Source organism: Floridaenema aerugineum BLCC-F46 (genome assembly GCF_041929345.1).
GTDB classification, from domain to species: domain Bacteria; phylum Cyanobacteriota; class Cyanobacteriia; order Cyanobacteriales; family Aerosakkonemataceae; genus Floridanema; species Floridanema aerugineum.
Genome location: NZ_JBHFNQ010000196.1, coordinates 1 through 57671, shown reverse-complemented (window position 1 = coordinate 57671; position 57671 = coordinate 1). Strand labels below are relative to the sequence as shown.

Here is a 57671-nt window from a genome sequence, read left to right as displayed (position 1 = left end):
CATAGCTGAAACCGCTTTGGCAGAAGCCGAAAAAATCGATCGATCTATTGCTGAAGGCAAAGATCCTGGCATTTTAGCGGGAGTTCCTTTTGCAGTTAAAAACCTCTTCGATGTTGCCGGAATCACAACTTTAGCCGGAGCAAAAATTAATGCCGAAAATCCGCCAGCTACCCGTGATGCTACCGCAGTTGCTAGGTTGAAAAAAGCAGGTGCAATCCTCGTTGGCGCATTAAATATGGACGAGTACGCCTACGGTTTTGTCACCGAAAATAGCCACTATGGGCCAACTCGAAACCCACATAATCTTAACTGTGTTGCAGGCGGTTCTTCCGGTGGTTCCGCTGCTGCTGTCGCCGCTGGACTCGTACCAATAACTTTAGGTTCTGACACCAACGGATCGATTAGAGTACCCGCAGCTTTTTGCGGAATTTTCGGTTTAAAACCTACTTATGGTCGTTTATCTCGATCGGGTGCATTCTTATTTGCTGCTAGCTTCGATCATATTGGCCCTTTTGCTCGATCGGTCAGAGATCTCGCCCTCATTTTTGATGTTTTGCAAGGCGAAGATAAGAGCGATCCAGTTTGTACTAAAAGACCTCCAGAACCTTGTTTACCACAATTAAATCAGGGAATTGAAGGTTTAAGAATTGCCATTGCTGACGAATACTTTGCCGAAAATGCAGAACCGGAAGTATTAGCAGCAGTCGCCAAAGTTGCTCTGGCTTTAAATACTACTGAAATAGTCACTATTCCCGAACCACATCGAGCAAGAGCAGCGGCATTTATTATTACTGCCAGTGAAGGCGCAAATTTACATTTAAAAAACATCAAATCTCGCCCCCAAGATTTTGATATTGCCACACGCGATCGCTTTATCGCCGGAGCATTAATTCCCACAAATTGGTATATTCAAGCCCAAAGATTTCGGCGTTGGTATCGCGATCGCATCCGAGAAATTTTCACCAATGTAGATATAATTATCGCCCCGACAACACCTTGCGCCGCCCCGGAAATTGGACAACAAAAAATGGTAATTGCTGGCGAAGAAATGTTAGTTCGTCCTAACTTAGGATTATTTACTCAACCTTTATCTTTTATCGGCTTACCAATAATTTCTGTACCCGTTCAACGTCCCGGCGACTTACCTTTAGGTGTACAAATTATCGGCGCACCTTACAAAGAAGCATTGGTTTTAAGAGTAGCAAAATACTTAGAAGATCGAGGCATTGTTTCCGCGCCAGTAGTACAGTGATTTTAGGGAACAGGGGGCAAGAAAACTGCTTAGAGATAATGTAGAGACGTTATATATAACGTCTCTACATTATCTCTACATTATCTTAAAACTTTTTGCTCCCTTGGGATCGATCGCAAGCTTTCCTCGCTCTCTCCCTTGCTTTGGCGATAACTTCCTTCTCATCCACTGTTAAAATTTGGCGATTTCGCATCACAATTTCCCCGTCTACCATCACAGTATGAACATCCGATCCTCTAGCTGAATAAACTAGAATCGCGATCGGATCGTGCAGCGGAGTTAAATGAGGAACTTGGGTATCAATTAAAATTAAATCAGCTAAAAAACCTGGTTGAATCGCACCTAAAGAATCACCCATGCCGATCGCCTTAGCACCACCTCTCGTTGCCATGCGAAACACATCTTTGGCGACTAAAATATCTGGCTGACGGGTAACAACTTTTTGCAAAAGTGCCGCATCTCTCATAGTTTGAATCATATCTTGAGTGTTGTTACAAGCAGGCCCATCGCACGCCAAACCGATATTAATATTTTTCGCTCTTAACTTAGGAATTGGCGCTACCCCAGAAGCTAAAATCATATTACTTGTAGGGTCATGAATGACATGAGAACCAGTCTCGGCAATTAACTCAATGTCAGAGTCAGAAAGGTGTACGCAATGATTTAACATTACTTGATTTCCTAATGCTCCCACATCTGCTAACATCTCGATATTACTTTTACCAGTGCGCTGTCTTACTAAGTCGTTATATTCTGGAGTTTCGGAAGTATGGAGGTGAATAAGTACATTTTTAGTTTGGGAAATTTGTACCGCATCTTCAAATGCTTGGGGACTCGAACTCCAAGGAACTAAAGGGCCAACACCAATGCGAGTTCTGCTAGTTTGACAATGACAAATTAAGTGTTCGGAACGGCGCATAATATCGGCACGAGTTTCGAGAAAACCGTCAAAAAAGTTATCATCGTTTGTACAACGGAAAAATATGGAACGAATACCTGTGCGATCTAAACTATTGACAGCGATTTCATCCACTCCGTCGCTATAATGAGGGGTAAAAAATACTTCGCAAATGGTGGTATTACCTGCTTTCAAATTTTCGATCGCGCCCAATTCCATACTAATAGCATAATCTTCCGGCTCAAAAGCTTGCATCAGAGGAATTTGTGCTTCCGAAAGCCAGTGTAATAGAGCACGATCGCTGCCCAAAGAACGTCCTAAAATCATACATAAATGGGTATGGGCGTTGATGAATCCGGGACAAACTAACATTCCAGTTGCATCAATCACTCGATCGACATTGGTATTTTCAGGTTCACCACTGCCAACAGCGACAATTTTGTTCCCTGCTATTAAAACATATCCGTTTTCGATGACCGTACCAGCATCGTCGCTAGTTAGAATCGTTCCGCCTGAAATTAGCCAATTAGACATTTGTTATTTGCCCTCACTGATTTAACCTTGTGGATTTTAACCTTTGAAGAATAAATAATTTTCGATGTTTTTTTGTCTTCCACCTTTGGGAATAATAATCGTGAACACCTGATGAGTTAAGTAATGGATATGGAAACGATCAATATTAGCACCAAGATTCCTGGCTATCGCATTACTGAGCAATTATACACAGGTGCGAAAACACTGGTATATCGAGCAGTTAGAGAATTAGACGAGCAACCTGTAGTTATCAAACTGCTCAGACAGGAATATCCTAGCTTTAGAGAATTGTTGCAATTTCGGAATCAGTACGCGGTCGCGAAAAATCTTGATTTACCAGGAGTGATTCGCTGCTACAGCTTAGAAAATTACCGCAATAGTTATCTGCTAATTATGGAGGATTTTGGGGGCATTTCTTTAAAAGAATATGTAGGGAATCAAAGTGTTGATTTAGCAGAGTTTTTCGCGATCGCTTTCCAAATAGTCACCGCTTTAGATGGACTCTACAGCCAACGAATTATACACAAAGATATTAAACCTGCAAATATTGTTATCAATCCCATTACCAAACAAGTTAAACTGATTGACTTTAGTATCGCTTCCCTACTTAAGAGAGAAACGCAGGAAATCAAAGGTACTAAAATTTTTGAAGGTACTTTAGCCTATATTTCCCCAGAACAAACTGGAAGAATGAATAGGGGAATTGATTATCGGACAGATTTTTATTCTCTGGGAGTGACTTTTTACGAATTACTAACTGGGAGACTGCCTTTTCCCACTAACGATCCAATGGAATTGGTACATTCTCACCTTACCAAACAACCGCTCGCCGTCCACTGTTTAAATCCTACCGTTCCCTTAGTATTATCAAAAATTCTTGAGAAATTAATCGCCAAAAATGCCGAAGATCGCTATCAAAGCGCCTTGGGAATTAAACATGATTTAGAGATTTGTTTAAATCAATGGCAAGAAACCGGAAATATTGAATTATTTGAGTTAGGTAAACGGGACATTTGCGATCGCTTTGTCATTTCCGAAAAACTTTATGGTCGTCAAACAGAAGTTAACACATTATTAGATGCGTTCGATCGCGTCAGTCAAGGTAGTAGCGAACTCATACTTGTCGCCGGATTTTCTGGTATTGGTAAAACCGCAGTTGTCAACGAAGTTCACAAACCAATTGTCCGACAAAGAGGCTATTTTATTAAAGGAAAATTTGACCAATTTGGGCGAAACATTCCCTTTTCCGCCTTCGTCCAAGCTTTCCGAGATTTAATGGAACAATTGCTCAGTGAAAGTGATGAACAACTCCAACAATGGCAGAGAAAAATTTTAGCCGCTTTGGGAGAAAACGGTCAAGTAATTATCGAAGTTATTCCCGAACTAGAACAAATTATCGGTCATCAACCAGCAGTTCCCGAACTTTTTGGCGAAGCAGCGCAAAATCGATTCAATCTCCTGTTTCAAAACTTTATTCAAGTCTTCGCAAATCAAGAACATCCCCTGACAATTTTTATTGATGACTTGCAGTGGACAGACTCCGCTTCCTTGAAATTAATCCAATTATTGATGAGCGAAACTGATGCTGGTTATTTGTTATTAATTGGCGCTTATCGAGATAACGAAGTTAGTCCGACACATCCATTAAATTTAACTTTAGAGAAACTGCAAAAATTGGGAGCAACTGTCAACACAATTACTCTGCCGCCTTTAGCTTTATTAGACTTAAATCAGTTAATTGCTGACACCCTGAATTGTCCATTAGAACTAGTACTTCCCCTGACAGAGTTAGTCTATCAAAAAACCAAGGGAAATCCATTTTTCAGCAATCAATTTATTAAATATTTATCGGAAGAACAGGTGATTAGTTTTAATTTTGAACTTGGCTATTGGCAATGTAACATGGCCCAAGTCAGGGCATTAGCGCCAACAGATGATATTGTGGAATTCATGGGACAACAATTGCAAAAATTACCCAAAAATACACAAGATGCTCTGAAACTGGCGGCTTGTATTGGCAACGAATTTGATTTGCATACATTAGCGATCGTCGCCCAAAAAACCTCCACAGAAATCGCCAATGATTTATGGATAGCATTACAAGAAGGATTGATCATTCCGAAAAATGAAGTTTACAAATTTTTCCAACAACATGAATTAGAAAAGGTCAATTCACCATTATCCATTGAGTCAAACAAGGCGGCTGCTTATAAATTTTTGCATGACAGAGTACAACAAGCTGCCTATTTTCTGATTCCCCAAGTGCAGAAAAATTTAATGCACCAACACATCGGCAAACTGCTTTTACAAAATACACCCCTTGCAGAAAGGGAAGAGAATATTTTTGAAATTGTCAACCATCTCAACATTGGTGCTAATGAAATTATAATTGAACCAGAAAAAGCAGAATTAATTCAACTTAATCGCATTGCTGGGCGCAAAGCTAAATTAGCTACAGCTTATGAACTTACTGCTAAATATTTGAATGTCGCTTTAAATTTGTTGAGTGAAGATTGCTGGGAAACAGAATATGAGCAAGCGATTAATGTTTATTTAGAAGCGATCGAAGCCGAGTACCTAAACGCCAACTTTGAAAAAGCCGAATCTTTAGCCCAAATTGCGCTTAAATGTGCCAACAATGGACTAGATCGAGTTAAAGTTTATGCCAAACAATTATTGCTGTTAATCACCCAAAATCGGCTGGCTGAAGTCTTACAAACAGCGACAACTGCTTTGCAAATTTTAGGAGTTGACTTACCAGAAAATCCCGATGCACCATCTACCTTTGTCAGCCAAATTCAAGAAGATATGAGGATTCAGGGAATTCAGCAAATTGAGGATTTATCTCGCTTAGATTTAATGACCGATCCCAACAAACTAGAAGCAATGCGAATTTTAATGATTTTGTTTGCTCCAGTATTGATTGGCTATCCTCATTTGATGCCACTTTTAGGGTTTAAAATGGTGGATTTGTGCATAAAATATGGCAATTCACCCTTAGCAACCTTTGCTTATGTTTTCTATGGTTGGTTACTTTGTGGAGTTTTGGGAGATATTAAAGCGGGATATCAATTTGGGCAATTAGGCGTGAATTTATTGTCCCAATTTAGTGTCAGCGAAATTAATTGTCGGACAGAAGAAGTATTTTATGGATTTGTTAAACATTGGCAAGATCCTTTAGTAACAACTCTCGATCCATTGCTCAAATCATTTCAAGCGGGGATTGATGTCGGAGATTTAGAATATGCAGGTTATAGTGCAACTATTTACTGCCACAATCTATTTTTCGTCGGACAACCTTTGGATTATGTAACTCAGGAACAAGAGAAATATATTAATGTGATGCGGAAGAATAAGCAAGAGTTCCTGATTCATTACACCAGTATTATTCGCCAATTAGGGTTACAATTCCAAGGAAAATCGTCAGCAAAATATCAACTGATTGGCGAAAGTTTTGATGAAGTAACTATGATGCCGGAGTTGATTGCCAAGAAAACGGTAATGTCAATCTTTTCGGTGTATAACTGCAAAGCCATACTTTGTTATTTCTTAAAAGACTTTCAGCAAGCTTTATCAAATGCGCGATCGGCAGATGAATATGTTATAGCAGTTGGCGGGATGAATGTTTTTGCTGAACACTACTTTTATTATTCCCTTGCCTTACTAGCTTGTGCCAATACCGCAACCGAAGATACCCGCTACGCCTATTTGGAACAAGTCAGTGCCAATCAAGAAAAAATGCAAGTTTGGGCGAATTATGCGCCAATGAACTATCAACATAAATATGATTTAATCGCCGCCGAAAACCTGCGAGTTTTGGGAAAAACTTGGCAAGCAGCCGAATTATACGATCGCGCAATTCAAAGCGCTAAACAAAACAATTATCTCCAAGAAGAAGCTTTGGCTAATGAACTCGCCGCCGAATTTTATTTAAGTCAAGGTAGAGATAAGTTAGCGCAAGTTTATTTAGTCGATGCTTACTACACTTATGAACGTTGGGGAGCAAAAATTAAAGTTCAGGATTTAAAACAACGTTATTCCCAACTACTTACTTCAATTATTGAACCAGAAATCCGTTACTTTCAGTCAATGCAAGCCACTCTAGGCAACCGAGAATTTCTCGAAAATACTGATACCAACATATCAATATCTCAGGAAACTTCTAGTAATTCTGAGGCGCTAGATTTACTAGATTTAGCAGCCGTAATTAAAGCATCACAAGCTTTGTCTGGGGAAATTCAAATCGATCAATTACTGGCTAAATTGATGCAAGTAGTGATGGAAAATGCAGGCGCAGATCGCGGAATGTTAATCCTTAACCGTGAGGGAAATTTAGAAATAGTAGCTCGCTGTTTTGGTTCGCGGGATTTCCAGCGGTTAAGTGTACCTGTAGAATCAAGTATTGAGGTTCCTTTGCCTGCGATTAATTTCGTTAAACGTACCCAAGAAACTCTGCTAATTAACGATGAGATAATTCCTACTTCCTTTGCCACCGATGCTTATTTTATTGCCAATCAACCCAAGAGTTTTTTGTGTAGTCCAATACTCAATCAGGGCAAATTAATTGGTATACTTTATTTAGAAAATAACGTTACTTGTGGAGCCTTTACGAGCGATCGCTTAGAAGTCCTCCAGCTACTCTCTTCTCAAGCCGCCATCTCTTTAGAAAACGCCATTCTTTACAGCACCTTAGAACAAAAAGTCGTAGAACGCACCCAAGAACTTTCTCAAGCTTTAGAAGACTTGAAAGCAACTCAAAAAAGGCTTGTAGAATCAGAAAAAATGGCAGCTTTAGGTAGCTTAGTAGCGGGAGTAGCACATGAAATTAACACACCAGTTGGCACCAGCATTACCGTAGCTTCTACCTTAGCTGATGCGACGCAAACATTTAAAAATGCTGTGGATCAAGGACAATTAAAGCGATCGACTGTCAACAACTATTTGGAGGTAGCAAGCGAAAGTACAAACTTGATTTTACATAATCTCCAACGTGCCGGAGAATTAATTCAAAGTTTCAAACAAGTAGCTGTGGATCAAGCTAATTTAGAAAAGCGCACTTTTGGCGTAAAATATTATTTAGAAGAAGTCTTACTTAGCCTTGCACCTCAATTCAAACAAGCTGGTCATCGCCTAACAATAGAAGGCGAGGAAACTATCACCATTGACAGTTATCCAGGTGCCTTGGCACAAATTGTCACCAATTTAGTAGTCAACTCCCTCACCCACGCCTATCAACCAGGAGAAAGCGGAAATTTACGATTAGAAATTTCCCAACAAAATCAAGAGGTAATCATTCAGTACAGTGATGATGGTTGTGGTATTCTTCAAGAAAATTTGGATAAAATATTCAATCCATTCTTTACTACAGCAAGAAATCAAGGAGGTAGCGGTTTAGGGTTACACATAGTTCACAACTTAGTTACCCAAAAACTTCAAGGAACGATCGATGTTAGTAGCGAACCTGGTTCGGGAACTCTATTTATGATGAAATTCCCTGTTTAGGAAGCAGGGTAACTCTCAAAGCAAAAAATTCCTTAACTCAAAATTCAAAACTCAGTAGGGGCAATTCATGAATTGCTCTACAAATCTCCAAACTATATTTCGTTTATTGTAGAGGATAAGTCGATGATTCTGGATAATAACAACCAACTTATGTTAGATGATGAGAATGACGATTTTTTGATAGTAGAAGATGACACTGATTTAATCGATGGGGAAGTTAACGCTTGGAAAGTGGCGATCGTAGATGACGATCCGACTGTCCACCAAGCAACAAAGTTAGCTTTAAAAAACTTTGCTTTTGAGAATAAATCCTTGAATTTTCTCTCAGCATACTCCGGTAGGGAAGCAAAGCAATTAATTGGGGAAAATCCTGATATTGCTTTCATTTTGTTAGATGTGGTGATGGAAACCAACGATGCAGGATTACAGGTGGTGCGGTATATTCGGGAGGAACTGAACAATCAAAACATTCAAATTATTTTACGCACAGGTCAACCAGGGGAAGCGCCAGAAGAATCGGTGATTATTGCTTACAAAATCAACGATTATAAACTTAAAACTGAAATAACCCGACAAAAACTGATTACTGCTGTGATTTCAGCTTTACGCGCCTACCAAAATGCGATCGACCTAGAAACACAAGCTAACAACTTAGCTCAAGCTTTGCATACTTTAGAAAAAGCCCAACTTCAGCTAATTCAAAGCGAAAAAATGTCTACTTTGGGTCATCTTGTCACTGGGATTGCTTACGAAATTAATAATCCTTTGGGATGGATTTCCGGTAACTTGAGTTTGCTCGAAGAATCAGTAACAAATTTATTACAGCTAGTTGAATTGCATCATCAAGAATTTCCTAACAGTTGCGCCGATATTAAATCAAAAATCGAGGAAACAGACCTAGAATACCTCCACAATGACTTACCTAAATTGATTAACTCAACCAAGGAAGGAATCTATCGCTTGCACCACTTGAGTAGCTGTTTAACCACCTTTTCCAAAACTGATAAAGGTGCTACTACGCTTAATATTCATGAATGTATCGACAGCACTTTGCTGATTCTGAAACATCGCTTGAGGGCAAACAAATATCATCCAGCAATTGAAGTATGGAAAGAATATGGCAATATACCTTGGGTTGAATGCTTCCCCGGACAATTAAATCAAGTATTGATGAATCTGCTCAACAATGCTATTGATGCAGTGAAAGAATCTAATCGAGGACGCAGTTTCGCAGATATTCAAGCAAATCCCAATCGGATTACCATTCACACAGCTATTGAGAATGAAAAACACATTGTTATCCGCATTCAAGATAACGGCGTGGGGATGTCCGAAGAAGTTCAGCAAAAAGCTTTTGAGCCATTTTTTACCACCAAACCTGCCCAAGGAGCAAGTGGGTTAGGATTAGCGATCGCTCGTCAAATTGTAGTCGAAAAACTTGGCGGCAGCATCGAAGTAAAATCATCTCCCCCTGAAGGTTCTGAGTTTGCGATCGTTCTGCCAAAGCAGCATCAGATGATCACACATCTGCTCCCTGACATTGACCTACTCCCCGAATAACTTGTTTTGGTCGATCTTTACGGTTAAAAACATCAAATCTCGCCCCCAAGATTTTGATATTGCCACATACGCGCTCTATATCGCAGCTGCATTAATTCCCGCAACTTGGTACATTTAAGCACAGAGATTTCGGCGTTGCGCGATCGCCTGCGAATAATTATCCGATCGGCGCACCCGACAAAAAATCATTAATTTTAAGAGTAGCAAAATACTTAGAAGATCCAGGAATTATTTTCGCACCAGTCATAAAGTAGATATTATATCATGTCCGGCTAATGAACCATAATATCCTTAATCCAAAACCCTGTAGAGACGTTGTATGCAACGTCTCTACAGTTGTATGCAACGTCTCTACAGTGGGGGTAATCGACCAGACATGATATTATCGATCGACTCGGTTAATAGGCAGAAATTTAGTTCTCAACCCCTCACATTATACTCGAGCTTGTTATTAACAAAAGAACCGAAATTGCTGAGTTAACTATCTGCTAACTCTGAGGAATAAACCTTATTAAAATATTTTTAATAATATGTCTGTGGTTAGGAATAAACCTATAAATAGGAAGATGAATAACATATTCCTTGAAAATATTTCAATTTAATGATCTATATAAGTGAAGAGGTAAATAAATAGACCTGATAGATAGCCTAAGCATATAGATATCAATTTATTAGGCGGTCAGGAGTTTAAAATGGCTATTTCACAAGCAGCAATTGGCAATAGTTTAATTATAGGTACACCTGCGCCCGATTCTATTGCCGGATTAGAAAATACAGACACAATTTTAGGCGCAGAAAGCGCAGATATTCTAATTGCTAATCAAGACCTAGATATGATCAATGGCAACCAAGGCAGCGACTCAATTACAGGCAGTCAAAGTGCCGAAATGTTGCGTGGAGGTCAGAATAATGATTTTATTACTGGTGACAACGGTGAGGATACTATATTAGGTGATTTAGGTAGCGACACTCTCATTGGCGATCGAGGAGACGACGTAATATTTGGTGCTCCTTATGAAGATGTAGACTTTGCCGGAGATGGCAGCGACTTCCTATACGGAGGACAAGGAAAAGATACACTATATGGGGGTGCTGACAACGATTTATTATCTGGTAATGAAGATTCAGACATTCTTTTTGGTAACACAGGTAACGACACAATTTACGGCGGACAGAACAACGATACCATATATGGTGGTCAAGAAAATGACCAACTTTTTGGTGACAAAGGTAACGATGTTCTTTGGGGAGATTTAGGAACAGATACCTTAAATGGTGGTAGTGGCGATGATGTATTTGTTATTGGTAGACGCAACGATGTAGCTGGTTTTCTGAGTACAGGTGGAAGTACGATCGCACAAGCCACTAAAATTACAGATTTTGGCGATGGATTAGATTTAATCGCCTTAACAGGAGGACTAACTTTTGACGACCTAGACATTTTTCAAGGTAGCGGAGAAAATGTCGGAAATACTATAATACAAGACAAATCAACAGGTCAATTTTTAGCCAACTTACAAGGAATAGACTCCAGCAGCCTTACCAAAGCTGACTTCACCTATTCCACCATTAGAATCAACAACTACCTATCATTCGATCGACCAACATATACCATTGCCGAAGATGGCACACCAGCACTTAATATTGCCATCAATCGCACAGGTGGTATTGATGAAGCCGTCAGCGCCACACTATTTGCCACCGATGGAACAGCTACCTCTCCAAATGATTACAATAACACCCCAATTACAGTTAATTTTGCACCCGGAGAAACCACTCAAACAGTTGCAATTCCCATCATTTCAGATGACATAGCAGAAGGCGAAGAAACCTTCAATTTAAGTTTAGGTTTTCCCTTCAACGGTGCTACAGTTGGAACACCAGAAACAGCCACAGTTACCATTACAGATAACGGCGATACAGTAGGATCTGCTGATGCCGGAACAATCGAATTTAGCAGTCCCACCTTTGCCGTTAATGAAGATGGCGCACCAATAGCATTAGTAACCCTAAATCGCACTGGTGATGGTAGCGGCGCAGTAAGTACAAAAGTGTTATTAAATGGTGGTACTGCTCTTGGAGTTGGTGGAAACACACCTTTAGCCGAACCCGCAGACTACGACAACAGCTTTATTACTGTTGAATGGGAAGACGGAGATACTACTCCAAAAACGATCGACATTCCCATCGTTGACGACTCATTAATTGAAGGTACTGAAACACTTAATTTGACCTTGTGTGATTGCACAGGCGGCGCAACAGTTGGCGAACAAAGTACCGCTGTTCTCAGCATTATTGATAATGAAGGTATACCCTCTACATTAAATCCAGAAATTGATTTATTTGTAGGCGGAACAGGTATTCCTGACGATACCGGAGAAGTTGATTTTGGTACTGCTAATGTGGGTGACGATCTCACTAAAACCTTCACCATTCAAAATACCAGTTCCACCGATACTCTGAACATTAATGGTTGGGAAATACCCGAAGGTTATTGTTTAGAAGGAACTATTCCCGGAGTTGTTGAACCCAATAGCCAAGCCAACTTTACTGTCTCAGTCGATACAATGATGGCAGGAAATCCTTCCGGGATAATTGCAATTAATACTAACGATCGCGATGAAAGTCCTTTTAATTTCGCTGTTTCTGCCTTAATAGAAAAGAATGGTGATACTACTCCACCCGATTTTGAAGGCGGCGAAATTCAAGTTCTAGACCAAGGCATTTTTGACTTGACTGATGATAGTCCTATCCCCGTTGACTTTGGGGAAGCTAACGTAGGTGAAACTCTCAGCAAAACCTTCACCATTAAAAATACCAGCAGTCAAAATCCACTGAGTTTAAGCAACTTGACTTTACCCGATGGATTCAGTTTATCTGGGGAATTTCCTAACAGTATTGCCCCCAACAGCCAACAAGATATCACCGTTAACGTTGACACTTCTACCGTTGGTAATCTTGATGGTACTTTAAGTTTTCAAACTAGCGATAGTGACGAAAATCCCTTTAATTTCGGCATCAAAGCCACCATTAACCAAGAAACTTCGACTCCACAAGGCGGCGAAATTGAAGTTCTAGACCAAGGCATTTTTGACCTGACTGATGATAGTCCGATTCCCGTTGACTTTGGGGAAGCTAACGTAGGTGAAACTCTCAGCAAAACCTTCACTATTAGAAATACCAGCAGTCAAAATCCACTGAGTTTAAGCAACTTGACTTTACCCGATGGATTCAGTTTATCTGGGGAATTTCCTAACAGTATTTCCCCCAACAGTGAAGAAACAATCACCGTTAACGTTGACACTTCTACCGTTGGTAATCTTGATGGTACTTTAAGTTTTCAAACTAGCGATAGTGACGAAAATCCCTTCAATTTCGGCATCAAAGCCATCGTTAACGAAGGAACTCATACCCAACAAGGCGGCGAAGTTGAAGTTTTAGATGGTGGAGTTGAAATTAGCGATGGTAGTACTAGCGTCTATGACTTGGGAATTGTTGATATCGAGGAAAGTCTGGCAAAAACCTTTACTATCAGAAATATTAGTGATAGTGAAGAACTGGTTTTAAGCAACTTGACTTTACCTGATGGATTTAGTTTGGCAGGTGATTTTCCTGATACGATCGCACCCAATAGCGAAGCTAGTTTCAGCATTAGTGTAAACACAACTACAGTGACTAACTGGGAAGGAACTCTCTCCTTTGAAACTAATGATACTGATGAAAATCCCTTTGATTTTGCCATTGGTGCCACAGTCAGAGATCCTTCTGCACCAGTAGAAATATTTGGCAGTCCAGGTCGAGATAGAATTCAAGGAGATGATAATGGCGTGGATATTATCTCTCCTGGTGGTGGTGCAGATATTATCACTTGGACTAATGTTCCACCACAAGGTATTACCGATGAAATCATTGGTTTTATGCCTAATCAAGATAAACTGCAATTTGCTGTAGCCAACTTCGGAGGTATTTCTAATATCATCCCTGTCACTGTTACTCAATTGTTAAGTGATGGCACAAACATTAGTGGGAATAACCTGATTATCTTCGATGAAGGTATCTCATTTGCCGATCGCTCTGAGGTAGATCTAGCATTAGCAGAACAAAACGGTACGTCGGACTTCCCAGCTTTCTTCCTGTACTCCGCTGGCAAAGAAAGGTTCTTAGGTTACGATCCAATTCTCAACAGTGCTGGTGATGCAACAAACATTGCTAAATTTGATGTCGCACCAACCGCAGAAAGTTTTAGTTTCTTCAACTAAGCATCAATCTAGAGACTAAAAATCATGTAGAGACGTTATATATAACGTCTCTACTTTATTTCAGTTTAATTTTCTGCTTCTTCTACTTTCCGACTCCGACAAACTCCCCGAATTACTTGATCCTGCTGACCAAAACTTATATTAATAATTTCCCCGGTTTTTGTGACAATAGTAGCTTGGGTAGGAGAAATAGTAGTAAACAAACCACCAGTTTCATAAGCGCTTCTTTCTGCTTCTGCACGCTGTCTACCAATAAGTTGTTGCCAACCACCTAAACGCGGATTTTTATCATTTTTCCTCGCAGTACAAGCTAACAATTCCTCTTGACTTTGCTCGTTATTTGTTCTATTAGATGGCTCTGTCTGAGCATAGCCAGGAAGAACGAGACTATTCACAGTAATAGCAATTGCGGTGAGGATGACTGTTCTCATATCCAACTTGGGCTTTAGGTGAATAAACTAACGATCGCATTTAAGGTAGCATTGTTCCTAGTTACTGAGAAATAGGTACGTTGTTGCGCTTCAGCGCTCTTATTAGCGCTGAAGCGCAACTACGTACTAAAAGCCGGAGGTTAAAATGTCTACTACCTTTAGCCAAATTCCTATTATTGATTTTGCTCCTTTTATTAATGGTGATGCAAATAGTAAAAATTTAATTGCTAACCAAGTTAATCAAGCTTGTCAAGGAATAGGCTTTATGTATATCAAAAATACTGGCATATCCGAAAATTTAATTAAGCAAGTTTTTAGAGAAGCGAAAATATTTTTTGCTTTGCCAATAACAGTTAAAAATCAATTAGCTTGGTCAGACGAATTTAGTAATCGAGGTTACGTTGGGATTGAAAGAGAACGCCTCAATCCTGAACAACCAGGAGATTTAAAAGAAGCTTTTAATGTGGGCAAAGAAGATAATTCAACTAACTTCAATTTCGGACAAAATAACACTAGTTTAATTTGTAATCCTTGGCCTAGTGGAGAGGAGAATTTCCGAGAAACAGTTTTAAACTTTTATCAAGCTTGCACAGAAACAGCGAACATTATTTTAGAAGCTTTTGCGATCGCCCTTCAACAACCAACAAACTTTTTCACAAATACCCACACAGCCCAAAACCACACCCTACGCTTACTACATTATCCACCTTTACAACAAACACCAAAACCCGGACAAGTAAGAGCAGGTGAACATTCAGATTATGGCAGCATTACCTTATTATTTCAAGATGAAATAGGCGGATTAGAAGTTTGTACAACTGCCGGAAAATGGATTGCTGCACCGACAATTCCCGATACAATTTTAGTGAACACAGGTGACTTAATGCAGCGCTGGACAAATCACGTTTTTTGTTCTACCAAACATCGAGTAATGATTCCTGAAGATGAGAAAAAAGCAGTTTCTCGTTATTCTATTGCTTTTTTCTGCCATCCAAATGATGATACCCTAATTGAAGCTATTTCCAGTTGTGTAAGGGAGGATTTTCCGCAACTTTATCCCCCCATCTCGGCTGGTGATTATTTGCTTAGTCGATTGCAAGCAACCTACTGATTTTAGATTTTCGATTTTAGATTTTAGATAAAACTCTGAAAATCCAAAATCCAAAATCTAAAATTAATTTAGCTGTTAACCAGATGTTCGATCGCATCTGGATGAGTCGGCAATTCCCCAGTAATTACCTCACAACCAGAATCCGTAACCAACACATCGTTTTCAATGCGAATTCCCCGCACATCAGAGAATTGCGCCAAGCGATCCCAATCCACAAACTCTTGGAAAGTTTCGCGGCGATCGGGATAATTCAAAAGTGAAGGAACTTGATAGAAACCAGGTTCAATACTTACCAACATTCCCGATTGTAAAGGACGATCTAAACGGAGGAATTTTAAGCCAAAGCGATCGCTTCTCTTTCGCCCCAACTCATACCCCGACAAATCGCCCAAATCCTCCATATCATGAACATCTAAACCAATTAAATGCCCAATTCCATGAGGGAAAAATGCCGCATGAACATCATTTTCCACCAACTCTTCCACATCACCTTTCAGGATGCCCAACTGTACCAATCCGTAGGTGAGAGTTGTCGCCGCCTGAAGATGAATATCCTTATATTCCACCCCTGGCGCAACTTTAGCGATACAGGCATCATGGGCCGATCGTACCACCTCATAAATATCACGTTGCGTCGGTGAAAACTTACCCGAAACAGGCCAAGTGCGCGTCACATCAGAAGCCCACCCCAGCGCCGTTTCCGCGCCCACATCCACCAGCAACAAATCCCCCGGATTTATCGCCCGGTAATGCTGTTCGTTGTGTAGCACTTCTCCATGAACCGTGACAATGCTGTTATAAGCACAGTTCATTTGCTGGGCTAAAATCACATTTTCCATCGCCGCCCGGACTTGGGCCTCAAACCGGACATGACGAGTCGCCGCCATTCCCGCCCGATGCGCCTGTACCGTACAAGCAGCAGCCTTGCGTAACTCAGCCAAAGCCCCAGCATCGTGAGTTAGCCGCAATTGGACAATAGCATAAGCTAATTCCCAATCAATCCAACTTAAGGAACTAGCCGAATACAGCCAACGATGCAGCATATTTGACTGTTGCTGTTGCAAGTAAACATCTTGAACCGGAATTGTAGCGCTACTGTATGCCCTCGACCACAATTCTGACATTGGGAAAGCGATATTTGCCCCAATCAGTTCCGCAACTTCTTCCCTGAGTAAGCTTTTCCCATGCCACAGTTCATCATCTAAACTGGGTTCATCCATGTACAGTTCCAGCGTTCCTGGTGGTTCCATGCGAATCGCTACATTTTCCAGAGGTATACCAGCAAAGTAAAGAAAATGGCTGCTGGCGCGAAAAGGTAACTTGTTTCCCGGAAAATTCCGAGAACTGCGAACCCCTGACCAGAGGACGACCGGAAACTTAATCATTTTAAAGAGTTTTTGCCGTCTTTTGCGGAGAGTATCAGCAAGGGAAACCCGGCTGCCATTAGTCTCCGCGAAAGAAGCTGTTTGTGTCAGCATAAAAGGAAAATTGTTAATTGACTCCGCTGGCCTTTCGATCGTGAGTTGCATTATCTGAACTAACCCTCCGGGAGCATATCTCTTTGTCAGAATAACAAAAGAGTTAAGTTTGAGAGTAGGACAAAAGAATGACTCTTCAGCCCAATGCTGCGAAAAACAGCATCAAGTTTAGTGATTTGCCAATTGTACAACTACCCGGATTGAGTGCCCAAGACTGCGCCCAACTCTCCGAATGTGGCATCAATACTACTGTGCAATTGTTGGTAAAAGCAAATACCTCGGAAAAGAAATTAGCCTTAGCCAGTCAATTACAGAAACCCATACATCACGTCCAAAAATGGGTAGCATTAGCAGATTTAGCCCGGATTCCCAGCGTCGGCTGTCAATACTGTGGCTTACTGTTACACGCTGGCATCGCCTCAGTCAACCAACTAGCCCAAAGTTCCGCCCACAAAGTACATCAACAAATCTTGAAATTACAAGTTTCCACCATGCAGCGTCGTGACCTTTGTCCCCCTGTCGAAGAAGTTTCTCAGTGGATTCAACAGGCGAAAACACTTTTGAGTAAGTCACAAAAAGCAAGCTAAGAGGGTATGCAGTGAACTCATTTCGGGATTACAAAAATCTAGCTTCTCAGTACATCACTTTTGTTGATTCAGCGTTTTATCCCGACTATCTAGATCAAGCACCAGCACTTTACAAAGTTTTGCCAAATTGGAAATCTAAAACTCCAGCAGATATTTTTATTTCTCGTAACGATCGCACTCCCTTAGTTGTAGGTTTTGCTCGTTACGATACCGATCGAGGCGGAGGACAGGAGGACGATCGCATCAGTGGAAATAGAGATAAAGTTACACAGATTCTCGAATATGCCGAAACCTACAAAATACCTCTAAAAATACTTTTTCTTAATGATGGCCCAGGACTAACTCTTGGTTCAATGTGGAATGATTATGCAGATTTGGAAGACAATGGACAAGGAAAAGTAATGGTATGTACTCTAAAAATGCTAGATGAAAGATTCACCAAAGATTGGCTTGAAAGTTAAGTTTATTTTTCCAAGCTTCAACTGTATTTTCTGGAATAGGTTTTAAATCTGAAGCAATCTCAAAATACATATCCAGTCCACTGTGCAAAATTCTATTTGTATTAATCAAAAGTTCCTGTTTCGGCGTACTTCCATTACCATTAACAAAATCACCCATTGCTTGAGTTCCATTAGCTAAACGATGAACTGTAATGTCCATTGCTAAGGGTGAATTATCTATGCCTATCCACTCTCTTTCTAGTTCCTCTGCAACTGCAACTGTAGTTCCACTTCCCAAAAAAGCATCTAATACAAGATCGCCTTTATTGGAAGAAGCAAGTATAATTCGCTTGAGAAGTTCGGGATTTTTTTCAGTCGGATAACCTGTAATCTTAATATTTTGATTATGAGCATCCTTGAACTCTAGCCAAATATCTTGAACTGCAATACCCTTACTATTATCAAAGTATACTTTCCTTCGAGGATTACCTGTTGGCGACCAATAAATTTCGCCTCTGGCATCCATTTCATCTAAAAGTTTTGGGGTGTATTGCCAATGTTTACCAGGTGGCGGAAGCATACCTCTCCAAGGTTTACCTGTTTCGCCTTTTCTCACTCCAGGTGCATGAATAGGCACTTTTTTGTAGAGTCTTCCTGTCTCTTCTTCTATGTACTGATATTCTTTTTTAGCGGTAGCATCTGTCCAAGCTTCAAAGGGTTGATTCCAGACATAATCATCACTTTTTGTATAAAAAAGAATGTAGTCGGAAATATTTCCGTATTGCTTGCGGGTGTAATTTTTCGGATTGCATTTTTTCCGAGTAATCCAATTCCGAAAGTTCTTCGATCCGAAAATTTCATCCATTAAGACTTTGACAGGAAAAGCCATCTTTTCATCTAAATGGAGATAGATAGATCCACGATCTGCTAATAGTTCTCTCAGTAAAATCAAACGTTGGCGAATAAATTCTAAATAATCTGCTCCGTCAAGAAAATCGTGATAGGCATGAGTTTGTTTTCTAGACTCAAATCCTAGTCCGGTAGCGTAAGGTGGATCGATATAAATTAATCCAACTTTTCCCGCAATATTAGGATTATCTAATAAAGCCCGAATAACTCTTAAATTCTCTCCGTAAATTAGCTGATTTTTCGGTTGTTTATCTAAGCTGATAACTCGATGTAGTTCGGCTGGAGGAGTATTAAATATTTCTGTAATAGAGGCTTTTCCTTCATATTCTAAGCGAAATGATTGCTTAGGATTAGTCTTCAAGTTATCTTTGTTTTTAGTTTTCCCTGGTATTCCTGTTGCCATTTAACTGTTAATTCTTTTAGATTCATCAATTAAATTTAGCACTTCTTGTTCTACAATTTTCGATCGCACTAAATCTAACCCATCTTGGTCTGCTAATGCAATAATCTCCATTATGTATTCCCGCACCTGCTGGGCAATATCAGGTTGCCATTGACGCACTTTCATATCAAGTTCTTGAATTAAAGCATCCATAACAAACTTTTTAGCAATAATGAGTTATCAGGAAAATTCTTTAAGCAAATCCTCAACGAGTTGGGGAGAGACACGGAAATTTGTAGTTTGCAACAGTTGTTTCAAAGTCTCAGGAAAGTCAATCCATTTCCGCCTACCTGCCTCACCCAAAATCCCTAATAGACCAGTAATTTTGATGCCAAGCTGTTGAGCAATTTGACGAGCCGCTAAATCATCAACAATAAGTAAATCAGCTTGTAGGGACTGAGCGAGAAGAATAGCAGCCTGTTCACCAGCTTGTAGACGTTGTAAAGGAGCATAATTTCCTGGGGGAACTGTGCGAATTTCAAGCCATTGAGGAGGTTTAGCTATCCAGTCTTGTAGTACAATTGGCGCACCTGTGGCTTGCATTTCGGCTTGAACAACATCAGGAATAATTAAGTTTGAGTAGAGGCGTGGTAATAGGTCAAGTTGGTTGATAAGTAGTAAGTAGAGAATAGGTGAAGTATCAGAAATGACAATCATCGGAAATGTTCACCCCTGCTCAAGCTGTTGAAGCGTTTGCAGGTCTTGCTGGAAGTCAATAATGCTGTAATGAAGATAAGCTCTATGTTGTTTGAGGAAAGCATCGACTTCAAAACGGTTGAGGTTAAGAATACGTCCGACTTCAGCACTGGTCAAGTTTTGTGCTTTGTAAGCTTCCACAACTAGGATTTCTAGGATACGTTGGGAGAAGTTCTCTAAATCAGGTTTGAGTTTTTGGATGTATTCATCTGGAATATCAATGGTGATTTGCATCGGTAAGTTTTGGAATATGGCTTTGTTTACGAGTCTAACATTGGAGAATGAAAATACTTTACGCTGTCTTACGTAAGTCCTAAATCAACCAGTCACACTTCACCAGGTTTCGGATTCATCAATTAAATCTAACACTTCTTGTTCTACAATTTTCGATCGCACCAAATCCAACCCACCTTCATCTGCTAATTCAATAACCTCCTTTATGTATTGCCGTACTTGTTGGGCAATTTCAGGTTGCCATTGACGCAGTTTCAGATCAAGTTCTTGAATTAAAACATCCATTACAGATTTTGATTTCCTTAAATACCCAGTTATATTTTAACTGAGTTCATCAATCTAGAAACCCGATTTCTTCAAGAAACCGAGTTTCTTTTTGTTCAAATAACAAAACCTAATTAAACCTAGATAACAATTCTTCACGGGATAACTGCAACAACAAAGCAGTTGAATCTGCGGGCGGTAAAGCTAACAAAGGCTCAATAATTCCCCTTAGTTCATCATCCAACTCTCCAAATTTCGCACACAACAAATTTTCCACAAAAATTCGTTGTCCTTGCTCAATACCTTGCTCGATACCTTGCTCGATACCTTGCTGAGTAGCTTCAGCCAAACGTTGCTCATAAAGTGGTGACAACTGCATAATTAAATCCTGCTCCTCCGGCTCTAAATTTTGGCTTACTTCTAATATAGTCTTGAGGTTACTTAATAACTCCAACACCACAACCCGCAAAGGATCATTTTCGGGAATTTTTGCCAAATCATCAATAGCTTCTTGCTGCACTCTCCCCTTACCTAAAAGGCGTAACCAAAGAGTTTCTTGAGTTTTCGGTAATTGATGAATTACCACAATACCCGCTTTCCAATGTGCTGGGAAAAAATAAACTCCGCTGCCCCAGTTTTCTACGTCAAGTGTAGCGCCAAAACCCGATAAAAGAGCCTCTGATGCTGTAGGAGAAATTATCCAAAGAAAAGGTAAATCTGTCTCTTCAATACGAGTATTATTTCGCCTTGCTTGACGTTCCAAAAAAGCAAAAACATCAAACAATTTGCCCATACAGCTACGAACATCACCCAAATTAATCGCATTCCGGTAAGGTTCAAAAATCGCCGCAGTAGCCGCCAAGCGTCCTAATAATCCCAACTGGGTAGCAGGTGCAACCTCCGTCTTTGGGGCAAACCAAACATCGATTTCTCGCACTTCACCCGCAATATTACGACTTGTTTCCACCTCTCCTAAAGGTGATAACAATTCTTTCAGATAATCTTTGGCAAATTGGTCATAAGGAAAAACAGTCATTCGATTAGATTAAAATTAACCTTTTGCTAAAACTCCATTTAAGAAAATGTCGGCTATACCTTCTGCCATTTCTTTCATTTCTTGGGGTGAAGCTTGGGGTTCCATTATTGTATTGTGGCTGAAACCTGCGATCGCAAACATTCCCACAAATACCTGTGCCACAATTCGCGGATTCATCTGGCGATAAATTCCCTTTTCCATCGCTGTTTCAAAGAAAGCTTCTGCTACATCTGTCATTTTATCAATTACTTCCGATTGGACGCGATTTCGCAAATCTTCATGAAACTGCGCTTCCATAAAACAAACTCGCATTAAATCACCATTTTTATGGAAATTTAACATCCTGCGCCGCATCACTTGCCCTACAGCTTCATAACTTCCCATCTCACTTAATTCTGTCAGCAAATCCGTGAGAATTTCCACCCAACCTTGAGTCGCCACTTCTATTAAAATCGCCTTCTTACTGGGAAAATGCCTAAACACTGTTCCTTCAGCAACTCCAGCTGCCGTAGCCAAATCGCGAGTCGTTGTGCCATCATATCCCTGACGAGCAAATAACTTTTGTGCCGCCTTAATGATTCGGTTGCGCGTCGCATCTTCTGACTGAGGCTGAGGATTTTTGTGCAAAATTCCCATAGTTAGTAATTTGTGTATCTTAACTGAAGTGAAAACTGATTAAATATGGCTGAGTTCGATCTTCAGCAGGGAGATTTCCCTGTTGGAAGTAAACTGTCGAGAAGTATTAGCATTTGCCACAGCTATAATTACCTCATACTAACCTGTTATGACCCAGGTTGCCTCTATTTCCCTAATCTGATTTTGCAGATGCAAAACCAAGGTTGGCTCAGTAATTGCAGCTATTAGGATAAGATAATCTTTAAGGATAAACAGGAGCGATCGCACAAAACTTTACTTTTTTTTATGAAAAAACATCTTAACTCCCTCTATCTTGCTGAAAAATTATGCTAACTATAAATTTGTGAAATCAATCAAAAGGTGATTTTCTGATTTTTAGTTTTAAATTTTGAATTGCTGATGTTGTTACTGACACACAAAATCAGCATAATTACTAAATAGTCACCAAAAAAACATCCGTAGGGAAGCAATTATCAAGCCAGCATCCCCACGTATTTGATCTGGGAAAACAATGTCTCTATCCTCTTTTATGCTAAGGCTCATATCCTTTCTATGCGCTGTAATGCTATGGTGTGGAATAACACCAGGAATCGCCCTGGCTCTTACTCAAAACCCAGGAACAGCTGATTCAATTGGGCCATATCTAGATCGAGTCATGCAGCGCATCACCGAGTTTAAACTAGATAATGGCATGAAATTTATAGTCTTGGAAAGAAACCAGGCACCAGTAGTTTCCTTCTTAACTTATGCTGATGTCGGTGGTGCAAATGAACCAGAAGGTAAAACTGGTGTGGCACACTTTTTAGAACATTTAGCTTTTAAAGGTACCACACGCATTGGCACTAAAGATTACCAAGCAGAAAAACCTATCTTGGATAAATTAGATAGTTTATGGCAACAAATTCAATCAGCTAAAGCCGCAGGTAAACAACAAGAAGTTACCCAATTACAAGCAGAATTTCAGAAAGTTGAAGCTCAAGCAGCTGAACTTGTTAAACAAAACGAACTAGGTCAAATTGTCGAAAGATCTGGCGGTGTCGGTTTAAATGCTACTACTTCTACCGATGCTACTCGCTATTTCTATAGTTTCCCGGCTAACAAACTAGAATTGTGGATGTCTTTGGAATCGGAAAGATTTTTAGAACCCGTGTTTCGCGAGTTTTTTAAAGAAAAAGAAGTCATCTTGGAAGAACGCAGAATGCGGGTAGAAAATTCCCCCGTTGGCATGATGATTGAAGCTTTTATTGACAAAGCTTACAAAGTTCATCCTTATCGCCGTCCGGTGATTGGTTACGATCGAGATTTGCTGAATTTAACTAGGGAAGATGTTCAGCAATTTTTCGATACTTACTATGTTCCTGGCAATTTAACATTGGCAGTGGTTGGTGATGTTAAAGCAGCAGAAGTAAAGCGACTCGCTGAAATTTATTTTGGTCGCTATCCAGCTAAACCCACACCAAAAGATGATTTACCAGCTGAACCGAAACAAACGGAAACTAGGGAAGTAACTCTGCGTTTACCTACCCAACCTTGGTACTTAGAAGGTTATCATCAACCAGCAATTAATCATCCTGATTATGTGGTGTATCAATTAATTGGTAGTTTGCTGAGTGATGGGCGTACCTCTCGTTTGTATAAGTCTTTGGTGGAACAGCAAAGAATTGCTTTGACGGCTCAAGGTTTTAGTGGTTTTCCAGGTGATAAATATCCATCAATGATGTTGTTTTATGCTTTAACAGCACCCGGTCATACTGTTGATGAAGTCGCCAAAGCTTTGCAAGCAGAAATTAGTAAATTGAAAATTGAGCCAGTTTCGGCAATGGAATTGGAGAGGGTAAAAACTCAAGCTAGAGCAGGGTTATTGCGATCGCTAGATTCTAATTCCGGTATGGCTTCTTTGTTAGTAGAATATGAAGTGAAAACAGGTAGTTGGGAAAATTTGTTTAAGGAATTGGAAGCTATCGAAGCTGTGACTCCGGCTGATATTCAACGAGTAGCTAACGCAACTTTTGTCCCAGAAAATCGTACTATTGGTCGTCTGCTACCGAAGGAGAGTTAAAAATGATTGAACCGCAGAGACGCAGAGGACACAGAGGGAATTTTTCCATGTCACGAAAAGGTTTTAAAGATAAAAGACGGAGAGGTTTTTCTTTGTTGAGCATACGTTATAAATGGCTTGTGGGAATTTTTTCCTTAGTGGTTACTTTGGGTTTTTTAGTTTTTAATTTTGACTTTTCGGTAGCAGCAACTACAGCGAAACATTACACAGAATTGAAATTTCCGCCCTTGCCAGAAATTCAGATTCCTAGTTACACCCGCTTTCAATTAAATAATGGCATGATCGTGTATCTGATGGAAGATCGCGAACTACCTTTGGTTAGCGGATCTGCTGTAATTCGGACTGGCGATCGCTGGGAACCCGCTGATAAAATTGGTTTAGCTGGAATCACTGGCGCAGTAATGCGAAGTGGGGGAACAAAAACACATCCACCCGATGAATTAAATCAATTGTTAGAGCAACGTGCTGCTTCTGTAGAAAGTTCGATCGGGGAAGTTTCTGGTAGTGCTAGCTTTAACAGTTTAACTAAAGATTTGCCGGAAGTTTTTAGTTTGTTTGCAGAAGTTCTCCGGGAACCAGCTTTTCCCCAAGACAAAATAGAATTGGCAAAAACTCAAGTTAAAGGCGATATTGCTAGGCGTAATGATGACCCAGATTCGATCGCAGGTCGGGAATTTCAAAAACTCATGTACGGGGAACAAAGCCCTTACGCCCGTACAGTAGAATACGCCACAATTAACAATATTTCTCGTGAAGATTTGCTGAATTTCTATCAAAAATACTACTATCCCAACAACATAATTTTAGGCGTTGTGGGAGATTTTGATAGTAAAACAATGCGTCAACTGATTGAAAGCAAGTTTGGTGATTGGCAAAAGAATAATCAGCTAAAAGTTCCTCCATTACCAGAAGTTTCTCAAGCAAAAACCGGAGGAATTTTCATGGTTAATCAACCCCAAATGACCCAAAGTTACGTGCAAATGGGACATTTAGGAGGTTTACTTAATAATCCTGATTATCCGGCGCTAGATGTGATGAGTGGGGTTTTGGATGGTTTTGGTGGGAGATTGTTTAACCAAGTGCGATCGCGCCAAGGTTTAGCTTACAGTGTTTATGGTTCTTGGAGCGCCCGCTTTGATTACCCAGGTGTCTTTGTCGCAGGCGGACAAACTCGTTCCGACGCTACCGTACCCTTCATTAAATCAATCCTCGCAGAAATTAAGCGCATCCAAACCGAACCAGTCACCCCAGAAGAACTCGCCCTCGCCAAAGATTCGGTGTTAAACTCCTTCGTGTTTAACTTCCAAAAACCAGCCCAAACACTCTCCCGGTTAATTCGCTACGAGTATTACGGCTACCCCCCCGACTTCCTCTTCCGCTACCAGCGCAACATAGAAGCAACCACCGCAGCTGATGTCCAGCGTGTCGCCCAAAAATACCTCCAACCAGAAAAGTTAGCCACTTTAGTAGTTGGAAATGCTTCTGCAATTCAACCTCCACTAACAACTTTAGCCGCAGAAGTTACCAACGTAGATATCACAATTCCACCCCCGACAACTGCTGCATCAAAACGATAAATTCGCAAAAAATCAAAAATTTTGGGAGAGGAGTTAAGGCTTTATCTCCCAATTTTTTTGATTTTCTAAGTTGCATAAATAGTGTCAACTCCTAAACCTATCTAACAACTCATCTCGCGATAATTCTATCAGCAATCGGGTAAATTCTTCTGGTGGTAATTCTAACAAAGGTTCGATAATTGACCTCATTTCCTCATCCAAAACACCAAAGCGAACGCGCAGCATATTTTCTACAACCAAGCGTTCGCCTTGCTGAATTCCTCTTTCAATACCTTGTTCTAAGCCTGATTGTACAGCTGCATCCAACCTTTCTAAATAAAGTGGCGATAATTCCATAATTAACTCCCTATCTTCTGAATCTAAATTTTGATTAGCTTCTAAGGTAACGCGCAGGCTATATAATAACTCTAGCGCATTAATTCGTAAGGGATTATCTTCTGCTAGTGCAACTAGTTCATTAATTGCTTGGGTTTGTGTTCTTCCCTTACCAAGAATTCTTAACCATAGTGTTTCTGCTGTGGGGGGTAACTGGTGGATGGCTACGATCGCAGTTTTAAAATACTCAGGAATAAAATAAATTCCTGGTAGCCAGTTTTCTAGATCGGGAATTGCTCGACAGCCATCTAATAAAAGTGGTGAGGCGGTGGGAGTAAGAATCCATAAGTTTGGTAATTCACTGTCATTGATGCGACTATTTGACCGTTTTGCTTGACGTTCTAAATCCGCATAAACATCAAATAACTTACTCATGCAACTGCGAACTTGGCTAGCAGTAACTGCATTGCGAAATGGTTCAAAAATAGCTGGTTTTGTAGCAAATCTTCCTAATAATCCCAAGGTTTCCGATGCTGTATTTAATGTTGATGACGGGGTAAACCATACATCAATTTCTCTCACTTCTCCAGCAACATTGCGGCTGGTTTCTACTTGTCCTAAAGGGGTTAATAATTCTTTTAAGTACTCTTTAGCAAATTGGTCGTGTGGAAACCTAGTCATGATATTTAAATTTTAAAAATTCTGATTATATCTTCGGGATTTTCAGATTAGATTAAGATATCTAAAAAACCTGGTTTTGTCGTTAAATTGCTATAGTCTTTGTTGCGAGTTACATAACTCCATAAATCGCCCAAATTGCCATCCCACGTAAATAATAACTAGCCCGAAAAGTACCAGCAGCAGTAATAGCTTCTGGGGTACGAAATTGCAAACCATTTTGGTAAATCTGCTGAACTACTGCTTCAGTAATTTGCCATGCTTCCTGCTGCATTCCCATTTGCCACATAAAAGCAGATACACCAAAGTTAATTCCTGTCCAAATTTCTAAAGGATGGGTAGCTTTGGGGTTTTCTGGCGAACCATCAGGTTTAACACCATTAGCAGCGCCAAGTGGTGAATTAGGAAATTGCTTGCTTGCTTGTAAATTATTGAATTTTACGAAACAGGAATCATAAACTTTTTTCAGCGCACTAATAACACATTCTTCGGGTACAATATCGGGTAATCCTAATAACCGACAATAAAACTGACCGCATAATTGATCTGTCATAACTACATCGGAATTACTTTCACTATCTAAACGATAATATTCACCATTCCACAATTTTTCTTGGTATACTTTTTGAGCTTGTTGATACCAACTCTCATAAATAAGCTTTTGTTCCTCCCAACTCTTCTCTGCGTCCTCTGCGCCTCTGCGGTTTTGAATTAAGATATCACAAATGGCGATCGCACTTTGCAAAGCCGCCAACCACAACCCACCACAATAAGCACTCACACCCTGCAACCGCCAATCATCAAAAGTTTGATCCGGCGCACCAGAATTTTCCGGTATCCCATCCCCATCTAAATCAAAAGTTTTCAAATAAGCCAATGTATTAACAATACTGGGAAAACTTTCCTCTAAAAACTCAATATCCTTCCTTCCAGTAAACACAAAATAACGATAAACTTGCAACACAAAATCGCAGGGTAAATCCTTCCACAAATTGCAATCTTGATAACTAGTGTAATTAGTTTTCTCCCAAGGATGCTCATTAGGTGCGCCTAAATCATGGGGAGTTGCATCAGCAATTTTCCGCACAGCTGACGCTTGATTATAACCAATAATTCGCTCTTTATCATCAAAAGTTGGAATTGCCCTAGAGTATGCTTCTAATACTGCTTTATCCAGTTTAGGCCACAGCATGACGATCGGAAAAGAACCATAAAGCCTCACATCTAAACTTTCATACCAACGATAATCAATACATTCTAAAATGCCAAATTGACCGATCGGATCGGTTTCCGAAGCAGCAGTCCAAAGAGTTCCCCCACTAGTCAAATTATACAACTCATTAAACAACGCCATTTTAAACCAATTAGGCAAATCTTCCCGTGATAAAATTCGTTCTTGCCAATCAACAATTCTCTCTTTCCAAGTGTCGTAATGCTTCAAAGCAGTGCGAATCATCGACCAAGAATTCTTGCCATTTCTTCCATAAAAATCTGTGTAACGCCGATAATAAGTTACCTCATCAGCAAATTCCGTAATCGGAAAATCCCAAGCTAAAATAAAGGGAATTTGGCGCGTTTTTCCTGGTCTAACTGTTAGCCTAATTGCCATTGCTATGCCAATTTGTTCTCCGGGATCTGCGGGTATTTCATTTTCTATATCTGGCAAAGAACCATCTTGAGCGAAATTTTGCCAAATATCATTGCCATCGCCAGCGGGATTCCAACGGGTGTGGTGAAAAACTTCTAAACTGGGATTAGCGAGAGTTGCGATCGCCCATTGTCCCTCTTCCTCTCGCACATCCTCACCCAATCTTACCCGATCCAACAAACAACCAACCCGATATTGTTCCTCAATCCATTGATTAAAATTACCAGTACTATCGCCTATCCTTGGTTGATAATCATAAACCGGACTACCATCATCTCGCACCCGCACTTCTTTAGTTTTGAAATAATTAGTAAACCAACCGACAATATTTTGCCAAGTTATCATAATACTAACAGTAATTGGCTGGTCGGTAGGATTATGAATACTCCAATTAAAAATTGCGATCGGATAAGAACTTTCCTGATAATTCCCCGCCCAAATTGGTGAAAACTGCTCGCAAATCAACTGCGATTTTAATACATTTTCATAAACAAACCAACTGCGCGGATAAAGCGCATGATAAGTCCCGGAATTATTTTCTGGATACCAATTCCAAGCTGACAAACTCCCATCTTCCGGCGGTTTTGTACACAAAGTATATGCTTTTCCCGGTTCATTTCCTACCTGTTCAAACACACTAAATTGACAAGCCGGAATATTTTGAAAAGTGTGTTCTCCCGCATCCAAATGCCAAAGGTTAAAATCTCCTCGTGAAGAACGACCAATACAACCCGCACCAAAACCACCTAACGGCGCACCATGCCAAGGGCCATCATCTAAATTACTAGAATAGCGTACTTTGTAGTAATTTTCCCAACCCAAACCGATCGCACGTTGCCAAGTATAAGGAGGGATTTTTAATTCGTCGGTCATTGGTTATTTGTCATTGGTCATTGGTCATTTGTTATTTGTTATAGCATGGTTTTTAGCCCAAAATCGTTTAATTTCTGGGATTTTCCCAAACATGAGATTGTGCGTCATCTGCCATTAGTTAGTTGTCAATTCTAATTTTTCATATTTGCACAAATGACCAATGACAAATGACCCATAACTATCGATCGATCGCAACTTGCCCAGAGCCTCTTTGATTCACAGGAGATTGGTTATAGTAGCGATTGTAAGAATCATGCCAACGAGTAGTATAACTCTTCACACCATTAGCAACTAAACCCAAAATTGGCGTTCCAGAAATTTTCAACGTATCTAATGCTTGCATTAACGGATAACGATCGGCTTTTCCTAGTCCCACAACTAAAATTACCCCATCAGTAGGAGTTGCCAAAATACTAGCATCTGCAAAACCAACTAAAGGCGGAGTGTCATAAATAACTAAGTCGAAAGCTGACTGAAAATCAGCCATCAAAGTCTGCATTTTTTCTGAAGATAACAAACGAGTCGGGTCAGGGGGAATTTGTCCCGCCGTCAGAACAAATAAATTTTCTTCCTCCGAGTAATTCTGAACTACCTCATGAAAATCTAAATCTTCAGAAGAAATTAAATTAGTTAATCCCTGCATATTAGGCAAACCTAATCTTTTGTGAATTTGGGGACGGCGTAAATCAGCATCTACTAATAACACCCGTTGTCCCATTGCTGCTGCTGCTTGCGCCAAATGCAAAGATATTACTGTTTTACCTTCTGCGGGAGTCGATGAACTAATTACTAAACTTCGGATTGGCATATCCGTAGTCAGCAGACGGATATTAGTATAAAGAGATCGGAAAGATTCCACAAATTGAGAAGCTTTATACCGAGAATGGCCTCTAGTATTTTCAGTAGCTAATGCCAATTCTGAGTGTGGTAATAATAAACCATCCGCCTCAGAATTGTCCCCCGGAGCGACTTTTTTCAACCCCTTACTAAAGGGAATTACCCCTAACAAAGGCATTCCAGTTTGGTTTTTCAAATCTTCCGCAGAATGGAATACATTATCGAGCATTTCCACTAACCAAGCTGCGCCAGCACCTAAGAGCAACCCAGCAATTACGCCCAACATTATATTACGATATTTGTCAGGAGAAATTGGGTAACTTTGATTAGGAGCATCAATTAATTGCCAAGGAGTCGCCTTTTGCGCCGCTTCAATTTCTAGGTTTTCTCTAGTAGATAAAAACCTCAATAAGCTTTCCGTTGTCACCTTTAATTCTCGCTGCAAATCTGTATATTCACGAGCGCGAATTGGCATTTGTTTGAATTCTTGTACTAGGAGTTCTTCAGCGCGTTTTAAGGCTTGATTCCGCACTTCTAAAACTTTAATTTGATTTGTCGCATCCACAAATTGCTGAGTTAAAGATAGTCGGATTGAGTTTTGATTGCTGAGCCTTTGCGTATTGACTGTATTAGGAGAAAGAGTATTACCGATAACTTTTTGGCTTTCTTGAGCAATCAAAGGTAACAGCTTTTGTCTTTTTTCCTTGAGTGTAGTAAGCATGGGACTATCTTCTGTGAATCTCACAGATTCTGTCGCCAGTTTTGTTTCTACTTCTTGCAATTCAGAGAGTAATTTTTGATATCGGGGAGCTTCACTCAAAGCCGATGCTACGATCGCTTCATTGGGCTGTAATCCTAACTGTCCTTGCAACAAAGTATAAAGCGATCGCAACTCGTTTAACTTAGTATTTGCTTCCACTTGTTGTGCTTCAATTCCCGAAATTCTATTTCCTAATTCTTGCGCCTTTTGTTCGGGATCGATAAAATTATACTCTTGCCTAAACTTCTGTAATCTTGCTTGTAGCGCATTTACCCGTTCTTGCAAATTTGGTAACTGTTGTTTAACAAAATCAATTCCTTGGCGCACATCACTTTGGCGCTGTTGCTGACTATAATCCAAGTAACCATCAGCAATAATTTGTAGAATTCTCTCTGCTCTTTTCGGATCGCTATCTTTATAACGCACCTCAATAATTTTGGTTTGTCCCAAACGGTTAATCATTAAACTGGATACCAAAGAACCATAGTTAATCTCTGGATATTCAGCCTTTATTTTCTTAACAATACCATCCATTACGCTTGGACTGCGTAACACTTCTGTTTGGGTATCATAATCTAAAATAGAATATACAATTGCACCGAAATTTTGCGCCACCTTAGTTTCGGCTGTAATTGGTTCCACCAAAACGCGAAACTTCCCTTCATAAACAGGTGGTGTATTCCAAGCCCTTGTTCCCATAAGTGCTGACACAGCGATCGCCACACTAGCCACAACCAAAGCGCGACGACGTAAAATTCCTAAAACCTGCCTTAAATCTAACTTATTTGCCTCTTCTTCATGTACCTGCTCAGGATAAATATAAGGCAAAGAATGAGGATTTTTCCCATTAATATTGTTCGAGTATATCGGTTGAGCGTATGGCTTAATTTTCATTTCTTCATTGCCTCCTTTATCAGTAAACTTAAGTCAATTATCCTGAGAATTTCCCACCTGAACCACCAACTACCGACCCGAAAAAATTGCACATCCTTAACTCTAAAATATCAACTCCTCCTACAGACCATCAAAAATACGGATTAAGTTAAAGATCGAGAAGAAATTACTAATTGGATCTAACCAAATTCGCAACCCATCCGTGACTTGTGCTGCAAAAGAGCGATTCACCACAATAACGTCATTATCCCGAAGAATCGGATTTTCGTTCTCATTGATCCCTCTGGAAAAATTAATCGTAATATTTCGTTTAGTCACTGTACCATTGGGATTCAAGCGGAGCAATTCCACATAAGAACTGCGGGCGCGAGTTGGATTAAAACCTCCGGCTGCTAACAACGCTTGATTTAAAGAAGTATTAGTTGGTACTTGTAAAACCCCGCTCCGGACAACTTCTCCCACCACATTCACCCTGATAGTAGCTGGAGAGAGACTGCTCGATGCAATTTGTGGCGCTTCTGAGGGATCGACATTCTGCGCCGTAGGGACAAAAATTGTATCTCCTTGTTGCAGGATTAAATCTTGAGAGCGATCGCCCGACTGCAACAATTGCCAGAAATTTGATACTAAAATTTGTTGTGTCCCCAACCTAGTACTACGGCGAATTTCAATCCGGCGAACATCCGCTAAAGGCGTAATACCCCCCGCCTGTTGAATCGCTTGAGACAATGTAGGTAATCCCGCAAAAGAAGGTAACGCCCCCGGAACGCCCTGTGCAGGTCTAAACGGTTGAATCAGATAAGTTCCAGGACGTGATACCTCACCCACCACAGCTACGTTCAAAGGTTGGGAAGGATCGGCAGCAATACTAGAAGAAACAATCTCTAAAGATTGGGCTACTGGTAGAGGTGCAGTTGCAGTGGGAACAACGATCGAATCTCCTTCTTGCAAAAAGATATCCTGACGGCGATCGCCACCCTGCAACAACTGTTGTAAATTTATAGTAATTGTCTGGATAGTGCCATCACGAGTAATCCGGCGCAACTGCACGTTAGTAATATCAGCAGTTTGGTTAATTCCCCCAGCAGCTTGCAGCGCCCGTGACAAAGTTGGCGGCGAACCTGTTTGTGTTGGTTGTACACTGTAAGGGCCAGGACGAGTCACTTCCCCCACCACAACTATATTAATCGGCTGATTTTGGGTTGGTGCCAGAGTACTATTGGTAATTTGGAAACTTCGATCGGGGCTAATACTTGGCGAAGTGGGAATCACGATCGTATCACCCTGTTGTAATACCAAATCCTGACGGCGATCGCCACCCTGCAAAACTTGATTCAAATTTACCCCAATAATCTGTTCTCTACCCCCTCTAGTAAAGCGACGCAGCTGCACCCGATTCAAATCCGCCGCTTGCGTCACACCCCCAGCCACTTGAATCGCCCGTGATATAGTTGGGAAAGCTCCTGTTTGGTCTGGTTGAACGATCACCGGACCCGGACGAATCACTTCTCCGGCAACTAAAATATTCAAAGGTACATTTTGTACCGGAGCAATATTAGATCTAACGATATCCTGCGCCGCTGTTAAATTAATACTCGTTGCCGTGGGAATAAATAAACTGTCTCCATCCCGCAAAGTGATATCTTCGCAGAGTTCGCCTCTTGTCACCAATCCGAAAACATCTAAATTAATTGTTCCCAAACCCGGTCTGAGCAATCTCACTTGACGCAAATTTGCTGACTGCGTAATTCCCCCGGCTAAAGTTATGGCTTGTGATAATGTTGGAAATTGAAAACCTGCGCCACCAGCGCCACCCGCAGCAGCTAGAGGAATAATATAAGAACCACTACGATTTACTTCTCCGGCGATCGCTACTTGTACAGGTCTAGGTGCTACTAAATTAACAGTTACGATCGGTCTTCGCAAAAATCGCGCATACCGTGAAGAAATTAAATTAGACGCTTGTTCCAACGTCAAACCTTGAACTGACACAGTTCCAATCAGCGCCAAGTTAACTGTCCCATTCACCAAAACCTGATATTCTCGACTATATTCGGGAACATTGAAGATATCTAGAGCAATGCGATCGCCCGCACCCAAAGTATAAGCTGGTTCCGGCCCAAAACGACCGCTACCTGGACGGCAATTAGTCACCGTTCCCGCTGGTGCTTGTGCCCACCCCACTTGGGGAACTGTTAACACCAGCATTGACAAAGCAATTACCAAACTTTTCTGGTTAATCAACGACAGTTTAACACTTCTGATGTGTTTTGCTCCGGGGCTGTTCGTTTGGGAAAGCGATTTTTTCAACATTACTTTAACAGTGTCACTAAAAATTTTGCAGAGGTTGTCAGTAATAGATAGTCAAATCAAGTTCGCCAGTTCCTCACCAGCAGAATTACAAGTGTCCAAAACTTAGAAATCACCTGAGAGAAAGCAACTTCTCTAACTTTTGTAACTTTTTTCTTCCCTATGGGATTTAATACATAATTTTGGCGCATTTGTCAAAAAAAATATAACTAGTCTTCAACCGTTCCCCGGTCAAACCAGATTATAGCCCATCAACATATTGCCGTAACTTTTGCTCAAGTTCCTTTAAATAGAACCATTCCCAGAATGCTAAACTTCTTTACAGACATACACATCCCCGATCGGACTTTCCCTACCATAGTTCCTGACAAACTGACGGAACTAGCACCCTAATACCTCTTGATATACTGCCACATTTACAGCAAAGTAGTCTAATTTTGCCGCAAATATCCAAATAATTTAATGTATGGTTAATTGTTCCTGCTGGCGATCGTACTCCCAAAAAGCAATAAAACTCTCCCAAAATTCCTCTGCATTCATCTGCCGTTAAAAATCTAAGCTGGGGACTTTGGCAAGAAGACTAGTAAATTTTATCTTATAAATTAACCTACAGCTTTGCTCCCACTTTACCACCTAATTTCCCGCAGCAATTTAAACAAAGCTGATTAAAAAACCAGAATATCTAAATATTTTAAGCCCGTCTTAAAAGTTTAGCTTCCTCACCCGGAGAATCTTCAAAAATTGCTCCACGTTCAATTAAATCACGCTTCATTGCCGCAGAAATTCCTAAATTATTCCTGAATCTAGCGTTTTCTACTTTAGCGCCACTTAAGTCCGCACCTATTAAATTAGCTTTAACTAATCTGGCACCATTCAAGTTGGCAAATTCGAGATCGGCATTACTTAAATCGGCATTACTTAAATCTCGACCTGCGGCTCCTTGATTAATAATTTCCCAAACTAAACGCCACTTACTATCAAGTTTTGTCTTTTCGTTAATTTTGGCACGGCTCAGGTTGGCACCGCTCAGATTGGCACGGCTCAGGTTGGCATCCCTCAAGTTGGCACCGCTCAGATTGGCACGGCTCAGGTTGGCATCGCTCAGATTGGCACGGCTCAAGTTGGCATCGCTCAGGTTGGCACGGCTCAGGTTGGCACGGCTCAGGTTGGCATCGCCCAGGTATGCACCGCTCAGGTCGGCATCGCTCAGGTCGGCATCGCTCAGGTTGGCATCGCTCAGGTATGCACGGCTCAGGTTGGCTCCAGCAAAGTCTTCTTTAACATTCAAATCTGCAATTTTCGCCAACTGTAAAAAGTCATTTGTTTTTGCATCAATAACTTGTTGAATTAAGTCTTGAAGTTCTTAGAGAGAGTCTTCATTAGCCATATTGCAACTCCATCCGACTGAGATAGGGCTGAAACTTTGACTTTAGCAAATATTGTTCTATTAGTCTTTTTGTAATGCTCTGCTTATTCACATCAATAAGATCAATATTTTCTGCATATAATCCCTCAATATCAATTAAATGTACATCTCGTAATAAAACCTCAAAAGTTGCTTCCACAGAACAAGGCTGTTTTACCAAATTCAAAGTTCCCAATCTTTCACTTTCAATAGAACCTTTCAAAACCGCAGCAAAATTTTTTAATCTAAACACCCATGCAGGAGTTGTCATCGAACCATTTGTCGTTATCTCACACAGAGGAACAGGAAAATTTTTTATTTCTCCTGTTTCACTCTCGACAGACAGTTCTAATAATCCAGTCAAATTTCGACTTTCTTCAGGAATATCACCATTTTCCAGCCTGAGTTTCAACTCCCCACCTTTTAAACCAAACTTAATCCGACCGTTAAGAAACGGTTCCCACTGTTCATTAAATATAATTGTTAAATGCAGGTCTTTCTGTTTAGCTTGAACCAGAATATCTTCCAATTTCATGTATAAACAATTCGGACATCTGTTTTCCGGCTCTGGCTGAGGCATTTTCCCAGGTAGCTGTTGCATCGTCAAGCTAAAAAGGTTTATCTAACAACTAACCTATCACAAAGCTAAAATCCCACTCTGCCATTTAGAAAAAAGTTATACTTTCACCGCGTTAGATATATCCTGCGGAAAAATTGCCCCTCGCTTTTCTAAGTCAGATTTGTCCGCCTCAGAAATCCCCGCATTTTTACCAAATACAGCTTTTTCCACCTTAGCACTTGCTAAATTAGCACCACTCAAATCAGCACCTTCTAAATAAGCATTACTCAAATCAGCATTAATCAAATCAGCACCGCTTAAATTAGCATTTCTGAAATCAGCATGACTCAAGTCAGCATCCATCAACAAAGCGTTGCTTAAATTGCAGTAATTTAATTCAGCACGGCTAAGTTTAGCTTGAATTAATTTGGCATTACTTAAGTTGGCAAAACTCAAATCAGCACGACTCAAATCAGCATGACTCAAGTCAGCATCGCTGAGGTTAAAACGCCTCATATTACAACCAACAGCTTTCGCCCCAAAGCAATTCGCTCCCACCAAATCTTCAGCCGGATTGAAACCTGCTATTTTCACTAATTCAGCTAAATTTTCTGTATCTGCTTCTAAAAGTTGTTTACTTTCAGTCGCAAATTGATCCGAGGCACTGTTGTTATCAGAGGGAACAGTTTTCGGATTTGTCAATCTTTTTTGTTCACTCCAAGCAACAAAAGCAATTCCTCCAACCACACTTAAAGCAACAGTAAAAGCTGGCGGTTTTCCTCCAGTAACTAACAGCATTAATAAGAAACCAGCCCCAACTTGAACTGTTTGCTTAATTAACGAACTAAAACCCGCTTTAGCTTCTTCATAAAGACTGATTTCTTTATGGTTGATTCGAGCCATGTCCACCACCTCCTTGACCTTTTCTTAAGTCTCGCAAATCTACCCAAAATCTGCCAATAATGCGCCCTGCTAAAACAATCCAAAGTAGAAAATCAGAAGTTACTATAATGAAGCAAGCATATCTTGTTGGCCCCCAAGCACTTTCTTGCAGACAAACAAGAAAATCAGAAAAGCTTTTACCAATAATCCATTGACCAATTAAACCGGGAACTTGTAAAAGTATACTGAGTGCGATCGCATCCTGAACCGATAAATAAACCGTTCTCCACAAATCCCCCAACAAAGCTTTACCCACCAAATCCAAAGGTTCCCCAATATTCATTAAAATCACTTCTGTTCGCCTACCCAAAGCAGTCTTCTGTTGAACCCTTTGAGGTGGCGGTGTGGGATTAGGATTAGGTTGAGGACTTGGCAGCTGTGTCATTAAATAATTTGCTATTGCAGACTTAACCTAAATAGCATTTTAATTCCTCCAAGACTTAGCCTGAAAAAAACTACTAAAAATTTAAAGGCGTTCTCTTCTTTCAAGAACGCCTCAGTAATATGGCAATTGTTAACAGAACGACTGAATCAGTAACTTAATATCTTAAAGGAATGGCAAAATTGTCAGAATTAAATTTTCTAGCTTAAAGAAGCATCACTGCGATCGTAAGTCGCCCGGAAAGAAGGTTCCGTTTTCCCTTGAGTATGTACCCAATTATCTACATCCACAGACAGACCCATTTCCGCAGCCGCACGACCTAGCATAGATTGCTGGCGATTTTTAATCAAGTGGTGGTGACGCATCATCAAAGACCGAGCTTGTTCTTGTGCAGACATGACCTTTTCTCCTGGTTCAACTTGTTCGTTATACCTTCACTATTTAAGATAACAGAAAATTCTGTAACTTAAGCTACAAAATATTGGATTTTTACAAAAATTTACAAAAATCTTTGGGATCATTTAACCAAAAATCCCTGATCCCCTAGTTCTTTTCATCCTCAGAGGCAATCTGTAAAATCCCTCTATCCCTGAGATATCGAAGGGCGTTACCCTAAATTGGGAAACCCCTGATTTGAAGAAAATGGTTACATCTTGTCACATAGTTGTTGAAGGCAATCCCGTAGTCGTCTACGCCAGCAGAAATGGCGCACCTAACAGAGTCTTACCGATCCTCGAACCATTCTTAGAAAAATTTTGGCAAGAGAGAGAAACCTGTGGCGAGTACGGTGATACCCCAGAATGTTTAGTAGCTCAAATAGTCGTCAGATTTGGCTATGAAATTTGCGAAGACGATTTTTCCAACCTCCGAGTTGGAGTAAACTACGCCCCAGAGGTTGAATACATCTATTTCATTCGGATGAATCGCCAAATTAACACTTTGATTCCCAGTGATGAGTATCGCAGCAATCCCAATTTGGGTATCAAAGCCTGTCGCGAATTTGCTACAGAAAGCTGTTAAACATAATTAAACTAGAAAGGCAAATCTCCAACTAAATGTTGCGTTTTGCCTTTCGTTCTCCCGATGATTAATTTTGATTAGTCTGCTGGCATAAAAAGCAAAATATAACTAAAAGATTAGCTCACACTATTATTGATTTAGAGCTCGATCCACTTCATAGAGGGGAATTAAAAATGGTAGCCATCCCGCCATTTTTTGTGCTAACAGACAATGCAGATAATTTTCCGATCGAAGCAGGGTTGCTAGATACCTTACCTGGAGGTCTACTAGCCTTAGCTGGAAACGATACAATCACAGGATCGGACCTAGCAGACATTGTTCAAGGCAACCAAGGAGACGATCGCTTAATCTTAGGAAAAGGCGACGACACCATCTTTGGCGGCGCAGGAAACGATACCATAGCCGGAGAACAAGGCAAAGACTTCATTTCCGGCGATGTGGGAAATGACATAATCTACGGCGGCAGTCTCAACAACCAAGTTCCAGATTTAGCCGACACAATCTACGGTGGAGAAGGTAACGACAGCATCTTTGGACAGGAAGGAAACGACTTCCTCAACGGTAATCAAGGCAACGACTATCTAACAGGAGGCGCAGGAAACGACAGCATTCGTGGCGGCAAAGGTGCAGATATCCTTTTTGGTCAACAAGGTTCAGATACCCTGATTGGAGACCTTGGTCAAGATGCCTTGTCTGGAGGTGTTGCAGAAACAGGCACAACAGACGTTGACGTATTTGTTCTCCAAGGAAATAACACAGTCAACGACCTATTCCAAGCAGATATAATCTTAGATTTCTCCCCAGGGGACAAAATTGGTATTACAAATCTTCAAGGAGGAGTTTCAGCGTTAGTGTTACAACAATTCCCTTCCGTTTCTGTTGCTGAGTTTGTCAGCCGATTATCACCTGAACTACGAGCAGCACAACAATCCGGTCTAATCAACTTCAACGACGTAGCCTCTGGCGGTGTCATTCAGGGTACAGCAATTGCACTAACTAACAACGGCCCTTTTTTAGGTATTGTCCTAAATCAAGGCGTTGTTCAAGTCAATGCCGCTTTAATTACTACTGAAGCTTAGTAAGGAGCAGGGGAGCAGTTTTGAGTTTCTCGTAAGGAGAGTTTTGAGTTTTGAGTTAATTAATTTCCCAAGAGTCCCAAAAGTCCCAAGAGTCCCCAGTCCCCTTTAACCTGCATTTGCCACAACGGAAGGAGTCGTCAATATCTCGAAAGCAGTTTTATATTGTTGATCTACTTCTGTGGCAATTTGGTCAAAAGCAGTTGGTTCCCAACTAATTACGCGATCGGGAGTAATTCCCAACTTATTAATGTCATGATGATTAGGCGTTTCGTATTTGGCGACAGTTACCGCTAAACCGGAACCATCAGACAAGTCAAACAGTGATTGAATTAAACCTTTACCAAAAGTTTTTTCACCGATAATTTGGGCGCGTTGATTGTCTTGTAAAGCACCTGCGAGAATTTCACTGGCACTAGCCGTACCACGATTTACTAACACTACTAAAGGATCGTTCGTCAGAGCTACATTTGTGGCTTCAAAGCTACCAATTATGCCTTGACGATTAACTGTGTAAACAATGGTGCCTCGATCCAACCAGAGACGGGCGATTTCAATTCCTGCTTGCAATAATCCACCGGGATTATTCCGCAAATCCAGAATATAGGCATCTGCACCAAGTTTTTCCAACTTAGAGATCGCATGAGCTACTTCTGCTACTGCGTTACCATTAAATTGGTTCAGCCGAATGTAGCCTACAGGGACACTTTCTGGTGATGAACGCAATTCAGCAATTACAGGATTAAGGGCAATGCGATCGCGCACTAGTGTAAATTCTTGGGCCCCTTCCTGTTGCCGTCCCACACTCAGAACGACTTGACTACCCCTGGGGCCACGCATCAGGGCCGCAGCTTCGTCTAAACTAAACTGAGTAGTGGAAACGCCATCGATTTTTAGAATCCGATCCCCTGGCTTAATTCCAGCTTTTTCGGCTGGCGATCCCACAATGGGCGTTACTACCAGCAAATTCCCCGTTTCTTCATCCACAGCAATCTGTAACCCAACTCCTGTGAGTTCCCCAGAAGTAGATACCTGTAAATTCCGGTATTGGCTAGGTTGAAGATGTCGCGTAAAAGGATCGTCTAAACTAGCTAACATCTTGCCAATTACGGAGTAAGTCTCCTCTCGGTTCTTGGTGCGTTGCTTCATCGCGTTTTGCCGCACTAACCACCAATTTTGATGGTTAAACGTCTCATCCACGTAGGATTGATTGACAATGCGCCATACCTCTGCTATTAACTTTTGGTTTTCGGTATCAGCCTTAGCAGACGGAACCCACCAACCTAATCCCAAAATAACTGAGAGAATCAGTAAAAGAACAATTCGCAAAAAACGGTTTTTCATAGGCAGGAATTTTAAACAATATTTTACAAAAATCTCGCGAGAAAACCCACAGGTAGAAAAAGACTCTTGGGACTCTTGGGACTCTTGGGACTCTTGTGATCACTCAAAAAACGAAGCTAAGAACTCAAAACTATTGACATGATTGAGGTTGAAGTCCATAACTCACTGCGAGCATTCCTCAGAGAGTGCAAAGAGACATACTGGCCCCACCATTTAACTATGGCTAGACTGGTGGCACGCGCCTTACGATTGGAAAGAAGTGCTTTGATTCAAGTGGGGGCACCCACTTCGGCAAATGTCCGCTATCGGCTAAGTTACCTAGCACCTGCTTTAATGTGGTCAGGGCCAGTAATTGTCGTGGCGACGGAAGCAACACAGCAGCGACTCCTGAAAGTGGAAATTCCCCAATTACAAGGTTGGCTGACTACGGAAAAAGAAATTTTTGTCGGTGATGCTCTCCCCGATCCTAATTTTGCTGGGTTGTTAATTACTTCACCTTCATCTTGGTTGCGCGATCGCCTGACAACTAAAACACAATTTGCTCATGGTATCCCCACCATCCTCGATGGTGTAGATGACCTGGAAACTTGGACGCGCCAACAGTTAACCGCTACCATTACTCCTAGCGATTGGGAAGAGTTGATCCAAGCTTTCCCCCACCGCATTGAGGCAATCCGAGATGCTAAGGTGTCACTAACTAAGGAAATTTTCCAGCATCCCGCTAATCCCTACGAATGCTATTTGCTGGAAACCACAGAAAAACAGGTTTTAAGTCATCTATTTGCGGTTTTAAGTCTAGACCAGGAAGATTCTGCCACATTTTCCGCCCTGCCAGCTAACTGGCAAATATTTTGGCAAACATTTACTACCCTTGGGCAAATGTATTGGGCGCAAATCGCCCGGACTCAAGGTTTGTTTACGATTTACTGTGGTCCGATCGAAGTTTCTTCCACACTCAAATCTGTTTGGTCAGAGCAACCTGTAGTTTTAATTGGTGGCGCTTTGGAGTTGGAAGCCCTTGCACCTATCTATCGTCAGCAGTTAGGACTAGGAGATTTAACTTGCTTGAAGTTTTCTTTGGATCGTCAAAGTGAGTTAATTCAGCTTTATGTGCCAGATAGTTTTCCGCTGCCGAATACACCCCAGTTTCAAGCGGCGTTATTACAAGAAATTCGCAGATTGTTGGTTGTTAGTGCGGTTGTGGAAGGATTGACAACACTTTTGGTTAGTGATGTCCCACTAAAAGCTCAAGTTGGCGCGGAAATTGCCGCTGAGTTTGGTTCGCGGGTGCAGGTGGAAAAAACTTGTTTGGATGACAATGGGATTTTAGTTACTGGCTGGGAATTTTGGCTGGAACACCAAGATGTTTTACCCGCACCTCACCTGTTATTGATTGCCACTTTACCAATTCCTTCTTTGGAAAATCCTTTGGTGGCTGGTCGGGTGGCGTATTATAAGCAACAGCATCAAGATTGGTTTCGGTTATATTTGTTGCCAGAAGCTTTGAATATTTTGCAACGAGCGATCGCACCTGTTCGCACCACTCAAGGTGTAGTCGCTTTACTCGATAGCCGCACCATTCACCGCAGCTATGGTCAACAAGTACTCACCGCTTTGGGCCCTTTCGCCCGCATTAACTACCTAGACCCTAACTTATTTTCTTTTTGAAAGTTAGGTATAATAAAAGTTTTGTCAAGCACAAAGCTTGTCAAAGACGATAAAGGTTATCATTAAGCCAAAGGTTAGCTCTCGCGGAGTGAGCAGTTATGGGTGAAGCAAAAAGACGTAAAGAAACACTTGGAGAACAATACGGCAAAGAATCCTCTATAGCTCCCTGGTTCCCATTTACTAAATCGCAAGCACAACAATTTGTCAAGTGGACAAATCGGGGCTCATGGATCGGGATCGGTGTTTTGGTTGTTTGTTGGGTGAGCGTGCGATTCATTGGCCCAGCTTTGGGTTGGTGGCAAGTTAACTAAAATCTCACAGGCGTTCCGACTCTTAGATCTCAAGCAAGTGTTATAGACAACAAACAAAGTTAAGTTTTCTTGACATCGGAGATCAAATTATCTCCCAAGAATGAACTATATCTGAAGTGAAAGCGTCTAGCATGACTGTGACTCATCTGGGAATGTCGTTCCTGATACGACCCAAAAATAATCGTTCAGTTAACTTAAAAGCAAACCTATATGTTGTTTAGTAGGAAAGTTGTTGTAAATTCGCGATCTGGAGCATAATGGAGAGAATGTTAAGAAAATCTAAAGAAGGTCTAAAATTAGGTGTGGTGGCTGGAGGATAAAAGTGTTTATCAGACTTGCAAAACAACATTCGCAGTTTGTCCAAGATCTGGTGATGAATCTTCAAGCATTGGCGATCGTGCTAGAGCGCAGAGGATATTTAGCTTCTTGCTATACTTGCGGCGATCAGATGTCTAGCGCATCTTTTATGGTCAGCTTGGGAGATAATCACCTGATTAGATTTTTGGTGTCGGATTACGGCATAACTTGGACAGAGATGCGAGACGATCGAGAATTGATGAAGCTAGAGGGCGCAGAAGCGATCGCTCAGCTACAAGAACTCGCCAACTTGCTCAAATCTCAACCCGAATCCGCTTCTTCTGCTTACACTGCTGCGGTAGCACAAACAATCTAAGCAGATACTAGAAGCAGATGTCACAGGCGAGCCATAACTTGACACCATCAAGGTTTAGCTGTCTCGGCTAGATGCTGAAACTACTCCCTCAGCGACGCTGAACTGCTAATCTAAAGATTGAGATGTTAGTTCAATTGGCACCTTTAGCCTGCTGTTTAATATGAGCGCTCCTGATTCGGGATGGCAACACCATTTTGTCTTGACAAATGACATTCGCTTGCACTGTGTAACCCAAGGTGAAGGAGAATTAGTAATTCTTTTGCATGGGTTTCCAGAGTTTTGGTACTCGTGGCGACACCAAATTCCTGCTTTAGGACGTTACTTTAAAGTGGTGGTTCCCGACCTACGAGGTTACAACTACTCAGATAAGCCAGCGAGTGGCTATGATTTGGATACACTGAGCGCAGATATTCGCGGTTTAATCCAGGGTTTTGGCAAAAGTCGCGCTCACATAGTAGGACATGATTGGGGTGGCGTGATTGCTTGGAATTTAGCACAGAAATTTCCTGAATGTATCGATCGACTAGCTATCCTCAACGCACCTCACCCACAACAATTCGTCAAAGACTTAATTGGTAATATTGACCAATTCCGTCGCAGCTGGTTTTTGCTATTATTTCAAATTCCGGCGCTCCCAGAGTGGTTAATTCAACACAATCTCAAAAATTTCGTCCAAAACTTGTTTCGAGAACACGCCATTCGCAAAGCAGCTTTCACGACGGAAGTCATGAATATTTACCAAAATGCTTTAGCAAAACCCCGTGTTTTAACAGCCGCAATTAACTATTACCGCCAAATCCTTTCACCCCAAGCTTGGTTACAAAATAGGGAAGAACAAACTAAATTAGTCACAGTTCCTACTTTGGTGCTTTGGGGTGAAGAAGATTCTTTCTTAAGCAACAAACTTACCCAAGATTTAGACCAATTAATTGCTGCTCCCTTTCAACTCAAATTTGTTCCCCATTGCGGACATTGGATTCAGCAAGAAGCTCCCGACACAGTAAATAGAGAATTGTTAAAATTTCTGCGTTCATCAGAAAAACTGTTTGTGAAGAAAAGGTAAATTACAAGAAAGTTAAGTTTGGGGAAGACTGAGCTTTCGCTCAGTTTTTTAGTCAAAATACCAGTATTTACCGGGTTTTTGCAGCGAATTTGGCTTGAGCTTTTATCTCCATAGTCCAGCCTAAAAAAGCTTTTGTTGCCTAGCACTATCCAGAGTTTGCTGATTCAACTATCTTCTAAATATAGAGCCTAAGTAAATCCTATTAATCTTAATAATTACTTGAAAAAAGCACTGCTAGTAAAACATTGTAAATAAACAACAATAAATGTGCAAATTAAAAAAAACTATTTTCAGTAAATATGCGGGTATCAAAAAACCTGAAAAAATATTACTTTAGATGTAGGCGAAGTATTAGATATTGTGCTTTTTCAGCGAAAAATAGCCTCCGTACTTTAGCCAAAATTAGTAGAAATTTTAACTCTAAAGTTAAATTACTACTCAGGGAGCAAGGAAGTTGGTTGGTTTATATTAAAAGTGAAACAGTATTGATAGATAAAACCTGTTACTTAGTTTCCCAATGACCGCTAACTTAGCCTTTTGGCTAGAATCAGGTGAACATACAGCCAAACACATCAATAAAGTAATATGTCCTAAGTGTAATCTCAGATTGAATATCTGGACAAATGACGGTTAATCTGGGTGTGTCAACAGGGATGCACTGACTATAATCTGAACCCTTTTAAATTATGGAACTAGAAAAACGCCTTGGCCTATACCAAGTGTTTCTCAAAATTTATGAACACAATCATGGTCTACTGGATGAGATCCTCCAATTAGAGAATTTGTCATTTCCCTATTTAAGCAGTAGAGTTCCAACTTATGTCCAGGGTGTTGTACAAGAGCGAGAAGTTTACCTAATCACTAATTTGGTGAATGGAAACACGCAAACACTGTTCCAACCACAAAAAATTTGGATTATAGGACGCGATCGCCGTTTAGCCTTAACATTAAAAGATCAATGGATTTCGCGCCATCATGCTGCACTCCAATATGTAGAAAAAGAAGGATTCTACTTAATAGATCTAAATAGTACTAATGGCACCTTTGTCAACGGTGAGCCAGTTTTCCATCGACAACTACTTAAAGACGGCGATCAAATTCGTTTGGGAAGCTTGACTATTTCCTTTTTCTTAGCGCAATCAGCGCAAAACTTGGAGCCAGTATCCTCAGAAATAGTAGAATTAATGAGCGAGTCGCCATTAAGTCATCCCCCAGCACCTAAACCACAGAATCCACCAGCGAAGATTGAGGAAGAAAATCAACCTCAACAGAATGGAGATAAAGATACTTCGGTTCATCAAAGGCAAAAACCTTTTGCATCAGAAGAAACTTCACCGTCTACTTTGCTCAATTTAACCCCTACTCAGCGTTCAGAAATTCTCGATCGCTTTCTCACCAGTCGTCAAACTTCCGCGTAGAATGTTAAAGAAAAAAAACAGAAGAGACTCTCGTCACAGCGTAGGGGTAATTCATGAATTACCCCTACGCTGTAATGAGAGTCTCTTAATTAAGTTATTCGTCTACATCAACAATTTCATCTTCTTCCTCAATATCGCTTGGGTGCGCCACTGAATTAGCAGAGACGACAGCACCTTTATCGAGTTTTTCCCGAATTTCCTGCTGAATTGTTTTTGCCAATTCAGGATTTTCATCCAAATATTTAATAGTATTGTCTCGTCCTTGACCGATATTGTCGCCGTTGTAGCTGTACCAAGCACCTTTGCGAATAACCACGCCAGTTTCCTCAGCAATATCCACAATACAACCCATTGTCGAAATGCCTTTGCCAAAGATAATGTCAAATTCGGCAATGCGGAACGGAGGCGCAACTTTGTTTTTGGCAACTTTAACCTTAACGCGAATCCCAAACTCGTCGGTGCCTTTTTTCAAAGTTTGAATCCGGCGAATATCAAGTCTGACAGAAGCGTAGAACTTCAGCGCATTACCACCTGTAGTAGTTTCGGGATTACCATAAGTAACACCGATTTTTTGCCGCAATTGGTTGAGGAAAATCACGGTACAGCCAGATTTACCGATATTACCTGTAATTTTCCGCAAAGCTTGGCTCATTAAGCGTGCTTGTAAACCTACGTGAGCATCGCCCATGTCGCCTTCAATTTCGGCGCGAGGTACTAAAGCCGCTACTGAGTCTATTACTACAATATCAACTGCTGCCGATCGCACTAACTGATCGACAATCTCTAACCCCGCTTCACCAGTGTCGGGTTGTGAAACGAATAAATTTTCAATATCTACACCTAGCGCCGCCGCGTAGGTGGGATCTAGAGCGTGTTCTGCATCGACAAAAGCAGCAACGCCACCCAATTTTTGAATTTCTGCGATCGCGTGTAGCGCTACCGTCGTTTTCCCGGAACTTTCGGGCCCATATATTTCAATTACCCGCCCTTTGGGTAAACCACCACCCAAAGCTAAGTCTAATGTTAAAGAGCCACTGGGGATGGTTTCCACTCTCATGCGAGTGGCATCTCCTAAACGGACGATCGCCCCCTTACCAAATTGACTCTCTATTTGTTTAAGTACTAGGTTTAGGGCTTTTTCCTTGCCAGCGTTTTGGGCTTTTTCCTTGCCAGAGATATCATTTGATGCAATAGTCATTACCGCGCCTCTAGGGTTAGGAGGTTTAAAAACTGTTGGTCTGGAAGTCAGGACTAGAACAGATATACTATTCTAGTTTAGATTTTCCCGCTCAGAACGTCCAACTTTGATTAATCTAAAAATAGATAAGACGTTATGTTTAATGGGAGTCTAGCATTCCAGAGGAATCTAGTGCTTTAAGCTTTTTTAAGTTGCCGTTGAGTTGATATGAGTTCTCACCTTTCCCATAATCTCATACTGGAAACAGCCTTATCAGTAGACGGAATCACCGACTACATCAAAGAGTTACTCGAAGAAGACGCAAATCTGACACAGGTTTGGGTGTATGGAGAAGTTTCTAGTGCTAGCCCACATTCTAAAGGGTTATTCTTCACCCTGCAAGACTCCAACGGTACAACCTCGATTCGCTGCGTGGTTTGGGGTAATTTGGTGAAAGAGTTAGTACAAATGCCCAAAAAAGGCGAACAAGTGCTGGTTTTGGGCAGTTTGACTCTATATCGTCAGCGGGGAGAGTATCAACTGCGAGTTTTCCAAGCTTTACCAGCAGGGGAAGGTTTACAAGCTTTACGTTATCAGCAGTTGCGAAACCGTTTGCAAGCGGAAGGTTTGTTCGATCGCCAAAGAAAGCGATCGCTTCCCCCCCATCCCCAAACTATCGCGGTTGTCACTTCGCCGCAAGCCGCTGCTTGGGGAGATATTCAAAAGACTCTCCAGCAACGTTACCCTGGTGTACAGGTGTTGTTGTCTCCGGCGATCGTGCAAGGGGAACAAGCACCAGATTCGATTGTAGCTGCGATCGCACGGGTAGAAAAAGACAGTCGGGCACAGGTAATAATTTTGGGGCGGGGTGGTGGTTCAGTTGAAGATTTAGCTTGTTTTAATGATGAAAGAGTGGTGAGAGCGATCGCCTTTTCTTCTATCCCCATTGTAACAGGAATTGGGCATGAAAGAGATGAATCTTTAGCAGATTTAGCAGCTGATTTTGCCGCCCACACTCCCACAGCAGCAGCCGAAAAAGTTGTTCCCAGATTAGATGATTTAATTATTGAGCATCAAGAAAGAGTTTTGCATTTACGAAAGGTGATTAATCGGCAAGTTGAAAGGGAGGAGAGTCGAGTTTTATTATTAAAAAATCGGTTGCGGCGTTTGCGGATCGATCGATTTGTGGAGGAGAAAGGGCGATCGCTTTCTTGGTTACAGCAAAGGTTAATTCAAGTTACTAATCAGCAGTTTGAAGCAGCGAATCAACGTTGTGAGTTATTACAGCACAAGTTGGCAAGTTTAGATCCAAAGTCGGTTTTACAAAGAGGTTATGCTGTGGTGAGAAATCAAGCGGGAGGTATTGTAAAATCCGATCAGGATTTGCAGATTGGAGAGGAGTTGTTGATTCAGTTGGGGAAGGGAAAGGTTAAGGTAGAGGTGAGAGAGGTTTTAGAAGATTTGGAACCGCAGAGACGCAGAGGACGCAGAGGTTCGCAAAGGTCAAAATAAAGTATTTAATTGCGGTTAAAAAAGAGAGATTTGGGATTTTTGCAAGGTCTTTATTTTATTAAACCGCAAAGGACGCAAAGAGCGCGAAGAGAAGAGAAGAAAGAGGTTTTTTTGATGAGTAAGTCTATTCGGAAAGAGTCGGAAGAGGTTTTGCTGCAACCGGGTTTTAATTATGAGGAAACTGTGGCGAGGGTTGAGGAAATAGTGGCGGAAATTGAGTCGGGGGAGTTGGAGTTGGGGGAAGTGTTTGATGAGTTTGCCGTAGCAGTTGAAGCATTACTTAAATGTCAGAATTTTTTGGCACAAAAGAAGCAAAAAGTTAATTTACTAATCGAAACATTGGAAGAGGAAGCAGAGAGTTTCTAAACCCAAAAGAACTTTCCCATATCTCATTACCCAACAAAAAAGCTAACAGTAACATCTGCGTTCATCTGCGTTCATCTGCGGTTAATCTGCGTTAAAAAAAAGAACTCGCATCTCAACCCAAAATCTCAATAAACCATCTGTGTTCATCTGTGTTCATCTGTGGACATCTGTGGTAAAAAAACCTAAGCAATACTACCACGCTTGCGAGTCTCCTTATAAGAAATTCCCACATTTTTTAATCCAGCTTTAATCATTTGTTGTTCCAAAAAAGCAAAGAAACGGGCGCGATCGTCCCCCTTAACTACCGCATGATTATGCGCTTCCGATAACGAAATTGGATAACCATAACCTTTTTGAATTTGTCCCAACATTAAACTTAAAGCTCGATCCAATAAAGTAGAATTTTCAGCTACCCAAGCGGGAAATTCTACTCTAGCAATTTCGCTTCCCACATGAACATAACAAAAATAAATCGTCTGAGTTTCCCCATATAAATTTAAAATTCGCATCGTACTTTTCCATAACGGAGTACGTTGTCCAGGTTGCAAAATAGACAACCAAAATGACGGATCTCGCAAAGTATCAAAAAGCTGACAAGGCGGTTTTTTCTCTTCCAAATCACCACAATTAACCACACAATTTGGAGTAGAATGAGGACAAGCTTGTAAGCGAAGTAAATTCAAACTTTCCGTACTTCGAGACGCACTAATATAACCTATAAGCGGAACTTCTGCTAAGCGAATTTGTTCCCAAGCTTCTAAAATTGGCGGTAAAATGCGATCGCAAGCATCCCCCGGTAAACCTTCCAAAAACCAATAAATTAACGAACCATCCACCATCGCCAAAGTCGGAACTTTCTCTTGTCCCCCCTCTCCGTTGACGGAGAGGGGGTTAGGGGGTGAGGTTTGACATTGTACCCAACTTGTAACTAATTCCGCTAAAGCGATCGCCTCCGAAACAGTCCGCCGATACCCCATCCATTCTTCAACTCGAATTCCCCATTGACGGGAAACATACAAATCTTCCGGGCGGTAAAAAACTTCTGGTAAACTATCTAATAAAGGGTATCTTCCTTGTCCATAATGAAACACCACTCGCCCAATATTTATTAAATAACAATAGGCAATTTCGTGGTGACTCGGTGAAATTTGCGAACCATCCGTTGCAATAACCGTGTGAACTTTTGGCGGAATGGGAATATCAATACAACTATTTAAAGGTTCCACTGGAGTAGGTACAGAAAAAATAAAGCGATCGCGCCATCTTTCCTGAATTTCGACTAACTCTTCCTGTCTAGCAGTCGCCTCCACCATCAACTTTTGCGCTATCTCTAACCGTTGGCGACTAGCAACACTTTCCGCCGCCAAGTGTTCACTCAAACCCTGCATTTGTCGCGCAATTTTTGTTAGATCTAGCATAACTCTAAATCCTTAATAAACCCAGTTATCTTGCCATTTTACCGTACCTTCAGGAACTAAAATCCAGCGACGGTTAACCAAATTTTCCCGCAAAGGTTCTTGATTTTCTCGCCACATTGCGTACTTGTATGCGATCGCCTTTCCCGCACTCTCATTAAACGGAATTTCAGCAAACCAAGTATTAGAGTTAATATACTCCAATGGGTAAGCTTTACTAATATCCCAATTCCCTAACTCAGGACAATCTCCAGTCACCACAACTGTTTCCCCAAATTTAGTTTCTACTCCATTTAATTGCACTCTTGCAATAGTTTTTCCCTTAACTCTCTCTCCCAAATAACTGAGGATAATCATTTCTTTTTTCTTGAGTTCCAACCCTAGCAATTGTCCATTTTTAATTTCAAACTTACGCCCTGATAAAATGCAGCGATATTCTCCATCTTCCAAATCAGTAGAAGGAATATCAATCTTTACATAATCACCTTTATTCATCGCCACAAAACAGCGAGAATCTCTGTAACGGCGCACATAACAATACACATCAAGAGTGATATATTTTTGTACCTGACTTCCCAAAGAAACCGCCGGATTGATTCTTCTTAATTTCGATAACATCTGCAAATCGTGATAAATTTGCGTATCCATATCCCACTTTTCCATCATTGGGCGATTATATGGATCGTTGCCACCATTTATATTATTATAAAGATACTGTTCCGTACCATAATAAATACAAGGAATCCCACGAGATGTCATAATTAAATTAACTGCCAATCTCAAAATTTCGGGGTCAGAATTCAAACTTTGAAATCGTGGCATATCATGATTATCGATGAAAGTTATTAGTTCAGTGGCGCGATCGTACAAACGATCCAAATTCAACACATCTTGAATTAAATGAAAACCCCCCTCGCTATTTTTCGCTAACGCCGCCCGAACTCCTTCACACAAAGCAAAATCTAAAATAGACATTCCAGATTTATTGGTGAAATTCACAGATTTACCATCCCAAGGTTTACTAAAACCCCATTCACCAAAGATAAAAACCGAAGGTTTATGAGTTTGAATATCTCCAACAAACTCTTGCCAAAACCAAACAGGTAAATGCTTCACCGTATCCACGCGCAAAGCATCAACCCCACGATCTAACCATTGTTTAATTGCCGATTTTATATAATTACGATAATCAATATTACTCTCATTAAAAGTAGCTAAACCTGAAAGTTCGCAATATAAAAGTTGCCATTCATCTTCCCAATCAGTAATTTCCCCATTATGATAATACCAATTATTCACATCATTATAAAAATCAGCAATTAACACCCCATCATCATAAAGTTCGCCCTTATGTCCATTCACATCTGGACTACTATGATTACAAACAATATCTAAAATTAGCTTCATTCCCCGCTTGTGCATTTCCTCAATTAATCTATTGAAAACATTGCATTCAAACAGAGAAGTAGACTCATTACTATTTACCAAACGGGGATTAATTCTTTTAAAATCCTTTGTCCAATAACCGTGCATTGCAGCAAAATCAAACTGTGATTCCTCCACTTGTTCAAACAAAGGAGACAACCAAATTGCCGTTACACCCATATTTTTTAAATAATCTAACTTATCAATAACCCCTTGTAAATCTCCGCCCCAATATTTCCCCCACTTTTGCTTAGTTGGATCGTAAAGTGCAGGATTTGGGCCAAGATTATTATCAGGGTCGCCATCATTAAAACGATCGACAATAATAAAATAAATAGTTTCCTGACGAAATTCGATCGCCCGAGTAAACAAAAACTCAAAATCCGCGTCCTTACTAGGCGTAACCTCTTTAGTATAAAAACCCGCCGCCGCCTTTGCAGCTGTACTATCAACTTTTAATTGAGAATCAGGAGTCTGTACCATTAGATTAAACCTCCATTTCTTTAACTAATCTCAATAAATTGTGCAATAGCCCTTCTCTTCTTCTTTCCTTCGCGCCCTTTGCGTCCTTTGCGGTTCAAAAAAACCCTAACCCAAAACTACCGCATAATCGGACTACCATGATGATTAACTAAATACCACTTTTGCCCCATTCTTTCAAAAATATTAGTTGCTAAAGACTTCGCCTGAGTTCTCCTCCCACCCAAAACCTGAAACACATTTTCCACCAACACCAAATAAGCCAAATCACCCCGGATTTCCGAAGTAACAATTTCCACATCAATTTCAATGTAAGCAGTATTCTTAAATATTTGCTCCCAAGAATAGCCGATTTCCTTCCAACCTCGCAAAACATTCCAACCAGGATGGACGCAAACAGTCGCCACACCCTTAGACCAAACATTACCCATCGCCTCAATATCCTTCTTTTCAAAAGCGCGATAGAAAGCTTGGTTAGCCTCCAAAACCTCATCAATATCTGTCATTATTTTTACAACTAACAATTAAACCCAAACCGCAAAATCTTGCGTAAATTGATCGAGTGACAACAACTTAATTCGGTTATTATTTGCGATCGAATCGCGTATTTGCTGAGTATTGTAACCCCAATCAGCCAAAAATAACCTAACCGAAGCTAAATCCAACTCCTGTTCTACCAACTGCAACGCCTTCAATCTATCTTCCACAAACCAAATATTAACCGCACTTCCACCCGCAGCGATTAACTCCCGCAAAATCTCATACTTCGGGCGTTTATACTCCTTTCCAATAATCCGTTCTTCCGGGATTTCCACATTTTGTTCTGCCAACAACTGACGAACAAAACGCCCCTCTTTCGTAGTGACAATGTAGATTTTAACTGAATTGGCGATCGCACTCCGCAACCTCTCAATCACACCCGGATAAAACCGATGTAACCCCAACCATCCCCCCAAATCCTCACCAATCCACTCATCCCTAACACCATCCAAAATCGCCCCAACCTCAGCAGCTTTCAACCCCTCCTCGCCAGTAATCTGCTGCGCCACACCTACCCAATCCCCCCAAATCCTCTCCTCAGCAACACCCAAAATCAACGCCCGTAACAAAATCGGCATTTCCCAACCCACCTCAATCACCGGGCGCAACCGATAAAACTTTTCCGCCAAACCCTCTGGAGGCGTTTCATCAGCAGGATGCCAAATTTTACAATAGCTGCGCCAAGAAGTCTGAAAATACTCAATCAGCCCATCACAAACAACCCCATCAAAATCCAGAGCTAAAATATTGGGACTAACTTCAGACATAAAAATACCCTCCTTCAAAATTGTGTGATTCAGAAGTGAGGGCGATGAACTGGGGTGCAAGGATTCGAACCTCGGAATGCCTGGACCAAAACCAGGTGCCTTACCGCTTGGCGACACCCCATTGCGTTTAACCTTGTTTATCTTAACACTCAGTTACCGAGTTTTGTCAAGAAATTCAGTAAGAATTTTTTAAACTTTCTTCCGATGCGTAATGCGTAGGGTGCGTTAGCGCTAGCGTAACGCACCAACCTACTAAATATGGCGGAATGGTGCGTTACGTTATCACTAACTACAGATAGAATTGGTGCGTTACGTTATCACGCTTCGCACCCTACAGATAGAATTGGTGCGTTACGCTATCGCTAACACACCCTACAGATAGAACTTCAGTGTTACCGCGCTGAAGCGTTCACAACGAACCTTAAGCTGGGTAAATCCGCAACCGTCGATTAGGTTCATCACCAAAGCTAGAAGAACGCAAACGGTAATGTTCAACCAACTCATGTTGCATTTTCCGCACCGTCGCCGAACGAGGTAGCAACTCCACAGGTTGTCCTTTCGGAATTACAATCTGTTCCACCGCCAATCTCGCCTCTTCCAGCGCCTCAATCTCATCATCGCTGCCTTTCTTAGTGAAAAGCCGCAAATCCGGTAAATCAAGCACTTCACCTACATCAATATGCAACATCCGCTGCAAACCGTGAGTAATTTCCGCTACAGTGCTCGCCTTAATCGTATGAATCGGAATATGACGCGCTTTGGAAATTTGCCGCAGTTTCGAGTGATTTTTTACATGAGATCTCAGTGCCAAAACCGCATCCGCCCCATCTAAATCCTTAGTCAAAACTACAGGCAACTTCAACACCTGAATCACTTGATCCAGTTGATGGCGACTAATCCCATAAGGATAGATATGCAGCGGCAAATCTTCCCCATTCGGACCCGCCATAAACTCATCTTCGGCAAAACCAAAATCTTGCTTAAAAGCACCCTTGCGCGGGAAAGAAGCATCCAAAAGTTGCTCAAAACTTTGCTTTTCCGGCAAAACTTCTGTTTTAGCTGAAGAAACCGGAGTCATTTGCCCAGAAGCACGCCAACCATTAGGTTTCCAAGTCGGCGTAGACTGAGGTTGATGGGAAGAAATCGGATTAACGGGTAACTCTCTGGTAATTTTCACTTCCCCAGCTTCGTTTACAGTTCGCACTTGCAAACTCGGTTGTCTTCCCCGCAGCAAGGTATCCACTGTATCCGCAGTACTTTCGTGAACTACCCAGCGTTCCCGTTCCAACATTTCGATCGCAATTTCAAAAGTTGGCGGTGCTTTCCGTTCCAAAACCGTCTTTTGCGAACCCCGTCGCCGCGCTTCTTCATCACCCAAGGTAACAGCTTGAATACCCCCCACCAAATCTGACAAAGTAGGGTTCTTAATCAAGTTTTCAATCCGATTACCGTGAGCCGTACCAACTAACTGTACACCTCTTTCGGCAATGGTACGCGCCGCTAACGCCTCTAACTCTGTCCCAATTTCATCAATGACAATCACTTCTGGCGTATGATTTTCTACCGCCTCAATCATCACTTGATGTTGCAACTCAGGACGTGCAACCTGCATCCGTCGCGCCCTTCCAATCGCAGGGTGAGGAATATCGCCATCCCCAGCAATTTCGTTAGAGGTGTCAATAATTACCACCCGCTTATTTAATTCATCCGCTAAAACACGGGCTATTTCTCTCAAAGCAGTGGTTTTACCCACACCCGGACGACCTAGCATCAAAATCGATTGACCAGTTTCTACCAAGTCTCGGATCATGCCGATCGTACCAAAAATCGCCCGACCCACACGGCAAGTTAAACCAATAATCTCATCCGTGCGGTTGCGAATCGCACTAATTCGGTGTAGGGTTTGCTCAATGCCTGCTCGGTTATCGCCGCTAAAATGCCCTACCCGACTAATGCAATAACTCAAATCTTCCCTGGAAACAGGCTGTTCGGAAAGATACTCAGCTTTGCCAGGAAAACGCGCTTCTGGTCGCCGCCCCAAATCTAATACTACTTCTACCAAAGTATCTTTTAATGGGTGCTGCTCCACAGCCTGTCTAATATCGGCTGGCAAAATCTCTACTAACTTATGAAGATCGTCTGTAATCAGTTTTTTTCCCACGATAACGTCTTTAACACTCTTTGTTAATTCTGAATTTGCCTGGTGATTCAGTTGACTTGTACCGTTGGAATTGATCATCTTGATTGGCATGAGCAAATGGCGATAAAGGGAATTGTTTGTTAATGCAAATCTCTCCAGTCAAGCTTGTAGTACAAAAATCTTGCCGACAATGCCAGATTATGCTTTTAGCTCGACCTTAGAACCTCTTTATTGAATTTTGCGGATGAACTTTTATACTACAATTATACTTCAATTTCATCGGTTGTCAGCCTACTTTTTCGCGGTTGGGTGATTTAATTTGGGAAACCAAGGTATCAGCTAAAGAAACTGCTTGCCAGAGAAGTTCAGGATGATCTTCCAAATTGACTCTTTGTTGTGGTAAGATAAGCGATGCACTTAAAGAGTCGGTTTTAGCGGCTACGGCTTCTAACTGATCGAGAATTGGCGATAACATTACACGAGCAAAGCTACCATAAGCAATCCCAGCAATATAGTTTTGGGTTTGGGATTTAGGGAAATATTGCGGATTAGGTTTTTCGGATGGGTTTGCTGAGTAATCGCCTAACTGAGAATTAAGCAGATCAACTGCTTTTAGTTTACTAACTGTGTGGTTATTAGTACCTCCTGCTAATTGAACATATCCGGGTAGCCCTGCGGCTAAAACCTTTTTTCCTAGTTTAACGGCAGCATGAGTCGTTCCGGCACCAATATCACCACTCATGGGACGACCATCAGTTTGCCAAATTAACTCACAAGGCAAAGGTTTGATTAAATCGTACAGTGCCCAAAGGTAGTTAATTAGTCCTTCTCCATCGGGACAACTAATCGCGATCGCTTTTAGTTTATTCACCCAAGGTGCGATCGCACTCCACAACCTTTGGAAATCTGCTAACCTACCAACTTGGGTATGAATTTCCACCGCGTCAACAGCTGTTTGTAATACCAAAGGTGCTACAGCCTCCGGTGTGGAAATGTATGCACGAGTGAAAATCAAATTGCTAGGGCAAATTGGTATACATCTACCACATCCGTAACATAATTGATCCAAAACTCCAGAAAAATTATTATTTGCGCGATCGAACAAAATTGCTTGCGCCGGACAAATACTCTCACAAGGACGGGGACATTCGGTTGGACACTCAGTAGCATCAAACTCCGCCTTCCGAAAATGAGGATCTTCCCCATCATTCAAACTCACCATTAACAAAGGCAAACCTTTAAAGCCAAACCCTCGCCGTTGAGCCTCTTCACCCAAACTCAGCGCCGTCTCTAGCGCCTCTTTCGCCGCCGCAATCACCGCCGGATCAGCAGCCACATCAATACAATCCGCACCCGCTAAGGTGTAAACCAAAGTTAGGTTTCTAACAGCTGGAAGGTGTTGGAAACTGGCCCCGCAAATCAACTTAAACCAGTGACCTTCCCTGAGAGAATGTAAAGGAGAGTAAATATTTGTCACACTTATATAGTATCACCAACTTGTAGCGACTTCAGTCGAGTTCGTGAAAACCAAGGCGGGCAGGATTCCCACCCCCCAAAAAAACTGTTACAAATGTGGGGTGGGGCACCAGCCCCCCCCAAACACATCTAACAAATATAACGTTATTTATTTTCAACAACCTTGTTTTCGGGATTTTTGTGGTTTGCGTACAACCACGGGGGGCCTGCTGCCCCACCCCCCACAACCGCGGTTCTTTGGGGGGGGGGGCCTCCCCCCCCGCCCCATCCTCATCTAACTATTATCACTTTA

The 57671-nt window shown here is 41.2% G+C and carries 45 protein-coding genes and 1 tRNA gene (1 of these 46 running past the window's edge); 18 read left to right on the top strand and 28 right to left on the bottom strand.

The genetic code is table 11. The annotated features are described in order from the left end of the window. Window positions 1–1252, top strand: the 3' portion of a protein-coding gene (locus tag ACE1CC_RS25240) for an AtzE family amidohydrolase (RefSeq protein ID WP_413273194.1). The gene continues 137 nt to the left of window position 1, outside the view; 1252 of the gene's 1389 nt are visible here — the last part of the coding sequence; its start codon lies off the left edge, out of view; its stop codon occupies window positions 1250–1252. A gap of 85 nt (window positions 1253–1337) precedes the next feature. On the opposite strand, the gene ACE1CC_RS25235 is transcribed toward ACE1CC_RS25240, so the two are convergent. Continuing rightward, the gene (locus ACE1CC_RS25235) at window positions 1338–2684 is read right to left on the bottom strand and encodes an amidohydrolase family protein (protein ID WP_413273193.1); all 1347 of its coding nucleotides are present in this window, start codon (window positions 2682–2684) and stop codon (window positions 1338–1340) included. 129 nt (window positions 2685–2813) lie between these two features. Here ACE1CC_RS25235 and ACE1CC_RS25230 point away from each other — a divergent pair, with 129 nt between their 5' ends. From ACE1CC_RS25230 to ACE1CC_RS25220, 3 genes are all read left to right on the top strand, one after another. Beyond that, on the top strand, window positions 2814–8186 hold the full coding sequence (locus tag ACE1CC_RS25230; RefSeq protein WP_413273192.1) for a trifunctional serine/threonine-protein kinase/ATP-binding protein/sensor histidine kinase: 5373 nt from the start codon (window positions 2814–2816) through the stop codon (window positions 8184–8186). A gap of 123 nt (window positions 8187–8309) precedes the next feature. Further along, a complete protein-coding gene (locus ACE1CC_RS25225; protein ID WP_413273191.1) occupies window positions 8310–9746 on the top strand; it encodes a hybrid sensor histidine kinase/response regulator in 1437 nt (478 codons plus the stop codon). Between the two features lie 692 nt (window positions 9747–10438). Next, window positions 10439–14005, top strand: a complete 3567-nt coding sequence (locus ACE1CC_RS25220; RefSeq protein WP_413273190.1) for a choice-of-anchor D domain-containing protein — start codon at window positions 10439–10441, stop codon at window positions 14003–14005. A gap of 65 nt (window positions 14006–14070) precedes the next feature. Here the strand turns inward: ACE1CC_RS25220 and ACE1CC_RS25215 are convergent, their stop codons facing one another. Continuing rightward, entirely contained in the window at window positions 14071–14436 is a 366-nt protein-coding gene (locus ACE1CC_RS25215; protein WP_413273189.1) for a hypothetical protein, read from the bottom strand. Between the two features lie 145 nt (window positions 14437–14581). On the opposite strand from ACE1CC_RS25215, the gene ACE1CC_RS25210 reads away from it, so the two are divergent. Further along, window positions 14582–15547 carry an isopenicillin N synthase family dioxygenase gene (locus ACE1CC_RS25210; protein WP_413273188.1) on the top strand — a complete coding sequence of 322 codons (966 nt, stop codon included), beginning with the start codon at window positions 14582–14584 and terminating at the stop codon, window positions 15545–15547. A 68-nt stretch (window positions 15548–15615) separates the two neighbouring features. Here ACE1CC_RS25210 and ACE1CC_RS25205 read toward each other — a convergent pair whose 3' ends face one another. Then, on the bottom strand, window positions 15616–17025 hold the full coding sequence (locus ACE1CC_RS25205; protein ID WP_413273195.1) for an aminopeptidase P family protein: 1410 nt from the start codon (window positions 17023–17025) through the stop codon (window positions 15616–15618). Window positions 17026–17153: 128 nt separating this feature from the next. On the opposite strand from ACE1CC_RS25205, the gene ACE1CC_RS25200 reads away from it, so the two are divergent. Both ACE1CC_RS25200 and ACE1CC_RS25195 read left to right on the top strand, forming a co-directional pair. Beyond that, window positions 17154–17612 (top strand): DUF4332 domain-containing protein, encoded by a 459-nt coding sequence (locus tag ACE1CC_RS25200; RefSeq protein WP_413273187.1) that lies wholly within the window; start codon window positions 17154–17156, stop codon window positions 17610–17612. Window positions 17613–17623: 11 nt separating this feature from the next. Beyond that, window positions 17624–18073 carry a hypothetical protein gene (locus ACE1CC_RS25195; RefSeq protein ID WP_413273186.1) on the top strand — a complete coding sequence of 150 codons (450 nt, stop codon included), beginning with the start codon at window positions 17624–17626 and terminating at the stop codon, window positions 18071–18073. Here ACE1CC_RS25195 and ACE1CC_RS25190 read toward each other — a convergent pair. The 7 genes from ACE1CC_RS25190 to ACE1CC_RS25160 all read right to left on the bottom strand — a co-directional run bounded on the left by ACE1CC_RS25190 (window position 18048) and on the right by ACE1CC_RS25160 (window position 22269). Then, on the bottom strand, window positions 18048–19364 hold the full coding sequence (locus ACE1CC_RS25190; RefSeq protein ID WP_413273185.1) for a site-specific DNA-methyltransferase: 1317 nt from the start codon (window positions 19362–19364) through the stop codon (window positions 18048–18050). The genes ACE1CC_RS25195 and ACE1CC_RS25190 overlap by 26 nt on opposite strands. Continuing rightward, complete coding sequence (locus tag ACE1CC_RS25185; protein WP_413273184.1) at window positions 19365–19556, bottom strand: hypothetical protein; 192 nt, start codon at window positions 19554–19556, stop codon at window positions 19365–19367. Between the two features lie 27 nt (window positions 19557–19583). Then, on the bottom strand, window positions 19584–20060 hold the full coding sequence (locus ACE1CC_RS25180; protein ID WP_413273183.1) for a DUF3368 domain-containing protein: 477 nt from the start codon (window positions 20058–20060) through the stop codon (window positions 19584–19586). A gap of 9 nt (window positions 20061–20069) precedes the next feature. After that, window positions 20070–20333 carry a UPF0175 family protein gene (locus ACE1CC_RS25175; RefSeq protein WP_413273182.1) on the bottom strand — a complete coding sequence of 88 codons (264 nt, stop codon included), beginning with the start codon at window positions 20331–20333 and terminating at the stop codon, window positions 20070–20072. Between the two features lie 99 nt (window positions 20334–20432). Beyond that, window positions 20433–20618 carry a hypothetical protein gene (locus tag ACE1CC_RS25170; RefSeq protein WP_413273181.1) on the bottom strand — a complete coding sequence of 62 codons (186 nt, stop codon included), beginning with the start codon at window positions 20616–20618 and terminating at the stop codon, window positions 20433–20435. Window positions 20619–20727: 109 nt separating this feature from the next. Continuing rightward, window positions 20728–21633, bottom strand: coding sequence for a hypothetical protein (locus ACE1CC_RS25165; protein ID WP_413273180.1), 906 nt, complete (start codon window positions 21631–21633; stop codon window positions 20728–20730). A gap of 15 nt (window positions 21634–21648) precedes the next feature. After that, window positions 21649–22269: a TetR/AcrR family transcriptional regulator gene (locus ACE1CC_RS25160; RefSeq protein ID WP_413273179.1), complete on the bottom strand. Its 621-nt coding sequence runs from the start codon at window positions 22267–22269 to the stop codon at window positions 21649–21651. A gap of 529 nt (window positions 22270–22798) precedes the next feature. On the opposite strand from ACE1CC_RS25160, the gene ACE1CC_RS25155 reads away from it, so the two are divergent. Both ACE1CC_RS25155 and ACE1CC_RS25150 read left to right on the top strand, forming a co-directional pair. Continuing rightward, entirely contained in the window at window positions 22799–24328 is a 1530-nt protein-coding gene (locus tag ACE1CC_RS25155) for a M16 family metallopeptidase (protein ID WP_459563918.1), read from the top strand. Window positions 24329–24330: 2 nt separating this feature from the next. Next, the gene (locus ACE1CC_RS25150; RefSeq protein ID WP_413273177.1) at window positions 24331–25905 is read left to right on the top strand and encodes a M16 family metallopeptidase; all 1575 of its coding nucleotides are present in this window, start codon (window positions 24331–24333) and stop codon (window positions 25903–25905) included. 84 nt (window positions 25906–25989) lie between these two features. On the opposite strand, the gene ACE1CC_RS25145 is transcribed toward ACE1CC_RS25150, so the two are convergent. The 9 genes from ACE1CC_RS25145 to gifA form a co-directional block, all read right to left on the bottom strand. Next, window positions 25990–26901, bottom strand: coding sequence for an RpnC/YadD family protein (locus tag ACE1CC_RS25145; protein ID WP_413273176.1), 912 nt, complete (start codon window positions 26899–26901; stop codon window positions 25990–25992). Window positions 26902–27010: 109 nt separating this feature from the next. Continuing rightward, window positions 27011–29419, bottom strand: a complete 2409-nt coding sequence (locus ACE1CC_RS25140) for a GH116 family glycosyl hydrolase (protein WP_413273175.1) — start codon at window positions 29417–29419, stop codon at window positions 27011–27013. A 178-nt stretch (window positions 29420–29597) separates the two neighbouring features. Then, a complete protein-coding gene (locus ACE1CC_RS25135; protein ID WP_413273174.1) occupies window positions 29598–31910 on the bottom strand; it encodes a GumC family protein in 2313 nt (770 codons plus the stop codon). Between the two features lie 120 nt (window positions 31911–32030). Continuing rightward, window positions 32031–34223: a polysaccharide biosynthesis/export family protein gene (locus ACE1CC_RS25130; protein ID WP_413273173.1), complete on the bottom strand. Its 2193-nt coding sequence runs from the start codon at window positions 34221–34223 to the stop codon at window positions 32031–32033. Between the two features lie 688 nt (window positions 34224–34911). Beyond that, window positions 34912–35526, bottom strand: a complete 615-nt coding sequence (locus tag ACE1CC_RS25125; protein WP_413273172.1) for a pentapeptide repeat-containing protein — start codon at window positions 35524–35526, stop codon at window positions 34912–34914. Between the two features lie 73 nt (window positions 35527–35599). After that, window positions 35600–36226, bottom strand: coding sequence for a hypothetical protein (locus ACE1CC_RS25120; RefSeq protein ID WP_413273171.1), 627 nt, complete (start codon window positions 36224–36226; stop codon window positions 35600–35602). 75 nt (window positions 36227–36301) lie between these two features. Then, window positions 36302–37087, bottom strand: coding sequence for a pentapeptide repeat-containing protein (locus ACE1CC_RS25115; protein WP_413273170.1), 786 nt, complete (start codon window positions 37085–37087; stop codon window positions 36302–36304). Next, a complete protein-coding gene (locus ACE1CC_RS25110; protein WP_413273169.1) occupies window positions 37068–37511 on the bottom strand; it encodes a hypothetical protein in 444 nt (147 codons plus the stop codon). Before ACE1CC_RS25110 ends, ACE1CC_RS25115 begins: the two co-directional genes overlap by 20 nt. A gap of 197 nt (window positions 37512–37708) precedes the next feature. Further along, on the bottom strand, window positions 37709–37906 hold the full coding sequence (gene gifA, locus ACE1CC_RS25105; protein WP_413273168.1) for a glutamine synthetase inactivation factor IF7A: 198 nt from the start codon (window positions 37904–37906) through the stop codon (window positions 37709–37711). 244 nt (window positions 37907–38150) lie between these two features. Between gifA and ACE1CC_RS25100 the strand changes: the two genes are divergently transcribed. Both ACE1CC_RS25100 and ACE1CC_RS25095 read left to right on the top strand, forming a co-directional pair. Continuing rightward, complete coding sequence (locus tag ACE1CC_RS25100; protein WP_413273167.1) at window positions 38151–38528, top strand: histidine kinase; 378 nt, start codon at window positions 38151–38153, stop codon at window positions 38526–38528. A 173-nt stretch (window positions 38529–38701) separates the two neighbouring features. Continuing rightward, window positions 38702–39607 (top strand): calcium-binding protein, encoded by a 906-nt coding sequence (locus tag ACE1CC_RS25095; RefSeq protein ID WP_413273166.1) that lies wholly within the window; start codon window positions 38702–38704, stop codon window positions 39605–39607. 105 nt (window positions 39608–39712) lie between these two features. On the opposite strand, the gene ctpA is transcribed toward ACE1CC_RS25095, so the two are convergent. Continuing rightward, window positions 39713–40948: a carboxyl-terminal processing protease CtpA gene (gene ctpA / locus ACE1CC_RS25090; RefSeq protein ID WP_413273165.1), complete on the bottom strand. Its 1236-nt coding sequence runs from the start codon at window positions 40946–40948 to the stop codon at window positions 39713–39715. Window positions 40949–41086: 138 nt separating this feature from the next. Between ctpA and ACE1CC_RS25085 the strand changes: the two genes are divergently transcribed. The 5 genes from ACE1CC_RS25085 (at window position 41087) to ACE1CC_RS25065 (ending at window position 46081) form a co-directional block, all read left to right on the top strand. Then, a complete protein-coding gene (locus tag ACE1CC_RS25085) occupies window positions 41087–42616 on the top strand; it encodes an ATP-dependent DNA helicase (RefSeq protein WP_413273164.1) in 1530 nt (509 codons plus the stop codon). Window positions 42617–42714: 98 nt separating this feature from the next. Then, window positions 42715–42927, top strand: a complete 213-nt coding sequence (locus ACE1CC_RS25080; protein ID WP_413273163.1) for a DUF2839 domain-containing protein — start codon at window positions 42715–42717, stop codon at window positions 42925–42927. Between the two features lie 322 nt (window positions 42928–43249). Further along, window positions 43250–43600: a DUF1815 family protein gene (locus tag ACE1CC_RS25075; RefSeq protein WP_413273162.1), complete on the top strand. Its 351-nt coding sequence runs from the start codon at window positions 43250–43252 to the stop codon at window positions 43598–43600. Between the two features lie 160 nt (window positions 43601–43760). Further along, the gene (locus tag ACE1CC_RS25070; protein ID WP_413273161.1) at window positions 43761–44663 is read left to right on the top strand and encodes an alpha/beta fold hydrolase; all 903 of its coding nucleotides are present in this window, start codon (window positions 43761–43763) and stop codon (window positions 44661–44663) included. A gap of 686 nt (window positions 44664–45349) precedes the next feature. Then, entirely contained in the window at window positions 45350–46081 is a 732-nt protein-coding gene (locus ACE1CC_RS25065) for an FHA domain-containing protein (protein ID WP_413273160.1), read from the top strand. A gap of 94 nt (window positions 46082–46175) precedes the next feature. On the opposite strand, the gene recA is transcribed toward ACE1CC_RS25065, so the two are convergent. Further along, entirely contained in the window at window positions 46176–47279 is a 1104-nt protein-coding gene (gene recA, locus ACE1CC_RS25060) for a recombinase RecA (RefSeq protein WP_413273159.1), read from the bottom strand. Window positions 47280–47486: 207 nt separating this feature from the next. On the opposite strand from recA, the gene xseA reads away from it, so the two are divergent. Together xseA and xseB are read left to right on the top strand one after the other, a co-directional pair. After that, window positions 47487–48770: an exodeoxyribonuclease VII large subunit gene (gene xseA, locus ACE1CC_RS25055; RefSeq protein WP_413273158.1), complete on the top strand. Its 1284-nt coding sequence runs from the start codon at window positions 47487–47489 to the stop codon at window positions 48768–48770. A 114-nt stretch (window positions 48771–48884) separates the two neighbouring features. Next, window positions 48885–49136: an exodeoxyribonuclease VII small subunit gene (gene xseB, locus ACE1CC_RS25050; protein WP_413273157.1), complete on the top strand. Its 252-nt coding sequence runs from the start codon at window positions 48885–48887 to the stop codon at window positions 49134–49136. A gap of 182 nt (window positions 49137–49318) precedes the next feature. On the opposite strand, the gene ACE1CC_RS25045 is transcribed toward xseB, so the two are convergent. From ACE1CC_RS25045 to ldpA, 7 genes are all read right to left on the bottom strand, one after another. Next, window positions 49319–50554, bottom strand: coding sequence for a DNA double-strand break repair nuclease NurA (locus ACE1CC_RS25045; protein WP_413273156.1), 1236 nt, complete (start codon window positions 50552–50554; stop codon window positions 49319–49321). Window positions 50555–50566: 12 nt separating this feature from the next. Next, window positions 50567–52459 (bottom strand): alpha-amylase family glycosyl hydrolase, encoded by a 1893-nt coding sequence (locus tag ACE1CC_RS25040; protein WP_413273155.1) that lies wholly within the window; start codon window positions 52457–52459, stop codon window positions 50567–50569. A gap of 116 nt (window positions 52460–52575) precedes the next feature. Further along, window positions 52576–52962 (bottom strand): nuclear transport factor 2 family protein, encoded by a 387-nt coding sequence (locus tag ACE1CC_RS25035; protein WP_413273154.1) that lies wholly within the window; start codon window positions 52960–52962, stop codon window positions 52576–52578. Between the two features lie 18 nt (window positions 52963–52980). Next, a complete protein-coding gene (locus ACE1CC_RS25030; protein WP_413273153.1) occupies window positions 52981–53763 on the bottom strand; it encodes an HAD family hydrolase in 783 nt (260 codons plus the stop codon). Between the two features lie 49 nt (window positions 53764–53812). Continuing rightward, window positions 53813–53884, bottom strand: a tRNA-Gln gene (locus tag ACE1CC_RS25025). Window positions 53885–54184: 300 nt separating this feature from the next. Next, entirely contained in the window at window positions 54185–56002 is a 1818-nt protein-coding gene (locus ACE1CC_RS25020) for a R3H domain-containing nucleic acid-binding protein (RefSeq protein WP_459563917.1), read from the bottom strand. 187 nt (window positions 56003–56189) lie between these two features. Beyond that, a complete protein-coding gene (gene ldpA, locus ACE1CC_RS25015) occupies window positions 56190–57380 on the bottom strand; it encodes a circadian clock protein LdpA (RefSeq protein ID WP_413273151.1) in 1191 nt (396 codons plus the stop codon). Window positions 57381–57671: the final 291 nt, after the last annotated feature.

Coding starts and splice junctions, on each gene's coding strand:
- ACE1CC_RS25115 (WP_413273170.1), bottom strand. CDS start 37,087: ATGGCTCGAATCAACCATAAAGAAATCAGTCTTTATGAAGAAGCTAAA.
- ACE1CC_RS25035 (WP_413273154.1), bottom strand. CDS start 52,962: ATGACAGATATTGATGAGGTTTTGGAGGCTAACCAAGCTTTCTATCGC.
- ACE1CC_RS25180 (WP_413273183.1), bottom strand. CDS start 20,060: ATGATTGTCATTTCTGATACTTCACCTATTCTCTACTTACTACTTATC.
- ACE1CC_RS25165 (WP_413273180.1), bottom strand. CDS start 21,633: ATGACTGTTTTTCCTTATGACCAATTTGCCAAAGATTATCTGAAAGAA.
- ACE1CC_RS25100 (WP_413273167.1), top strand. CDS start 38,151: ATGGTTACATCTTGTCACATAGTTGTTGAAGGCAATCCCGTAGTCGTC.
- ACE1CC_RS25030 (WP_413273153.1), bottom strand. CDS start 53,763: ATGTCTGAAGTTAGTCCCAATATTTTAGCTCTGGATTTTGATGGGGTT.
- ACE1CC_RS25200 (WP_413273187.1), top strand. CDS start 17,154: ATGACTCTTCAGCCCAATGCTGCGAAAAACAGCATCAAGTTTAGTGAT.
- ACE1CC_RS25140 (WP_413273175.1), bottom strand. CDS start 29,419: ATGACCGACGAATTAAAAATCCCTCCTTATACTTGGCAACGTGCGATC.
- ACE1CC_RS25085 (WP_413273164.1), top strand. CDS start 41,087: ATGATTGAGGTTGAAGTCCATAACTCACTGCGAGCATTCCTCAGAGAG.
- ACE1CC_RS25215 (WP_413273189.1), bottom strand. CDS start 14,436: ATGAGAACAGTCATCCTCACCGCAATTGCTATTACTGTGAATAGTCTC.
- ACE1CC_RS25070 (WP_413273161.1), top strand. CDS start 43,761: ATGAGCGCTCCTGATTCGGGATGGCAACACCATTTTGTCTTGACAAAT.
- ctpA (WP_413273165.1), bottom strand. CDS start 40,948: ATGAAAAACCGTTTTTTGCGAATTGTTCTTTTACTGATTCTCTCAGTT.
- ACE1CC_RS25160 (WP_413273179.1), bottom strand. CDS start 22,269: ATGGGAATTTTGCACAAAAATCCTCAGCCTCAGTCAGAAGATGCGACG.
- ACE1CC_RS25225 (WP_413273191.1), top strand. CDS start 8,310: ATGATTCTGGATAATAACAACCAACTTATGTTAGATGATGAGAATGAC.
- ACE1CC_RS25145 (WP_413273176.1), bottom strand. CDS start 26,901: ATGACTAGGTTTCCACACGACCAATTTGCTAAAGAGTACTTAAAAGAA.
- ACE1CC_RS25135 (WP_413273174.1), bottom strand. CDS start 31,910: ATGAAAATTAAGCCATACGCTCAACCGATATACTCGAACAATATTAAT.
- ACE1CC_RS25040 (WP_413273155.1), bottom strand. CDS start 52,459: ATGGTACAGACTCCTGATTCTCAATTAAAAGTTGATAGTACAGCTGCA.
- ACE1CC_RS25065 (WP_413273160.1), top strand. CDS start 45,350: ATGGAACTAGAAAAACGCCTTGGCCTATACCAAGTGTTTCTCAAAATT.
- ACE1CC_RS25155 (WP_459563918.1), top strand. CDS start 22,799: ATGCTAAGGCTCATATCCTTTCTATGCGCTGTAATGCTATGGTGTGGA.
- ACE1CC_RS25205 (WP_413273195.1), bottom strand. CDS start 17,025: ATGCTGACACAAACAGCTTCTTTCGCGGAGACTAATGGCAGCCGGGTT.
- ACE1CC_RS25185 (WP_413273184.1), bottom strand. CDS start 19,556: ATGGATGCTTTAATTCAAGAACTTGATATGAAAGTGCGTCAATGGCAA.
- ACE1CC_RS25020 (WP_459563917.1), bottom strand. CDS start 56,002: ATGATCAATTCCAACGGTACAAGTCAACTGAATCACCAGGCAAATTCA.
- xseB (WP_413273157.1), top strand. CDS start 48,885: ATGAGTAAGTCTATTCGGAAAGAGTCGGAAGAGGTTTTGCTGCAACCG.
- ACE1CC_RS25095 (WP_413273166.1), top strand. CDS start 38,702: ATGGTAGCCATCCCGCCATTTTTTGTGCTAACAGACAATGCAGATAAT.
- ACE1CC_RS25210 (WP_413273188.1), top strand. CDS start 14,582: ATGTCTACTACCTTTAGCCAAATTCCTATTATTGATTTTGCTCCTTTT.
- ACE1CC_RS25130 (WP_413273173.1), bottom strand. CDS start 34,223: ATGTTGAAAAAATCGCTTTCCCAAACGAACAGCCCCGGAGCAAAACAC.
- recA (WP_413273159.1), bottom strand. CDS start 47,279: ATGACTATTGCATCAAATGATATCTCTGGCAAGGAAAAAGCCCAAAAC.
- ACE1CC_RS25110 (WP_413273169.1), bottom strand. CDS start 37,511: ATGACACAGCTGCCAAGTCCTCAACCTAATCCTAATCCCACACCGCCA.
- ACE1CC_RS25190 (WP_413273185.1), bottom strand. CDS start 19,364: ATGGCAACAGGAATACCAGGGAAAACTAAAAACAAAGATAACTTGAAG.
- xseA (WP_413273158.1), top strand. CDS start 47,487: ATGAGTTCTCACCTTTCCCATAATCTCATACTGGAAACAGCCTTATCA.
- ACE1CC_RS25220 (WP_413273190.1), top strand. CDS start 10,439: ATGGCTATTTCACAAGCAGCAATTGGCAATAGTTTAATTATAGGTACA.
- ACE1CC_RS25120 (WP_413273171.1), bottom strand. CDS start 36,226: ATGCAACAGCTACCTGGGAAAATGCCTCAGCCAGAGCCGGAAAACAGA.
- ACE1CC_RS25150 (WP_413273177.1), top strand. CDS start 24,331: ATGATTGAACCGCAGAGACGCAGAGGACACAGAGGGAATTTTTCCATG.
- ACE1CC_RS25080 (WP_413273163.1), top strand. CDS start 42,715: ATGGGTGAAGCAAAAAGACGTAAAGAAACACTTGGAGAACAATACGGC.
- ACE1CC_RS25230 (WP_413273192.1), top strand. CDS start 2,814: ATGGAAACGATCAATATTAGCACCAAGATTCCTGGCTATCGCATTACT.
- ACE1CC_RS25235 (WP_413273193.1), bottom strand. CDS start 2,684: ATGTCTAATTGGCTAATTTCAGGCGGAACGATTCTAACTAGCGACGAT.
- ACE1CC_RS25170 (WP_413273181.1), bottom strand. CDS start 20,618: ATGGATGTTTTAATTCAAGAACTTGATCTGAAACTGCGTCAATGGCAA.
- gifA (WP_413273168.1), bottom strand. CDS start 37,906: ATGTCTGCACAAGAACAAGCTCGGTCTTTGATGATGCGTCACCACCAC.
- ACE1CC_RS25045 (WP_413273156.1), bottom strand. CDS start 50,554: ATGCTAGATCTAACAAAAATTGCGCGACAAATGCAGGGTTTGAGTGAA.
- ACE1CC_RS25175 (WP_413273182.1), bottom strand. CDS start 20,333: ATGCAAATCACCATTGATATTCCAGATGAATACATCCAAAAACTCAAA.